The organism is Streptococcus pseudopneumoniae (genome assembly GCF_001072925.1).
GTDB lineage: Bacteria > Bacillota > Bacilli > Lactobacillales > Streptococcaceae > Streptococcus > Streptococcus pseudopneumoniae_Q.
In genome coordinates, this window is record NZ_JVHE01000046.1 from 1 (window position 1) to 57671 (window position 57671).

General features: G+C 38.4%; 46 protein-coding genes and 1 pseudogene (1 of these 47 running past the window's edge). 35 read left to right on the forward strand and 12 right to left on the reverse strand.

The features are described 5' to 3' along the window. Positions 1 to 276: 276 nt before the first annotated feature. Positions 277 to 819, reverse strand: a complete 543-nt coding sequence (locus ADH81_RS02000; RefSeq protein WP_001158258.1) for a TetR/AcrR family transcriptional regulator — start codon at positions 817 to 819, stop codon at positions 277 to 279. A 128-nt stretch (positions 820 to 947) separates the two neighbouring features. Here ADH81_RS02000 and ADH81_RS02005 point away from each other — a divergent pair, with 128 nt between their 5' ends. After that, complete coding sequence (locus tag ADH81_RS02005; RefSeq protein WP_049526130.1) at positions 948 to 3611, forward strand: YhgE/Pip domain-containing protein; 2664 nt, start codon at positions 948 to 950, stop codon at positions 3609 to 3611. Between the two features lie 31 nt (positions 3612 to 3642). Here the strand turns inward: ADH81_RS02005 and ADH81_RS02010 are convergent, their stop codons facing one another. Both ADH81_RS02010 and ADH81_RS02015 read right to left on the reverse strand, forming a co-directional pair. Then, complete coding sequence (locus ADH81_RS02010; RefSeq protein WP_049526132.1) at positions 3643 to 6192, reverse strand: YfhO family protein; 2550 nt, start codon at positions 6190 to 6192, stop codon at positions 3643 to 3645. 61 nt (positions 6193 to 6253) lie between these two features. Beyond that, on the reverse strand, positions 6254 to 7876 hold the full coding sequence (locus tag ADH81_RS02015; RefSeq protein ID WP_045762408.1) for an ATP-binding cassette domain-containing protein: 1623 nt from the start codon (positions 7874 to 7876) through the stop codon (positions 6254 to 6256). A 206-nt stretch (positions 7877 to 8082) separates the two neighbouring features. Between ADH81_RS02015 and trpS the strand changes: the two genes are divergently transcribed. Together trpS and guaB are read left to right on the forward strand one after the other, a co-directional pair. Then, positions 8083 to 9108, forward strand: coding sequence for a tryptophan--tRNA ligase (gene trpS / locus ADH81_RS02020; RefSeq protein ID WP_001039667.1), 1026 nt, complete (start codon positions 8083 to 8085; stop codon positions 9106 to 9108). 161 nt (positions 9109 to 9269) lie between these two features. Next, positions 9270 to 10748, forward strand: a complete 1479-nt coding sequence (guaB, locus tag ADH81_RS02025) for an IMP dehydrogenase (RefSeq protein WP_045762410.1) — start codon at positions 9270 to 9272, stop codon at positions 10746 to 10748. Positions 10749 to 10802: 54 nt separating this feature from the next. On the opposite strand, the gene recF is transcribed toward guaB, so the two are convergent. Both recF and yaaA read right to left on the reverse strand, forming a co-directional pair. Beyond that, positions 10803 to 11894, reverse strand: coding sequence for a DNA replication/repair protein RecF (gene recF, locus ADH81_RS02030; protein ID WP_049526135.1), 1092 nt, complete (start codon positions 11892 to 11894; stop codon positions 10803 to 10805). A gap of 2 nt (positions 11895 to 11896) precedes the next feature. Beyond that, a complete protein-coding gene (gene yaaA / locus ADH81_RS02035; RefSeq protein ID WP_049526137.1) occupies positions 11897 to 12265 on the reverse strand; it encodes a S4 domain-containing protein YaaA in 369 nt (122 codons plus the stop codon). A 161-nt stretch (positions 12266 to 12426) separates the two neighbouring features. Here yaaA and yfmF point away from each other — a divergent pair, with 161 nt between their 5' ends. The 13 genes from yfmF (at position 12427) to tsf (ending at position 25205) form a co-directional block, all read left to right on the forward strand. Continuing rightward, positions 12427 to 13677, forward strand: coding sequence for an EF-P 5-aminopentanol modification-associated protein YfmF (yfmF, locus tag ADH81_RS02040; RefSeq protein WP_049526139.1), 1251 nt, complete (start codon positions 12427 to 12429; stop codon positions 13675 to 13677). Next, positions 13674 to 14957: an EF-P 5-aminopentanol modification-associated protein YfmH gene (gene yfmH, locus ADH81_RS02045; RefSeq protein ID WP_049526141.1), complete on the forward strand. Its 1284-nt coding sequence runs from the start codon at positions 13674 to 13676 to the stop codon at positions 14955 to 14957. The genes yfmF and yfmH overlap by 4 nt, the downstream gene beginning before the upstream one ends. 37 nt (positions 14958 to 14994) lie before the next feature. Next, positions 14995 to 15819 carry a cytoskeleton protein RodZ gene (gene rodZ, locus ADH81_RS02050; RefSeq protein WP_080936287.1) on the forward strand — a complete coding sequence of 275 codons (825 nt, stop codon included), beginning with the start codon at positions 14995 to 14997 and terminating at the stop codon, positions 15817 to 15819. Between the two features lie 12 nt (positions 15820 to 15831). Then, positions 15832 to 16371: a CDP-diacylglycerol--glycerol-3-phosphate 3-phosphatidyltransferase gene (gene pgsA / locus ADH81_RS02055; protein ID WP_049526143.1), complete on the forward strand. Its 540-nt coding sequence runs from the start codon at positions 15832 to 15834 to the stop codon at positions 16369 to 16371. A gap of 2 nt (positions 16372 to 16373) precedes the next feature. After that, a complete protein-coding gene (locus tag ADH81_RS02060) occupies positions 16374 to 17201 on the forward strand; it encodes an energy-coupling factor ABC transporter ATP-binding protein (RefSeq protein ID WP_049526144.1) in 828 nt (275 codons plus the stop codon). Then, positions 17186 to 18025 (forward strand): energy-coupling factor transporter ATPase, encoded by an 840-nt coding sequence (locus ADH81_RS02065; RefSeq protein WP_000511391.1) that lies wholly within the window; start codon positions 17186 to 17188, stop codon positions 18023 to 18025. The genes ADH81_RS02060 and ADH81_RS02065 overlap by 16 nt, the downstream gene beginning before the upstream one ends. Further along, on the forward strand, positions 18018 to 18812 hold the full coding sequence (locus ADH81_RS02070) for an energy-coupling factor transporter transmembrane component T family protein (protein ID WP_049526146.1): 795 nt from the start codon (positions 18018 to 18020) through the stop codon (positions 18810 to 18812). Before ADH81_RS02065 ends, ADH81_RS02070 begins: the two co-directional genes overlap by 8 nt. 21 nt (positions 18813 to 18833) lie before the next feature. Further along, complete coding sequence (gene mreC / locus ADH81_RS02075; RefSeq protein WP_049526148.1) at positions 18834 to 19655, forward strand: rod shape-determining protein MreC; 822 nt, start codon at positions 18834 to 18836, stop codon at positions 19653 to 19655. Further along, positions 19652 to 20146, forward strand: coding sequence for a rod shape-determining protein MreD (gene mreD, locus ADH81_RS02080; RefSeq protein WP_049526150.1), 495 nt, complete (start codon positions 19652 to 19654; stop codon positions 20144 to 20146). The genes mreC and mreD overlap by 4 nt, the downstream gene beginning before the upstream one ends. Positions 20147 to 20237: 91 nt before the next feature. Then, positions 20238 to 21455, forward strand: coding sequence for a peptidoglycan hydrolase PcsB (gene pcsB, locus ADH81_RS02085; protein WP_045762422.1), 1218 nt, complete (start codon positions 20238 to 20240; stop codon positions 21453 to 21455). A 198-nt stretch (positions 21456 to 21653) separates the two neighbouring features. Beyond that, the gene (locus ADH81_RS02090; RefSeq protein ID WP_049526152.1) at positions 21654 to 22868 is read left to right on the forward strand and encodes an aminoacyltransferase; all 1215 of its coding nucleotides are present in this window, start codon (positions 21654 to 21656) and stop codon (positions 22866 to 22868) included. 435 nt (positions 22869 to 23303) lie between these two features. After that, complete coding sequence (rpsB, locus tag ADH81_RS02095; protein ID WP_049526154.1) at positions 23304 to 24086, forward strand: 30S ribosomal protein S2; 783 nt, start codon at positions 23304 to 23306, stop codon at positions 24084 to 24086. Between the two features lie 78 nt (positions 24087 to 24164). Then, positions 24165 to 25205: a translation elongation factor Ts gene (gene tsf, locus ADH81_RS02100; RefSeq protein ID WP_000808094.1), complete on the forward strand. Its 1041-nt coding sequence runs from the start codon at positions 24165 to 24167 to the stop codon at positions 25203 to 25205. A 122-nt stretch (positions 25206 to 25327) separates the two neighbouring features. On the opposite strand, the gene cysK is transcribed toward tsf, so the two are convergent. From cysK to ADH81_RS02115, 3 genes are all read right to left on the reverse strand, one after another. Continuing rightward, entirely contained in the window at positions 25328 to 26254 is a 927-nt protein-coding gene (cysK, locus tag ADH81_RS02105) for a cysteine synthase A (protein WP_049526157.1), read from the reverse strand. A 96-nt stretch (positions 26255 to 26350) separates the two neighbouring features. Further along, positions 26351 to 26794 carry a PH domain-containing protein gene (locus ADH81_RS02110; protein WP_049526159.1) on the reverse strand — a complete coding sequence of 148 codons (444 nt, stop codon included), beginning with the start codon at positions 26792 to 26794 and terminating at the stop codon, positions 26351 to 26353. Between the two features lie 16 nt (positions 26795 to 26810). Then, positions 26811 to 27446: a YigZ family protein gene (locus tag ADH81_RS02115; RefSeq protein ID WP_049526161.1), complete on the reverse strand. Its 636-nt coding sequence runs from the start codon at positions 27444 to 27446 to the stop codon at positions 26811 to 26813. 55 nt (positions 27447 to 27501) lie between these two features. Here ADH81_RS02115 and ADH81_RS02120 point away from each other — a divergent pair, with 55 nt between their 5' ends. The 9 genes from ADH81_RS02120 (at position 27502) to polA (ending at position 38249) form a co-directional block, all read left to right on the forward strand. Continuing rightward, positions 27502 to 28800, forward strand: coding sequence for a DEAD/DEAH box helicase (locus ADH81_RS02120; protein ID WP_049526163.1), 1299 nt, complete (start codon positions 27502 to 27504; stop codon positions 28798 to 28800). Then, positions 28797 to 29459, forward strand: a complete 663-nt coding sequence (locus ADH81_RS02125) for a ComF family protein (RefSeq protein ID WP_049526165.1) — start codon at positions 28797 to 28799, stop codon at positions 29457 to 29459. Before ADH81_RS02120 ends, ADH81_RS02125 begins: the two co-directional genes overlap by 4 nt. Positions 29460 to 29538: 79 nt before the next feature. Next, positions 29539 to 30081, forward strand: coding sequence for a ribosome hibernation-promoting factor, HPF/YfiA family (hpf, locus tag ADH81_RS02130; RefSeq protein WP_049526166.1), 543 nt, complete (start codon positions 29539 to 29541; stop codon positions 30079 to 30081). A 148-nt stretch (positions 30082 to 30229) separates the two neighbouring features. After that, positions 30230 to 32203 (forward strand): DHH family phosphoesterase, encoded by a 1974-nt coding sequence (locus ADH81_RS02135; RefSeq protein WP_049526167.1) that lies wholly within the window; start codon positions 30230 to 30232, stop codon positions 32201 to 32203. Continuing rightward, the gene (rplI, locus tag ADH81_RS02140) at positions 32200 to 32652 is read left to right on the forward strand and encodes a 50S ribosomal protein L9 (protein ID WP_049526170.1); all 453 of its coding nucleotides are present in this window, start codon (positions 32200 to 32202) and stop codon (positions 32650 to 32652) included. The genes ADH81_RS02135 and rplI overlap by 4 nt, the downstream gene beginning before the upstream one ends. A gap of 42 nt (positions 32653 to 32694) precedes the next feature. Then, positions 32695 to 34053: a replicative DNA helicase gene (gene dnaB / locus ADH81_RS02145; RefSeq protein ID WP_000852500.1), complete on the forward strand. Its 1359-nt coding sequence runs from the start codon at positions 32695 to 32697 to the stop codon at positions 34051 to 34053. Further along, a complete protein-coding gene (locus ADH81_RS02150) occupies positions 34050 to 34316 on the forward strand; it encodes a Veg family protein (protein ID WP_000128621.1) in 267 nt (88 codons plus the stop codon). Before dnaB ends, ADH81_RS02150 begins: the two co-directional genes overlap by 4 nt. A gap of 101 nt (positions 34317 to 34417) precedes the next feature. After that, complete coding sequence (locus tag ADH81_RS02155; protein ID WP_049526172.1) at positions 34418 to 35551, forward strand: N-acetylmuramoyl-L-alanine amidase family protein; 1134 nt, start codon at positions 34418 to 34420, stop codon at positions 35549 to 35551. Positions 35552 to 35615: 64 nt separating this feature from the next. Beyond that, entirely contained in the window at positions 35616 to 38249 is a 2634-nt protein-coding gene (gene polA, locus ADH81_RS02160; protein ID WP_049526174.1) for a DNA polymerase I, read from the forward strand. A gap of 117 nt (positions 38250 to 38366) precedes the next feature. Here polA and ADH81_RS02165 read toward each other — a convergent pair whose 3' ends face one another. Both ADH81_RS02165 and ADH81_RS02170 read right to left on the reverse strand, forming a co-directional pair. Then, positions 38367 to 39815 carry an APC family permease gene (locus tag ADH81_RS02165; protein WP_049526175.1) on the reverse strand — a complete coding sequence of 483 codons (1449 nt, stop codon included), beginning with the start codon at positions 39813 to 39815 and terminating at the stop codon, positions 38367 to 38369. A gap of 415 nt (positions 39816 to 40230) precedes the next feature. Further along, positions 40231 to 42315 (reverse strand): GH92 family glycosyl hydrolase, encoded by a 2085-nt coding sequence (locus ADH81_RS02170; RefSeq protein ID WP_049526177.1) that lies wholly within the window; start codon positions 42313 to 42315, stop codon positions 40231 to 40233. A gap of 171 nt (positions 42316 to 42486) precedes the next feature. On the opposite strand from ADH81_RS02170, the gene ADH81_RS02175 reads away from it, so the two are divergent. The 10 genes and pseudogenes from ADH81_RS02175 (at position 42487) to ADH81_RS02220 (ending at position 55912) form a co-directional block, all read left to right on the forward strand. Continuing rightward, positions 42487 to 43767: a glycoside hydrolase family 125 protein gene (locus tag ADH81_RS02175; RefSeq protein ID WP_049526179.1), complete on the forward strand. Its 1281-nt coding sequence runs from the start codon at positions 42487 to 42489 to the stop codon at positions 43765 to 43767. A gap of 76 nt (positions 43768 to 43843) precedes the next feature. Continuing rightward, positions 43844 to 46489 (forward strand): alpha-mannosidase, encoded by a 2646-nt coding sequence (locus tag ADH81_RS02180; RefSeq protein ID WP_049526180.1) that lies wholly within the window; start codon positions 43844 to 43846, stop codon positions 46487 to 46489. An 84-nt stretch (positions 46490 to 46573) separates the two neighbouring features. Continuing rightward, on the forward strand, positions 46574 to 47443 hold the full coding sequence (locus tag ADH81_RS02185) for an ROK family protein (protein WP_049526181.1): 870 nt from the start codon (positions 46574 to 46576) through the stop codon (positions 47441 to 47443). Then, complete coding sequence (locus ADH81_RS02190; RefSeq protein WP_049526183.1) at positions 47437 to 49317, forward strand: beta-N-acetylhexosaminidase; 1881 nt, start codon at positions 47437 to 47439, stop codon at positions 49315 to 49317. The genes ADH81_RS02185 and ADH81_RS02190 overlap by 7 nt, the downstream gene beginning before the upstream one ends. Before the next feature lie 206 nt (positions 49318 to 49523). Continuing rightward, positions 49524 to 50453 carry an ABC transporter permease gene (locus ADH81_RS02195; protein WP_049526184.1) on the forward strand — a complete coding sequence of 310 codons (930 nt, stop codon included), beginning with the start codon at positions 49524 to 49526 and terminating at the stop codon, positions 50451 to 50453. 13 nt (positions 50454 to 50466) lie between these two features. Then, positions 50467 to 51387, forward strand: coding sequence for a carbohydrate ABC transporter permease (locus ADH81_RS02200; RefSeq protein ID WP_006149055.1), 921 nt, complete (start codon positions 50467 to 50469; stop codon positions 51385 to 51387). A 109-nt stretch (positions 51388 to 51496) separates the two neighbouring features. After that, on the forward strand, positions 51497 to 52984 hold the full coding sequence (locus ADH81_RS02205; RefSeq protein WP_049526186.1) for an ABC transporter substrate-binding protein: 1488 nt from the start codon (positions 51497 to 51499) through the stop codon (positions 52982 to 52984). A 157-nt stretch (positions 52985 to 53141) separates the two neighbouring features. Beyond that, a pseudogene (locus ADH81_RS02210) lies at positions 53142 to 53811 on the forward strand (CPBP family intramembrane glutamic endopeptidase). A gap of 132 nt (positions 53812 to 53943) precedes the next feature. Then, positions 53944 to 54930, forward strand: a complete 987-nt coding sequence (locus ADH81_RS02215) for a rhodanese-related sulfurtransferase (RefSeq protein ID WP_049526188.1) — start codon at positions 53944 to 53946, stop codon at positions 54928 to 54930. A 124-nt stretch (positions 54931 to 55054) separates the two neighbouring features. Then, positions 55055 to 55912, forward strand: a complete 858-nt coding sequence (locus tag ADH81_RS02220) for a DUF4299 family protein (RefSeq protein ID WP_049526190.1) — start codon at positions 55055 to 55057, stop codon at positions 55910 to 55912. A 155-nt stretch (positions 55913 to 56067) separates the two neighbouring features. Here ADH81_RS02220 and ADH81_RS02225 read toward each other — a convergent pair whose 3' ends face one another. Together ADH81_RS02225 and ADH81_RS02230 are read right to left on the reverse strand one after the other, a co-directional pair. Continuing rightward, positions 56068 to 57024 (reverse strand): DUF6574 domain-containing protein, encoded by a 957-nt coding sequence (locus ADH81_RS02225; RefSeq protein ID WP_049526192.1) that lies wholly within the window; start codon positions 57022 to 57024, stop codon positions 56068 to 56070. Positions 57025 to 57112: 88 nt separating this feature from the next. Beyond that, on the reverse strand, positions 57113 to 57671 hold the 3' portion of the coding sequence (locus ADH81_RS02230) for a DUF4097 family beta strand repeat-containing protein (RefSeq protein ID WP_049526193.1). Its footprint extends 350 nt past the window's final position; 559 of the gene's 909 nt are visible here — the last part of the coding sequence; its start codon lies beyond the right edge, outside the window; it ends in the stop codon at positions 57113 to 57115.

A 57671-nucleotide genomic window follows, 5' to 3' on the forward strand; every position in this document is an offset into this window, starting at 1 on the left:
CAGTTGGTAGTAGCGCATGACTGTTAATCATGATGTCGTAGGTTCGAGTCCTACTGGCGGAGTCAGATGAAAGGAACACTAATTTGATGTTCCTTTTTTTGATTCTTTGTCCGATGTAATGAGGGGAGGTATACCTAACATACGGATAGATAATGATTTGTGTCCGAAAATAAAACTAAGGAAATTGTATTGTCTTAGCCTAATAAGAATAACAAAATAGGCTCCATAATATTCATAGGGGGGGTAATTTCCTATAAATATTATAGAGCTTTTTTATTAATTTGTATCCCCTAACATTTTCATTAAAAAGTCCGTAATTTCTTGTGGACTTTCTTTTTTTCCATGGGCAATCCAGGTTTGACAGACTCCAAAGAGAGCATTTGTCAGGTAGACGCTACTGTATTCTAATTCTATTTCATTTAGTTTGAGTTGCATAAAACGTTTTTGAAGGTCTGTGCTCAGTAGGATGTGAAGTTTATTTCTCAAGAAATTTTGAATTTCCTTGGTTCCATTTTCAGATAAAAGAGTTGCTAGAAGTGGTTCTGATTCTAAGTATTCAAATACTTCTAGAATAGCATCTCGTTTGTGATTAGCATGTTTTTGAAAGATATATTCGAAGGTATGAAATAGTTTACTTTGGTAATGTTCAATCATATCGTATTTATCTTTGTAATGAGTATAGAAACTGGAGCGGCTAATTCCAGCTTTTTGTGCTAATTTAACAGTTGTAATCTGATCGAATGGTTGTTCCATCAATAATTCTACCATGGCATTTTCGATAATACGCTTGGTTTTTAATCGTTTATTACTTTCTTGCATGTTCCCTCCAGATGAACATTTTTAGACAATGTGTTCAAAAATAGTTTTTTTATCTTGTCTTTTTAATTTTTTTATGTATAATCTATTATATCAAAAATTTAGACAAGTAGTTTAAAAAAGGAGACAATATGTTTAAAGAATGGAAAGCAATCTTTAAAAAACCGACATTTATTATTGTCATGATAGGAATTTCCTTAATTCCAGCTCTTTACAATATCATTTTCTTATCATCAATGTGGGATCCATATGGTAAACTTTCGGAGTTACCTGTAGCAATTGTTAATAAGGATCAAGCTGCTACTTATAATGATGAAAAACTCACTATTGGTGAAGACATGGTGTCTAATTTAAAAGATAGTAATAGCCTTGATTTTCATTTTGTAGATGAAGGTGAGGGAGAAAGAGGCCTGCGGGATGGAGATTATTACATGGTCGTAACGTTGCCAAGTAATCTTTCTGAGAAAGCTTCTTCTATCCTTACAAATCATCCTGAACAGATGACGATTGACTATCAGACATCAAGTGGTCATAGTTTTATTGCAAGCAAGATGAGTGATTCTGCCATGACACAAATGAAACAGACAGTGGCTACTAATGTTACTCAATCTTATACTAAAGCTTTATTTAAAAAGATGGGTGATTTAAAAATTGGTTTATCTCAATCTGCAAATGCAAGTTTACAGTTGGCTGATGGTTCGAATCAGCTTTCGGATGGGAGTCAAACCTTAACGACCAATCTTCAAACCTTAGCTCAATCAAGTCTCACATTTTCTAATGGTGCTGATCAATTATCTACAGGTTTAGGAACCTATACAGCTGGTGTAAATCAGTTAAATCTTGGTCTTGGTAATTTTAATACTGGTTTAAATCAATATACCAGCGCTATTTCACAAATCGACAATGGATTAAACCAACTGAATTCACAGACACCGGCACTGGTATCAGGATTGACTCAACTTGATTCAGGCACACAAGCCTATACAGGTGGTGTTTCTCAATTAAATTCAGGATTAAATCAATTTTCACTTGGTATTGATACTTATACAAATGGAGTTCAAAGTCTATCATCAGGTGCAAATCAGATTTCTACTAAATCAGAGATTCTACGTACAGGATTAACACAACTTAATCAAGGTATTCAAGAACTTTCTACTCAATTAGATGGGACAACCCAACAAAAAGATCAGATTAAACAATTAGCAACTAGTTTAGAGCAATTTAATCAAGCTATTCAAAATATTCAAACAGCAGATAGTGGAGAGATAACACAAGTAACAAACCAGCTTTCTAGTAGTCTATCAACGATTATAAATTCAGCACAAAGCATCATTACTTCAAATCAAGCTGAAAAAGAAACTACTTTGTCAGCTATTCAATCTACTAGTGCTTATCAAAGCTTAACTCCTGACCAACAGGCAGAGATAACTTCTGTGGTTTCTAATCCATCATCTTCTACTAGTGAGTCAGCACGAACAATTTTAACTACAGTTCAAACGTTACAATCTTCTTTAGAAAATGTAACCACTCAAACAGATAGTCTAACTCAATTAAAGAATCACTCAAGTCAATTATTACCAACTGCTTCTTCAACATTGACAAGTTTGTTAAGTGGATTAACACAGGTTCAAACAGCAATTGATGGTCAATTATTGCCAGCTAGTCAAACTCTTACATCTGGTATTGACAACTACACAAAATCAGTAGACCAAGTAGCTTTAGGAGCAAGTCAGTTGAGTTCGAAAAATTCGAACTTGACAGGAAGTTTCAATAAGTTGCTACAAGGTTCTAATCAGTTGACAGAAAAATCTTCTACATTGACAGGTGCTACTGCTAAGTTAGCAGAGAATGCACCAGAATTAGCAACAGGAATTGATAAACTTGCATCAGGTGTCAACCAAGTAAATAATAAAACATCAGATTTAACCGCTGGATTTAATCAATTACAAGCGGGCTCTCAACAATTAGCTGATAAATCAGACCAGCTAGTTTCTGGTGCAAATAAACTATCTAATGGTTCTGAAAAAATAGCTAGTGGAGCAGATCAACTTGCTCAAGGATCAGAAATTCTACAATCAGGACTTGGAAAATTAAGTGATGGTTCAAGTCAATTAAATCAAGGTTTGACAGAGGCTGAGGGACAATTGAAACAGGCTTCAACTGAACCAACAAATGCAGATTTACTAGCTGATCCTCTAAGTCTTTCAAAAACTGATACGGATCAAGTAGCAGTTAATGGAATTGCCATGGCTCCATATATGATATCAGTTGCTCTTTTTGTTGCTGCTATTTCAACTAATATGATTTTTGCTAAATTGCCTTCTGGGCGCCATCCAGAAAGTCGCTGGGCTTGGTTTAAGTCTCGCTTTGAAATTAACGGTATCATTGCTGGTTTGGCAGGAGTATTAGTTTATGGTGGAGTACATTTAATCGGACTGACTGCAGTTCACGAATTCAAGACCTTTGCTTTGATTATTTTAACCAGTCTTGCTTTCATGGCGATGGTAACAGCATTGACAACATGGAATTCTCGCCTAGGCGCCTTCTTCTCCTTAATTTTATTACTCCTTCAATTAGCATCAAGTGCAGGAACTTATCCTTTAGCTTTGACGAATCAATTCTTTAAAACTATTAACCCATGGTTACCTATGAGTTATTCAGTTTCAGGTCTACGACAAACCATTTCTATGACAGGTAATATTCATAGTCAGATTATTTTCCTTATCTTTACAATAATGATTTTTGTTGCTTTAGGAATGCTTTCCTACCAATCTAAAAAAGTTGAAGAAGATTAAAAACTATCGACCAATTCGGTCGATAGTTTTTTTATCTAGAATATTTTTTTCTTTGAATATCATAAAAAATAAAGACAATAATGGCTATAAGAGAACAACTTGCACCAGCAACAAATCCTTTTGGTATAAAGGAAAGGGTAATAGTTCCTTCACCTTCAGGAACATCAATTTTCATAAATCCAGTTTGTGCCTGTTGAATTTGTAATTTTTTACCATTTTGATAAGCAGACCAACCTTGGTCGTAAGGAATTGTGAAAAAGATCGATGTTTCATTCTTTACCTTATATTTTACAATGACTTTATTTTTATAAGAGCTCACTTCTACTGGATTTTCTTTTATTTTACTAATTGCCCCTGTATACTTTTTAGTATCTAAACGATAGAAAGTTGGAGATTCAAATGATACTTGAGCATTTCCTGGAAACTTAACCTGGATATCAAAAGTTTGTTTATGTTCTGTATATCCAAGATTAAAAAATGTAAAAGCATTATCTGTGGTAAAGGATTTTTTTTCACCATTGACAATGATGTCAACTTGCTTTTTCTTATCATTTGAAAAATTTAGCTTAGTCATGGAAAGGTAAACCTGACTATTATCAGGTACTTCAATACTATAGCTGATAGTTGCATCTTCAGTATCAGTTCCGTTTAGATTGACCACGCTGTCACCAGAGTCTGTATGATGATCTATCGGATAAAAGTACTCTTCATTTAAGCCAGCAATTTCATTTAAAAATTGAGTTTGGTTATCAAGAGTATGGTCATTAAAAGTGACATCTTTATAAAGAGACTGTGTAGCAAAAGCAATTGGGAGAGCGAATTGATTTTTATAAAGGGTTAGATTATCTTTTTGATAGCTTGGATGAAAACCATATTTATCTGGATAGGCTTCAGAAATATTGTAGCTGATTCCAAATAAACTATCTGCAATGATAGTATTATTTGCATAACGAAGATTAAGGTTGGTACCTGAAGATTTAAAACCCAACTTATCTAACGTTGTACTTGCAGAACGATTACGAACAGATGAAAATTGTGAGATGCCATTGTAGTTAAATTTCATGCTATCGTTTCCAGTTTGAGTTTGTAACTTTTCAGTTCGTGTAAATGTATCTGGTTGCTGTTTGGTATACTCCAAAATAGCTTCCATACTTGGAATATCTTTATCATAGGTACTACGAGAAGCAAATCCCCATTCTTTAGTAATTCCATTTAGTTGAGATGAAGTATTAAAACTAATTTCACTTATTGTAAATATCAAAATAAGAATTGAAAAGATTTTTGGAGAAATCAGTTTTTTAATAAGTGCCAATAATAACAGTAAGTATACCACTAAGAATTCAAGCGTTAAGAGTATATTTAATTTAGTTAAAAACGAATAATGATTTTTAAAATAAATGGTTGCCAGATAGCCAGATAAAAGTAAAGTTATTGAGAATAAAACGTTCCACAATTTTATATCTTTAACTTTATTAAAAACTTCTGCTGATATATAAATTAAAAGAGTAGAGAAAATCCACGCATAGCGATGAAGAAACATATTTGGCGCGTGCATTCCTTGCCAAAATAAATCTAAGGCTTCTAGATAAAAACTAGCAATGATGATAATGAGTAGAGTTGCATAGCATAGTTTCACGTGAAACTTAATTGATTTTAATGTAAAGAATACAATTGTTAAGATAAAAGGAAGGAGGCCAACAAAAATCATTGGGATAGAACCATATTTAGTTGTATCGAAAGCACCAATAAATTGTTTAGCGAATAGATCTAGATACCAACTGGCATCTGTTTTTATTTTTGTAATAGCGGTTAGTTTTTCACCATGAGTTTTTAAATCAAACAAGGTTGGGAGTGTCATGATGAAACTTGTTAAACCAGCGAGTAAGGATGTTAGGAAAAAATCAAGGAAAGAATATTTGCGACTTTTAAAATCCCAGGAAAGTTGGCAAAAATACCAAACTACTAAAAACAGGGCAGTCATATAACCAAAATAGTAGTTTTGGATAAATAATATTGACAAACTTGTAAAGTATAGAATACGTTTTTTTTCCGTTATGAGTAGATGTAAACCAGTTAAAATTAAGGGAATTAAAATAAAAACATCTAACCAGGTTTTAATCTCAAGTTGACTAACTGTAAAGCTCATTAAAGCATATGAGGTAGATAGAGCTAATCGAAGTGGGGCTGGTATATTTTTAAATAGTTTACTCAAGCTAAAAAAGGTTGACAGACCTATCAAGCCAAATTTCAACAAGGTTGAAAGATAAACTGCATCTGGCATGCTTGACACATCAAAAAAATAAACAAGAGGAGATAGAAAACTACCAAGGTAATAACTGGACAAGGCATAAAAATTGAGACCTAGACCGCTGGTAAAAGTATAAAATAGACTATCACTCCCATGTAAAATATTACGAAGATTAAGATCAAAAATAACATATTGATGAAATCCATCCCCTAATAAAGGTGAAGTATCACTATTCCAGTAGATACCTTGAGAAAGATAGACTCCGAACATAATCACTAGGGGAATGATGAAAGAAATAAGATAGGTCCAATAGTTTCTGAAAAATGTTTTCATGTCACCTCATAGAATGTTAGAAAACTCAGTTGGTTAATCCAACTGAGTTTTAAAGTATTATTTAGTCTTTCCAAAGTTCTTTGACTTTTGCTTGTACTTCAGCATTTTCTAAAAATTCATCATAGGTTTCATCGATACGGTCGATTACACCGTTTTTAGATAGGACAATAATGTGGTTAGCCAATGTTTGAATGAATTCATGGTCATGGCTGGCAAAGATGATAGATTCTTTGAAGTTTTTCAATCCATCGTTCAAACTTGAAATAGATTCCAAATCTAAGTGATTAGTAGGATCGTCAAGTACTAGAACATTTGATTTCAAAAGCATGAGTTTCGATAGCATTACACGCACTTTTTCTCCCCCTGACAAGACATTTACAGGTTTGTTAACCTCATCTCCAGAGAAGAGCATACGACCAAGGAAACCACGCAAGAAGGTATTGTCATCTTCTTCTTTACTTGCAAATTGGCGCAACCAGTCAAGAATAGATTCACCCCCAGCAAAATCAGCTGAATTGTCTTTTGGTAAGTAAGAACGACTAGTTGTAACTCCCCACTTGACAGTTCCTTCATAGTCGATATCACCCATAATAGCACGGATGAGAGCAGTTGTTTGGATATCGTTTTGTCCGATAAGAGCTGTCTTGTCACCTGGACGCAAGATAAAGCTGATGTTGTCAAGAATAGTTTCGCCATCAATCTTGACAGATAGATTTTCTACTGTCAAGAGATCGTTACCGATTTCTCGTTCAGCTTTAAAGTTGATAAATGGATATTTACGACTAGATGGCACAATTTCTTCAAGCTCAATCTTATCAAGCATTTTCTTACGTGATGTTGCTTGTCTTGATTTAGAAGCATTAGCAGAGAATCGAGCAACAAATTCTTGGAGTTGCTTAATTTTTTCTTCTGCTTTTGCATTACGGTCTGCTAGCAATTTAGCAGCAAGCTCAGAAGATTCTTTCCAGAAATCGTAGTTTCCGACATAGAGTTTGATTTTTCCAAAGTCAAGGTCGGCCATGTGAGTACATACTTTGTTTAAGAAGTGACGGTCATGGGATACGACAATAACAGTGTTATCAAAGTCAATCAAGAAATCTTCTAACCAAGTAATAGATTGGATATCCAAACCGTTGGTCGGCTCATCCAAAAGAAGGACATCTGGTTTACCAAATAGAGCTTTAGCAAGGAGTACCTTCACTTTGTCTCCATTTGCGAGTTCACTCATATTTTGGTAATGAAGATCTTCAGGGATATTCAAGTTTTGCAAGAGTTGTGAAGCTTCACTCTCAGCTTCCCAACCACCTAGTTCAGCAAATTCACCTTCAAGCTCAGCTGCACGAACTCCATCTTCATCAGTAAAGTCTGCTTTCATATAGATAGCATCTTTTTCTTTCATGATGTTGTATAGTTTTTCATTACCCATGATAACAACATCAATAACACGTTCATCCTCATAGTCAAAGTGATTTTGACGAAGCACAGAAAGACGTTCATCAGGTCCAAGAGAAACATGACCAGTTGTAGGTTCGATATCACCAGCTAAGATTTTTAAAAATGTTGATTTACCTGCACCGTTAGCACCAATTAAACCATATGTGTTTCCTTCTGTAAATTTGATGTTGACCTCATCAAAAAGTTTGCGATCACTAAAACGTAGTGAAACATCAGATACTGTTAGCAATTTTTTTCTCCTATTATATGTAATACTATAATTCTACTAGAAAATCAGCAAATATTCAAATTTTTCTCTGTCAATTATTTGTAAAGGATATTTACAGATAGTTTACAGTTGAGGAGTTGAAATCGTAATTATTTGATAAAAAAAATTACCTGTCTTTTTATCAAAAAAATGCTATAATTGAAAGGACTATATCAAAGGAGAATAAGATGAATAAACCCATTATTTTAACAGGAGATCGTCCAACGGGGAAATTACATATTGGGCACTACGTTGGTAGCTTAAAAAATCGTGTCTTATTACAGCAAGAAGATAAATATGACATGTTTGTTTTTTTGGCTGACCAGCAAGCTTTAACTGACCATGCAAAAGATCCACAAACTATTGTAGAGTCTATTGGGAATGTTGCTTTGGACTATCTTGCAGTGGGATTGGATCCTAACAAATCAACGATTTTCATTCAAAGTCAAATTCCAGAATTGGCAGAGTTGTCTATGTATTACATGAATCTAGTGTCTTTGGCTCGTCTGGAGCGTAATCCTACTGTAAAGACAGAAATTGCTCAGAAAGGATTTGGAGAAAGTATTCCAACTGGATTTTTAGTTTATCCAATTGCTCAAGCAGCAGATATCACAGCTTTTAAGGCTAACTATGTTCCTGTAGGTACAGACCAAAAACCGATGATTGAACAAACGCGTGAGATTGTGCGTTCATTCAACCATGCCTATAATTGTGATGTTTTAGTAGAACCGGAAGGAATTTATCCTGAAAATGAAGGAGCAGGTCGCTTACCTGGTCTGGATGGAAATGCCAAAATGTCCAAATCGCTTAATAATGGTATCTACTTGTCAGATGATGCAGATACTTTGCGTAAGAAAGTAATGAGTATGTATACAGATCCAGATCACATTCGTGTTGAGGATCCAGGTAAGATTGAAGGAAATATGGTTTTCCATTACTTAGACGTATTCGGACGTCCTGAAGATGCTCAAGAAATTGCTGACATGAAAGAGCATTATCAACGTGGGGGTCTAGGTGATGTTAAGACAAAACGGTATCTACTTGAAATCCTAGAACGTGAACTTGGTCCAATCCGTGAACGTCGCCTAGAATATGCTAAAGATATGGGTGAAGTGTATAATATGTTACAAAAAGGTAGTGAAAAAGCTCGAGAAGTTGCTGGCCAAACGCTATCAGAAGTAAAATCAGCAATGGGTCTAAATTACTTTCATTAATAGATAAAATATGAACTCTAAAACTATCTCTTCTTTAAAATTAAAGGGATAGTTTTTTACATTATCTATTATCAATATAATTGACAAATTTTCATAGAATGGTATGATAGATACAATACAAAAAGCGTCAAGCTCAAAAAGAAAGAAAAGAGGAAACTTCAATGTCTAATTGGGACACTAAATTTTTGAAAAAAGGTTTTACCTTTGATGATGTATTGCTTATTCCAGCAGAGAGCCATGTGTTGCCTAATGATGCGGATTTAACAACGAAATTGGCTGATAATCTGACTTTAAATATCCCAATTATTACAGCTGCGATGGATACTGTAACAGAAAGCCAAATGGCCATTGCAATCGCGCGTGCAGGTGGTCTAGGTGTTATCCATAAAAACATGTCTATTGAACAGCAGGCAGATGAAGTTCGTAAGGTAAAACGTTCTGAAAATGGTGTTATCATTGATCCATTCTTCTTGACTCCAGAGCATACAATTGCAGAGGCAGATGAACTCATGGGACGTTACCGTATCAGTGGTGTTCCAGTGGTTGAAACTCTTGAAAATCGTAAATTGGTTGGTATTTTAACAAACCGAGACCTTCGTTTTATTTCAGATTACAATCAACCAATCTCAAATCATATGACCAGTGAGAATCTTGTTACTGCTCCTGTTGGAACAGATCTTGAAACAGCTGAGAGCATTCTTCAAGAACACCGTATTGAAAAACTTCCTTTGGTTGATGAAGAAGGTCGTCTTTCTGGCTTGATCACGATTAAAGATATTGAAAAAGTGATTGAGTTTCCAAATGCAGCTAAAGATGAGTTTGGCCGTCTTCTAGTTGCTGGTGCGGTAGGTGTCACTTCTGATACATTTGAACGTGCTGAAGCCCTCTTTGAAGCAGGAGCAGATGCAATTGTCATCGACACAGCACACGGACACTCTGCAGGGGTTCTTCGTAAAATCGCTGAAATCCGTGCCCATTTCCCAGACCGTACACTGATTGCTGGAAATATCGCTACTGCTGAAGGTGCACGTGCTCTTTATGATGCAGGAGTTGACGTTGTTAAAGTTGGTATTGGGCCAGGTTCAATCTGTACAACTCGTGTTATCGCAGGTGTAGGAGTTCCACAAGTTACAGCTATCTATGATGCAGCAGCCGTTGCACGTGAATATGGCAAAACAATCATTGCTGATGGTGGAATCAAGTATTCTGGAGATATTGTTAAAGCCCTTGCTGCTGGTGGAAATGCAGTAATGCTTGGATCAATGTTTGCAGGAACAGATGAAGCTCCAGGAGAAACTGAAATCTTCCAAGGACGTAAGTTCAAGACATATCGTGGTATGGGTTCAATCGCTGCAATGAAGAAAGGTTCAAGCGACCGCTACTTCCAAGGTTCTGTCAATGAAGCAAATAAACTCGTTCCAGAAGGAATTGAAGGACGTGTTGCATATAAAGGAGCAGCAGCTGATATCGTATTCCAAATGATTGGTGGTATCCGATCTGGTATGGGTTACTGTGGTGCAGCTAACCTTAAAGAATTGCATGACAATGCTCAATTTATCGAAATGTCAGGTGCCGGTCTAAAAGAAAGCCATCCACACGATGTGCAAATCACAAATGAAGCACCAAACTATTCAATGTAATAAAAAATCTCCTGTTTTACAGGAGATTTTTTATTGTTTACGCCAATGTAAATATCAGTTTACAGATAATTGACCATTCTTTACAGTAAATATACTGAGATTATCAGGTAAGTTTTGAAGATGCTCTAAACTAGTTGTTGTAATAAAGGTTTGAATATTTTGAGATATAGTTTCTAATAATTTAAGTTGACGAGTATTGTCAAGTTCACTCATAACATCGTCAAGTAAAAGTATAGGCGATTCTTTTGTAATGCTCTCCATTAATTCGATTTCAGCTAGTTTAATAGAAAGAACAAGGCTACGATGTTGTCCTTGACTTCCAAAGCTTGCGTCCATTCCATTGATTAAGAAAACCATATCATCCCGATGAGGACCAACTCCAGTATTCTTCTTAAATAAATCTCTTGATCTACTTTTTTGAAGTGCTGCATAGAAAGATTCAGCTAGTTTTCCCTTGTCAGTGAAGTTTACAGATGGTTGATAACGAATTGACAACTCTTCTAATTGGTCCGAAATATCAAAGTGTTTTTCACGACCAAAAGATTCCATTTTTTTGATAAATTCTTCTCTGTGGACCATCACCCGACAACCATAGTCTACTAGCTGGTCATCTAGAACAGATAAAAATGTTTCGTCAATCTGATTCGCTGACTTTAAGTAGGTATTTCTTTGTTTTAGCACATGATTGTAGCTTGACAAATCTGACAAGTATATGGGTTTGATTTGTCCTAGTTCCATATCTATAAACTTACGTCGGATAGCAGGTGCTCCTTTGACAAGTTGTAAATCTTCGGGTGCAAATAGGACAACATTCATGTGTCCAATGTAGTCAGATAGTCGAGCTTGTTTTAAGTGATTAACTTTAGTAATTCGACCTTTTGGGGTTAAGTCAATCTCAAGTGGTACAGTAGCCGTTCGTTTTTGAAGAATTCCAGAAACTTGAAGCTGTTCTTCTTCAAATTGAATTAAATTTTTGTCTGTCTTTGTCCGATGACTTCTAGTTAAAGCTAAAAAGTAAATACTTTCCAGAAGATTGGTTTTTCCTTGAGCATTTCGACCCACAAATACGTTCAATTTAGGATTAAATTCAATTTCGGTATCCTGATAGTTTCTAAATTGCTTGATGGATAAGTTTTTTAGCCACATACTTATCTACCTGGGAAACGTGGTGCAGTTTTTGTTTTAGCTTTCGGGGTCTTTTTTGTTGGCTTTTTTTTGACCGTCTTATTCATTTCTTTGACAAGTTTAGCCACACGTTCTTTCTCAAGTTTTTCTTGGAGATATTCTTCCTGTTCTTCTAAGCTCGGTTGCGTCAGAATGATTTGGATTTTCATGTCAGGAATGTCGATAGAGTCTCCGATTCTTACTTTTTTCCCACGACGATTTTCTAATTCCCCATTAAAGTAGACATGGTGCTCAGATAAAAAGGATTTAATAGCTCCGCCACTGTGTATAATACCAAGTTCTTTCAAGAGAGCTTGGAGAGTGATAAATTCTTCAAATAATTTGTATTCCATAGTTCACCTCAATCTTTGGTATTATACCATATTTTACCTTGAAATGGCAGAGGTAAATTCGTTAGAAATGAAAGCGATTTTAATTCTAAAAGGGGTAAAGAGAACAAGAAAATTTTCTCTTTTCATGGTATAATAGAACTCTATGTAGAAGGAGGTAAGAGATGGAGTTAGTACCTGGAATTACAGTGCATTTTATCCAATCAAAAAAATTTAAAACTAATAAAATTACTGTGCGTCTCACAGCTCCATTGTCTTTGGATTCAATTTCAAGTCGCATGTTAAGTGCCAGTATGCTTGAAACTGCCAACCAAAGTTATCCAACTGCTCAACTGTTTAGAAAACGTTTAGCAACCTTGTATGGAACTGATTTGTCAGCGCACGCCTATCGAAGAGGACAAAGTCATCTTGTGGATTTGAATATTACCTATGTGCGTGATGAATTTTTAAGTAAGAAAAACGTATTAACTTCTCAAATTTTAGAATTACTGCATCAGGTTCTGTTTACACCATTGTCGGATGAGGATGGATTTGAGAAAAATGCTTTTGACATCGAGAAAAAACAGATCTTATCAAGGCTAGAATCAGAATTGGAAGACCCATTCTTCTTTGCACATAAAGAGTTAGATCAATTGTTTTTCCAAGAAGAATCAATGCAGCTAGTTCCAAAAGATTTGATTTCTAGAATTTCAGAAGAGACTTCAAAAACATGTTTTTCAAGCTATCAAAAAATGCTAAAAGAAGACCAAATAGATATTTTCTTCTTAGGCGATTTTAATGAAATTGAAGTTTTAGAGTTTTTACATAAATTTCCTTTAACAGGTCGTAAATCAGCTGTAAACATTCAATATCAGCAATCCTATTCTAATATTCTTAGAGAAGGTATTGTTAGAAAGAGATTAGGACAGTCTGTTTTAGAGATGGGCTATCATAGTTCAGTGGCATATGGTGATGAAGAACAGATGGCAGTGCTTCTTGTCAATGGTCTTTTAGGAGCCTTTCCTCATTCGAAACTATTTACCCAAGTGCGAGAAAAAGAAGGACTGGCCTATACGGTATCAAGTCATTTGGATCTCTTTAGTGGATTTTTACGATTGTTTGCTGGAATTGATCGGCAAAATCGAAATAAAGTAAGAAAATTGATGAATCATCAGTTACTTGACATAAAAAATGGCAAGTTTACAGATAAGGAAATTGATCAGACCAAACAAATGATTCGTCGCTCTTTACTACTAGCTCAGGATAATCAAGATTCTATCGTCGATAAATATTATTTGTCAACTTTTTTTGGAAAGTCGAATCTTGACACAAAAACTTTAATCGATAAGCTTGAACGAGTTGATAGAGAAGCAATTTGTGAAGCAGCAAACAGTTTTAAGTTGCAGGCTATTTATTTTATGGAAGGAGCAGAATGACCAGACCTACTTTTCAAAAGAAATATTATCCTGCTGTAAAAGAAACTTTGTATCAAACTAGCTTAGAAAATGGTTTGACAGTTACTTTACTACCTAAAAAGGACTTTAACGAGGTTTATGGCGTTGTAAGTGTCCAAGTTGGTTCTGTTGACACAAGGTTTACAGTGGATGATAAGGACTTACAACAATATCCACAAGGAATCGCTCATTTCTTAGAACATAAGCTTTTTGAAAGAGAAGATTCTGGAGATGTTATGGCAGCTTTTACAGAGTTGGGTGCTGAAAGTAATGCCTTTACGAGCTTTACGAACACTAGCTATCTTTTCTCGACTTCTGAAAATGTTCTAGAGTGTTTAGATTTGCTAGAAGAACTTGTCACTACTTTCAATATGACTGAAGAATCTGTTGAGCGCGAAAAGGATATCATTCAGCAGGAAAGAGAGATGTATCAGGATGATCCGGATTCTTGTCTATTTTTCAAGACTTTGGCAAATCTCTATCCAGAAAGTCCTTTAGCTTCAGATATTGTTGGTAGTGAAAACTCTATTGATGCTATTTGTTTGGAGGATTTAAAAGAGAACTTTAAAGAGTTTTACAGACCTGTCAATAGTAATATCTTTTTAGTGGGGAATTTTGATTTTGAACTGCTTGAAGATTATTTTGCTAAGAAATCTCATCCTCAAGAAAAAAAACATGAGTTTAAGAGAGAAAAAATACCTTTACATCCTGTAAAGACTACTGAAAGTTTACGGATGGACGTGGCTTCTCCAAAATTAGCGATCGGTATTAGAGAAAATGAAGATATCGGCAATCGAGATCAGTATCGTTATCATCTTTTATTGAAATTGTTGTTTACAATGATGTTTGGTTGGACTTCACAAAGATTTCAAAAATTATATGAGACAGGTAAACTGGATGCTTCCCTGTCTCTAGAAATAGAAGTTGATCCTCGTTTCCATTTTGTGATATTAACAATGGATACAAAGGAACCTGTGGCACTTTCTCATCAATTTCGTAAAGCTATTCGCAATTTTGTTAAAGATGAGGATGTAACTGAGGATCACTTGGATATTGTAAAAACTGAGATGTATGGAGAATTTCTTCATAGTATGGATTCCCTAGAATACATTGCCACTCAGTATCATCCAACCGATACAGGTTCTGCCCTGTTTGACCTTCCTAAACTTTTGCAGGAAATTACTTTAGAAGATGTTCTAGAGGCTGGACATGATTTGATAGATAATAGCGATATGGTTGATTGTACAATTTTCCCGATATAATCGCTAGAAAATACACTAGAAAGAAGGAATGTTAAGTATGAGAAAAAAAACAATTGGTGAGGTCTTACGTCTTGCAAGAATTAACCAAGGACTGAGCTTAGAGGAATTGCACAGAAAGACAGATATTCAGCTGGATTTGTTGGAGGCAATGGAGTCAGATGATTTTGACAAACTACCGAGTACTTTTTATGCTCGTTCATTTTTGAGAAAGTATGCTTGGGCTGTTGAATTAGATGAAAATATCGTTCTAGATGCCTATGATTCGGGAAGTATGATTACTTATGAAGAAGTTGATGTAGATGAGATTGAACTTTCAGGACGTAGACGGTCTAATCGAAAGAAAAATTCATTTCTCCCGCTATTTTACTTTGTTCTTTTTTCTTTATCAATTTTAATTTTTGTAACCTACTATGTGTGGAATTATATTCAAACCCAACCAACTGCGTCTTCTGCGGCAACTTATAGTGTTGTGAGTTCAACAAGTAGCTCTAGTAGTGTAGCATCAAGTAGTAGTCAAGCTACTAGTTCATCAAGTTCGAGTGAGGCAACTACTTTGACTGTTTCAGGTCAGGGAGATACTTTGTCAGTGGAATATAAGACATCTAAAGATTCTGCGGATCTTCACTTATCTGTAACAGATACAACAAGCTGGATTAGTGTTTCGGATACTGATTTAGCAGGAGGAGTGACTCTTGAACCTAATAATAAAACAGCCAAAACAACCATCTCTAAAGGATCTCCAGTAACCATAACATTGGGTGTTGTTAAAGGAGTATCGGTGAAAATTGATAATAAGGAAATTGACACTTCAAAATTAACTGGTCAAACTGGTTGGATTACTCTAACATTAAGTTCAAACTAAAGGAAGGATAACATGAAAAAAGAGAATATTCCTAATATGCTTACGCTTGGTAGAATTTTATTTATTCCGATTTTTATTCTCCTTCTATCAGTTGGGCCATCTCCTGTGTTACATAAAATAGCAGCAGTTATTTTTGCTATTGCCAGTATCACTGACTATCTAGATGGTTATTTAGCTAGAAAATGGCAAGTGGTTAGTAATTTCGGAAAGTTTGCGGATCCAATGGCTGATAAGTTATTGGTCATGTCAGCCTTTATTATGTTGGTTGGTCTGAAGATGGCACCAGCTTGGGTGGTAGCAGTTATTATCTGCCGTGAACTTGCTGTCACCGGTTTACGCTTGCTTTTAGTTGAAATAGGAGGTACTGTTCTAGCTGCTGCTATGCCTGGAAAAATCAAGACATTTAGTCAGATGTTTGCGATTATATTCTTGCTACTTCACTGGAATGTGCTTGGTCAGATAACTCTTTATATTGCCTTGTTCTTCACAGTTTATTCTGGTTATGATTATTTCAAGGGAAGCGCATATTTGTTTAAAGGAACCTTTCGTTAGATATGGAATCGATTATTGAGATAAAAGACCTGTCTTTTCGATATCAGGCAGATCAAGAATATTATGATGTTCATAACATTTCGTTTCACGTGAAACGTGGAGAATGGTTGTCAATCGTTGGTCATAATGGTAGTGGAAAATCAACGACAGTTCGCTTGATTGATGGTTTGCTCGAGGCTGAATCTGGAGAAATTTGGATAGACGGTGATTGCCTAACTCCAGAAAATGTCTGGGAAAAAAGACGTAAGATTGGTATGGTCTTTCAAAATCCTGATAACCAATTCGTAGGAGCAACTGTTGAAGACGACGTTGCTTTTGGACTGGAAAATCAAGGAATCCCACTTGAAGAGATGAAGAAACGTGTTTCTGAGGCTTTATCATTGGTTGGGATGGCTGAATTTGCTAAAAAGGAACCAGCTCGCTTGTCAGGAGGTCAGAAACAGAGAGTAGCTATTGCAGGGGTTGTTGCTCTGCGACCAGATATTTTAATCTTGGATGAGGCTACAAGTATGTTGGACCCTGAGGGACGATTAGAGTTGATTAAGATAGTCCAGAAGATTCGCAAAGACCATCAGATGACAGTCATCTCCATTACGCATGATTTAGATGAGGTTGCTATGAGTGACCGTGTTTTGGTAATGAAAAAAGGAGAAGTCGAGTCAACAAGTACTCCTAGAGAATTATTTTCTAGATTGGATTTAGATCAAATTGGCTTAGATCAACCCTTTGTCAACCAATTAAAACAATCACTGCGTGATAATGGCTTAAAATTACCAGAGCACTACCTGACCGAGGAGGAGCTTGAGGAGGCTTTATGGGAATTATTCTAGACAATGTTAGTTATACGTATCAGGAAGGAACACCCTTTGCTTCATCCGCGTTGTCAGATGTCAGTTTGTCAATAGAGGATGGCTCTTATACTGCGATTATTGGGCATACAGGAAGCGGAAAGTCTACAATCCTTCAACTTTTGAATGGTTTGTTGGTTCCTACAGAGGGAAGTGTTCGTGTTTTTGATACATTGATTACATCAACATCCGTCAATAAGCAAATTCGTCAAATTCGTAAACAAGTTGGGTTGGTATTTCAGTTTGCAGAGAATCAAATTTTTGAGGAAACTGTCCTAAAAGATGTGGCTTTTGGACCTCAAAATTTTGGAGTTTCTGTAGAAGAGGCAGAAGCTATCGCGCGTGAAAAACTAGCTTTAGTAGGAATCGATGAATCACTCTTTGAACGAAGTCCATTTGAACTCTCAGGTGGACAAATGAGACGGGTTGCTATTGCTGGAATTTTGGCGATGGAGCCTAGTATTTTGGTCTTAGACGAGCCAACAGCTGGTTTGGACCCAATTGGTCGGAAAGAGTTGATGGCCTTGTTTAAAAAGCTTCATCAAGATGGCATAACAATTGTTCTAGTAACCCACCTTATGGATGATGTGGCCGAATTTGCTGACCAAGTTTATGTGATGGAAAAAGGGAAACTAGTTAAGGGTGGGAAGCCAAGTCTTGTCTTTCAAAATGTCGAATTTATGGAAAAAATCCAATTGGGTGTTCCAAAAATCACACGATTTGCTCAAAGGCTAGTTGACAGAGGAATTTCTTTCGAACAATTGCCGATAACGATAGAGGAGTTTAAGGAGTTTATCAATGGATAATATGATTTTAGGTCGATACATACCAGGAAATTCGATTATTCATCGTCTAGATCCTCGTAGTAAGTTAGTGGCGATGATTTTATTGATCATCATCGCTTTTTGGGCCAATAATCCAATTACAAATCTCATACTCTTCATTGCAACAGGCATATTTGTCGTTTTATCAGAAGTTCCCTTATCTTTTTTTATAAAAGGTTTGCGATCTATGTTTTTTCTGATTGCTTTTACAACCCTTTTTCAACTGTTCTTTATTTCTGGTGGTCAAGTCTTGTTCGAGATGGGATTTATAAAAATTACAAGCTATGGTATTGAGCAGGCAGGAATTATTTTTTGTCGTTTTGTGTTGATTATCTTTTTCTCAACCTTGCTTACTTTGACAACCATGCCATTGAGCTTGGCAACAGCGGTTGAATCCTTACTTGGACCTTTAAAAAGATTTAAGGTTCCAGTTCATGAGATTGGACTCATGTTGTCTATGAGTTTGCGATTTGTACCAACCTTGATGGATGATACGATTCGCATTATGAATGCTCAAAAGGCGCGTGGTGTTGATTTTGGAGAAGGTAATGTAATTCAAAAGGTTAAGGCTATGATTCCTATTTTGATTCCTTTGTTCGCTACAAGTTTGAAACGAGCGGATTCTCTTGCTACAGCCATGGAAGCTAGAGGCTATCAAGGTGGTAATGGACGTAGCCAGTATCGACAGTTAAATTGGATGAACAGAGACAGTATAGCGCTATTATTTGTTTGTGTATTGGGTGCAATTCTATTTTTGCTAAAATCTTAGAATGTAATATAAGGTAGAGGTATGAACCGTTTTAAAAAATCAAAATATATCATTGTTCTATTTGTCGTTGTATTAGTAGTATCCGTTTTTTTAGTAACAACACAATCAAGTGCAGTTGTAACAAAAGCTGGAGATGGCATTTCATTAGTCGATAGAATAGTGCAAAAGCCTTTTCAATGGCTTTCTTCCGTAAAATCTGATTTAGGTCGTTTGACCAGAACCTATAACGAGAATGAAACTCTCAAAAAAGAACTCTATCAGATGAAGAAGGAAACGAATGAAGCAGACAGTCTGAAGGAAGAAAATGAGCAACTGCGTCAGTTATTAGATATGAAGTCAAAATTGAATGCAACCAAGTTGATTGCTTCTGATGTCATCATGAGAACTCCTGCAACTTGGAAACAAGAGTTGACAATTGATTCAGGTTCTCAACAAGGTGTGACCAGTAATATGCTTGTGATTGCTGGTGGGGGACTGATTGGAAGCGTGGGAAAGGTTGAAGATAACTCTACTGTGGTCAACTTATTGACCAACGCGGAAAATACGGAGAAAATCTCCGTTAAAATCCAACACGGTTCTACTAGTATATATGGCATTATCATTGGGTACGACAAAGAAAAAGACTTGCTTAAAATAAGCCAGTTAAATAGTAGTAGTGATATCAGCCAAGGAGACAAGGTAGTTACAGGAGGTCTGGGCAACTTTAAAACTACAGATATTCCAGTAGGGGAGGTTGTATCAGTTACCCATAGTAGTGATTATCTAACCAGAGAAGTTATGGTCAAACTCCATGCTGATCCAATGAACCTAAAAGTCGTAGAGTTAGTGGGGAATCCATCATGAGACTGTTGAAGCAGATAGGGATGTTTTTACTCTTGCCTATAGTTGTCTTAATAGACAGTCATTTAGGGCAATTTGTAAATAGTTTTTTTCCACATTTTCAAATTGTGAGCCACTTTATCTTCATCTTCTTGTTGTTTGAAACAATAGAAGTATCTGAGTATCTGTTTTTAGCTTATTGTCTAGTTCTAGGGCTTATATACGATATTTATTTCTTCCATTTGATTGGAATCGCTAGTCTTCTATTTGTGATTATTGGAGCAATAGTGTATAAAAGCAACTCAGTTATTTTGTCAAATAGATGGACTCGACTATTAGCTATTTTAATGATGACTTTCTCTTTTGAATTTGGTAGTTTTCTTCTAGCGAAAATGATTGGCTTAACTGCTGAAAGTATAACAGTCTTTATCGTTTATGGTCTAGTTCCGTCAATGATATTAAACTGTCTCTGGATGTTAGTTTTCCAGTTTATTTTTGAAAAAATATATCTATAAGAAAGAAACAAAACTGTAATAAAGGCGTAATATTTATTAGGCCTTTTTTTGATATACTAGTATTGTCTTAAAAGAAGGAGTATTTACACTTATGAAGAAAAAAATCCTAGCATCACTTTTGTTAAGTACAGTATTGGTCTCACAAGGAGCTGTTCTTTCAAGTGTTAAAGCAAATACAACAGATGAAAAGATTGCTGCTCAAGATAGTAAAATTAGTAACTTGACAGCTCAACAGAAAGAAGCTCAAAAACAAGTAGACGAAATTCAAACTAAAGTTTCAGCTATTCAATCAGAACAAGAAAAATTACAATCTGAAAACGAAAAACTTCAAGAAGAATCAAAAAAACTTGAAGGTGAAATTGCAGAGCTTTCAAAAAACATCGTAGCACGTAACGAATCGCTTGAAAACCAAGCTCGTAGCGCACAAACAAACGGAACTGCTACAAGTTACATCAATACGATTATTAACTCTGACTCAATCACAGAAGCTATTTCTCGTGTAGCAGCTATGAGTGAAATCGTATCAGCAAACAATAAAATGTTGCAGCAACAAAAAGAAGATAAGAAAGCTATCTCTGAAAAACAAGTTGCAAACAACGAAGCAATCAATACAGTCATTGCTAACCAACAAACGCTTGCTGACGATGCTCAAGCTTTGACAACAAAACAAGCAGAATTGAAAGTAGCTGAGTTAAATCTTGCAGCTGAAAAAGCTACAGCAGAAAACGAAAAAGCTAGCTTGCTAGAGAAAAAAGCAGCAGCAGAGGCAGAAGCTAAAGCAGCAGCGGAGGCAGAAGCAGCATATAAAGCTAAACAAGCAAGTCAACAACAATCACTTGCAGCTTCAGCCAACACAACTTTTGCTGCACAAGTACAAGCAACTTCAAGTTCTTCATCATCTTCATCATCAGATGATGAATCAAGCTACACACCTGCAGCAACTACTGTAAGTCAACGACCAACTTATAGTTCAAATGCTTCAAGTTACCCTACAGGTCAATGTACATGGGGTGCTAAGACTTTGGCTCCATGGGCTGGTGATTATTGGGGTAATGGTGGTCAGTGGGCTACTAGTGCAGCAGCAGCAGGTTTCCGTACAGGTTCTACACCACAAGTTGGTGCGATTGCTTGTTGGGATGATGGTGGATATGGACACGTAGCGGTTGTTACAGCTGTTGAATCAACAACGCGTATTCAAGTTTCAGAATGTAACTATGATGGTAGCGGAACTCAACCAATCGGAAATTATCGTGGATGGTTTAATCCTACAGCATCACGTGGTACAGTAAGATACATTTATCCAAACTAACATATTAATTATTATTAAATTTAGGGTGAGGTTTTATGAATCTCACCCTTTGTATAGTATTAATAAAAAATTTTCATCAGAATGTTTTTGTCATTATGGAATGAAAGATGGGATGAAAATTATCAGATATGTAGCTAGAATAAATATGTTTATCTAACGAAATAATAACAAGATTTTAAGAGAGTTGGTACTGGAATTATGTTTACTTATAAAATGAATGTTGATGTTCAAGAGTGGGATTTATTTTTAGAAAATCATCCTCAAGGGAATTTATTGCAGAGTAGTGATTGGGCCAAGATAAAGGATACTTGGGGGAATGAGAGAGTTGGATTTTATAAAGAGAATCAACTAGTTGGAGTAGCGAACATCTTAATTCAGCCTCTTCCATTAGGATTTTCCATGTTCTATATTCCAAGAGGCCCAGTTATTAATTATGAAGATAAAGAACTTCTGAAATTTGTGCTTTTAACATTGAAAAAACTTGCTAAAAAAAGCCATGCAATAATGGTTAAATTTGATCCAAGTTTGTTTATCAGTCGAAGTCTTATCGACCAAGAAACTATTCAAAATTCTAAAACTTTTGAAATTGTTGAGGAATTGCAAAAAAACAAAGTTCATTGGACAGGTTTGACAAAGGATATGGCAGAAAACATACAACCTCGTTTTCAAGCTAATATTCATAAAGAAAACTTCTCGCTAGATCAACTATCCAAGTCTACTAGACAGGCAATCCGAACTGCAAGAAATAAAGGATTGGAAGTGAAATTCGGTGGACTCGACTTATTAGATGAATTTTCATTTTTAATGAAGAAAACAGAGTCTCGTAAGAATATCAGTTTACGAGGCAAAGATTATTATCAGAAGTTACTGACTATTTATCCTGATCACTCTTTTATCACACTGAGCTACTTAGATTTACCTAATAGACTGAAAGAAGTTGAGCAGCAACTCGAAAAGAATCTTAAAATAGCGCAGAAATTTACTGATAAAACAAAAGAAGGCAAAATAAAAGAGAATCAGCAAGAGAGAAAACGATTAGAGGAAGAAATTTCTTTTCTTAAGAGCCATATTGATAGAGGGGACAGTGTCGTTCCATTGTCTGGAACTTTAACCATCGAATTTGGGAAAACTTCTGAAAACTTATATGCTGGAATGAATGAGGAATTTAGACATTATCAACCTGCTATTCCAACATGGTTTGAGACTGCTCAGCATTCATTTGAACGTGGAGCAGAGACTCATAATATGGGTGGAATTGAAAATCATTTAGAGGGTGGGTTATTTAATTTTAAATCTAAGTTTAATCCCACTATCGAGGAATTTGCTGGTGAGTTTAATTATCCAACTAGCTCATTGTATTTCTTGTTTAATATAGCCTATAAAATCCGTAAAAAACTGCGAAGTAGCAAGTAGAAAGTCAAAGATTTATTGGCAAGTTTAATCTTTATGAAGCTTTATTTACTAACATAGAGTATGAAGATATGACACTTGCTATCAAAAAATATAAAGTAGATTCTTTCATATCAAAATATTTAAGTTATCAACTCGAAATATTTTGTATTTATCTGAATCTCAACATAAGCGGTTATTGCACATTTAGCAGTAACAATTTATGTTGGGATGTTTTTTTATTTAAAGTTAATAAATTTTTTTAAAATTTCTGTTGGGAAGTTAGGTTATGAAGGAAAAACTAGCAAAATTACTTGAAAAAAAGGCTCAACTATGATACAATGTAACTTGTCGTGTAAACGATAATACTCATTCTTGATGAATTGTGAAGCTGTTGCCTTCGGGTCGTTTTGCAAGCTGAAATCAAGAAGAGGAAAAAAACAAAAAGGAGAAATACTCATGGCAGTAATTTCAATGAAACAACTTCTTGAGGCTGGTGTACACTTTGGTCACCAAACTCGTCGCTGGAACCCTAAGATGGCTAAGTACATCTTCACTGAACGTAACGGAATCCACGTTATCGACTTGCAACAAACTGTAAAATACGCTGACCAAGCATACGACTTCATGCGTGATGCTGCAGCTAATGATGCAGTTGTATTGTTTGTTGGTACTAAGAAACAAGCAGCTGACGCAGTTGCTGAAGAAGCAGTACGTTCAGGTCAATACTTCATCAACCACCGTTGGTTGGGTGGAACTCTTACAAACTGGGGAACAATCCAAAAACGTATCGCTCGTTTGAAAGAAATCAAACGTATGGAAGAAGATGGAACTTTTGAAGTTCTTCCTAAGAAAGAAGTTGCACTTCTTAACAAACAACGTGCACGTCTTGAAAAATTCTTGGGTGGTATCGAAGATATGCCTCGTATTCCAGATGTAATGTATGTAGTTGACCCACATAAAGAGCAAATCGCTGTTAAAGAAGCTAAAAAATTGGGAATCCCAGTTGTAGCGATGGTTGACACAAACACAGATCCAGACGATATCGATGTAATCATCCCAGCTAACGATGACGCTATCCGCGCAGTTAAGTTGATTACAGCTAAATTGGCAGACGCTATCATCGAAGGTCGCCAAGGTGAAGATGCTGTTGCAGCAGTTGAAGCAGAATTTGCAGCTTCAGAAGCTCAAGCAGACTCAATCGAAGAAATCGTTGAAGTTGTAGAAGGCGACAACGATTAATTCATATAAATAGTAATTACCTAGGAGGGCGGGGCTTAGCCCGGCTCTCCTATTTTTAAAAAATATAGGAGAATCAAAATGGCAGAAATTACAGCTAAACTTGTTAAAGAGTTGCGTGAAAAATCTGGTGCTGGTGTTATGGACGCTAAAAAAGCATTGGTTGAAGTTGAAGGCGATATCGAAAAAGCGATCGAATTGCTTCGCGAAAAAGGTATGGCAAAAGCAGCTAAGAAAGCTGACCGTGTTGCTGCAGAAGGTTTGACTGGTGTTTATGTTGACGGTAACGTTGCAGCAGTTGTTGAAGTAAATGCTGAAACTGACTTCGTTGCGAAAAACGCTCAATTTGTTGAGTTGGTAAACGCAACAGCTAAAGCGATCGCAGAAGGAAAACCAGCTAACAACGAAGAAGCTCTTGCTTTGACAATGCCTTCAGGTGAAACTCTTGAAGCGGCTTATGTGTCTGCAACAGCAACTATCGGAGAAAAAATCTCATTCCGTCGCTTTGCTTTGATTGAAAAAACAGATGCACAACACTTCGGAGCATACCAACACAACGGTGGACGTATCGGTGTTATCTCTGTAATCGAAGGTGGAGACGAAGCACTTGCTAAACAAATTTCAATGCACATCGCTGCTATGAAACCAACAGTTCTTTCATACAAAGAATTGGATGAGCAATTTGTTAAAGATGAGTTGGCACAATTGAACCACGTTATCGACCAAGATAATGAAAGCCGTGCTATGGTTGGTAAACCAGCTCTTCCACACTTGAAATATGGATCAAAAGCTCAATTGACTGATGAAGTGATTGCTCAAGCTGAAGCTGATATTAAAGCTGAGTTGGCTGCAGAAGGCAAACCAGAAAAAATCTGGGATAAAATCATCCCAGGTAAAATGGATCGTTTCTTGCTTGACAACACTAAAGTTGACCAAGCATACACACTTCTTGCACAAGTTTACATCATGGATGACAGCAAGACAGTTGAAGCTTACCTTGAATCAGTTAACGCTTCAGTAGTTGAGTTTGCTCGCTTTGAAGTTGGTGAAGGTATCGAAAAAGCTGCAAACGACTTTGAAGCAGAAGTTGCAGCTACAATGGCAGCAGCCTTGAATAACTAATAAAAAAGTAAGGAAGCAATTCTGCTTCCTTTTCTTTTGTTAGAGGGGACTCATAGGAATCCTTTTTTTATTTTAAACGGTAAACAAAAAGCCCTATACAAGGGCTTAGTGTATTTAGGAGACTATACTTCGAATTCATAGAGTGCTGTAGATAGGTAACGTTCTCCGTTATCTGGTGCAAGCGCAAGGACTTTTTTACCAGCTCCAAGTTTTTTAGCGACTTCAATTGCTGCATAGATAGCTGCTGCAGAAGAAATACCGACTAAGAATCCTTCTTTTCCACCGATTTCACGGCCAAGTGCAAGAGCATTATCTGATGTTACACGAACAACACCGTCGTAAGCTTTTGTATCAAGTGTATCTGGAATGAATCCAGCAGAGATACCTTGAATTTTGTGAGGACCTGGCTTTTCACCAGACAAGATAGCTGACTCGTCTGCCTCAACAGCAAAAACTTGAATGTTTGAGTTAGCAGTTTTAAGAGCATGAGAAACACCAGAAATAGTTCCTCCAGTACCAACACCAGCAACAAAGGCGTCTAAACCATCAGCTCCGAAATCAGCTAGAATTTCAGCTCCTGTTGTTCTTTCGTGAACCTCTGGGTTAGCTTGGTTATTAAACTGTAATGGTAGGAAACCATCACGCTCAGCAGCCATTTCCTGCGCTTTTGCAATTGCACCTTTCATTCCTTCGCTACCAGGAGTGAGGACTAGTTCAGCTCCATAAGCTTGGATAATTTTACGACGTTCCACGCTCATTGTTTCAGGCATAACGATAACAACTTTATAGCCTTTAGCAGCACCAACCCATGAAAGTCCGATACCAGTATTTCCACTTGTTGCTTCCACAATGGTAGAACCTGGTTTCAATTTACCTTCTTGTTCTGCTTTTTCAATCATGCTTAGGGCGATACGGTCCTTAACTGACGATCCTGGGTTAAAAGCTTCAAGTTTTACATAAACATCTGCTGCACCTTCTGGTACAATGTTATTCAATTTAACAATCGGTGTTCTACCGATGAGTTCTGTGATATTGTTATAAATTGCCATATTAGCACCTCTTTATATAAGATGCTACTAGTATAACGCTAACTTTAACTTTTGTAAAATATAGAAATCCTATCGGAGTGATAGGATTTTTTTATATCAGTGATTCAAACCATTAATATTCAAACGATTATGATAAGCTAAGTCAAATAGATAGGTGTAAAGAGGTACAATATCAGTTTTCTTTGGAAATTCAAATTTGTGAGAATTAAAATGCTCATTGTGAGATTTTAAAAAGGCATTTTCTAAATAAGTAATCGTAATCTCACTATCATCAATCCCAAGTCCAGCAGTTTCCATTTCAACATTGACAATGTTCATGAGGAAAATTGATTTGATAGACATCTTCCGTCCGGTTGCCCCTTGTTTATCTGTAAAGATGATTCGGATATTTGTAAAGATAATTGAGTCACGAATGAGTTTATATCCGCTTTGAATTTCTTCATTTTCTAATAAATATTGTTCAAACTCCTTGGTAAGAGCTTCTTTACTTTGCTCACTGAAGTTTCCAGCGAGTCCCTGAATTAATCTTCCAAAAGCCATATGATATTTCCTTTCTTTACGATAGGTTTACAGGTACTTCAACTTCACGTAAACCTTTGTCAGTTAGAGTAACTTTTCCATTGAAAAATTCAATGAGATCAGCCTTGATACCGTCTTTCTTTTCTTTATCAATGAAAATCATAGTGTCAACTTGATCTGTAAAGTTTGTCTCTAATTCTATGAGATTATGCTCTTTAAGAAAATTCCCATATTCTTGATACTGGGCATAGGTCATATGAATCTGTATCCCTGCTTGCTCTTTGATTTCAATAATGCCAATTTCCTTAACTGCTAGGGCAACACTACCAGCATAAGCGCGAATCAAACCACCAGCTCCTAGTTTGATACCACCAAAATAACGAGTAACTACCACACAGACATTAGTAAGGTTGTGATTCTCCAGAACTCCTAGCATAGGAACGCCAGCAGTTCCACTAGGTTCTCCATCATCACTAGTTCGCTTGATTTCACTACGCTCACCGACAATAAAAGCAGAGCAGTTGTGGGTAGCTTTATAGTGTTCTTTTTTAATAGTTGTGATAAAATCACGAGCCTCTTCCTCACTATAGACACGTTTGGCATGACAGATAAAGCGTGATTTTTTGATTTCTTCTTGGACTTGTCCGTCCTCTTTTATAGTTCTGTATTCCATATTTTTATTGTACTAAAAAATAGCGTAAAGTTCTACATTTTACGAATAAAGAAATATGAAAGTAAATCCAAATTATCTCGGTCGCCTTTTTACTGAGCAAGAATTAAGTCATGAGGAGAGACAACAAGCAAAACAAATTCCATCCATGAAAAAAGAAAAGGGTCAACAATATTGTCAGCGTTGTGGTAGTCAGATAGAAGAAGAATGGCATTTGCCTATTGGTGCTTTTTATTGCCGAGAATGCTTGATTATGAAGCGAATAAGAAGTGATCAAAATCTCTATTATTTTCCGCAAGAATGGTTTCCACAGCAAGATGTACTAAAATGGTCAGGTCAACTGACTCCATTTCAAGAGCGGGTATCACAAGGACTCCTTCAGGCGGTAGATAAGAGGGAGGCTACCTTGGTACATGCAGTGACAGGAGCTGGTAAGACTGAGATGATCTACCAAGTTGTTGCTAAGGTGATTGATCAAGGTGGAGCTGTTTGTTTGGCCAGTCCACGAATTGATGTTTGCCTAGAGCTCCATAAACGATTACAAAATGATTTTGCATGTGAAATTGCGCTACTACATGGGGAGTCGGATCCCTATTTTCGTACACCTTTAGTTGTAGCAACCACTCACCAACTATTAAAATTTTATCAAGCTTTTGATTTATTGATTGTGGATGAAGTGGACGCCTTTCCTTATGTTGATAACCCAGTACTTTACCATGCTGTCAATAATTGTGTAAAGGAGACCGGATTGAGAATATTTTTAACAGCAACGTCAACTGATGAGTTAGATAGAAAAGTTAAACAAGGGGAGTTAAAGCGTCTCAGTTTACCTCGTCGTTTTCATGGAAATCCTCTCATTGTTCCCAAGCCAATCTGGTTATCGCATTTTAATAGATATTTAGAAAAAAATGGCTTACCTCCAAAATTAAAACTTTACATTGAGAAACAGAGAAAGACGGCCTATCCCTTACTAATCTTTGCCTCTGAGATTAAAAAGGGAGAAAAGCTAAAAGAAATTTTGCAGGAGAAGTTTCCGAATGAGAAAATAGGCTTTGTATCCTCAATTACGGAAGACCGATTAGAGCAGGTACAGGCCTTTCGAGATGGAGAGTTGACGATATTAATAAGCACAACTATATTAGAGCGTGGAGTTACCTTCCCTCGTGTAGATGTTTTTGTGGTGGAAGCCAATCATCAACTCTTTACCAAGTCAAGTTTAGTACAAATTGGTGGGCGAGTTGGAAGAAGCATGGATCGTCCTACCGGAGAACTGATATTTTTCCATGACGGACTCAATCTGTCCATTAAGAAAGCCATAAAGGAGATTAAGCAAATGAATCAGGAGGCAGGAGTATGAAGTGTTTATTGTGTGGTAAAAGCTTGCAAACAGAGATAACTTTTACTAACCTGCTCTGTTTTAAAAAGGAGGAGGAACTAGTTTGTGAATCCTGTATTTCGTCTTTCGAGAGCATTGGTGGTAATCATTGTCCTACTTGTTTTAAAAAAGGAATGTCAATCATCTGTCAAGATTGTCAATTTTGGTGTAAAAAAGGTGTAAAGGTTGATCATGTGGCTCTTTATTCCTATAATCAGGCCATGAAAGAATATTTTAGTCACTATAAATTTGATGGTGATTATCTTCTTAGAAAGGTATTTTCTGAGATATTGCAAAAAGTGTTAAAGAAGTATAAGGACTATCATATTGTGATTGTTCCTCTGAGTGACCATCGTTTAAAAAGCAGAGGCTTTAATCAAGTTGAAGGTTTGATAAAGGATACTGGATTAGCATATCTGGATATTTTGGTTAAAAAAGAAGTGGAGGCTAGTTCTTCAAAAAATCGAGCTGATCGCTTACTTGCAGAATTTCCCTTTTTGTTGAAAGATGGAGTGAAGCTTCCAGAAAATATCTTACTCTTTGATGATATTTATACAACTGGAACTACCTTGAATCGTCTTAAAAGTATGCTATTAGAGGCTGGTTGTCAGAATATTAAAACTTTTTCCCTCGCAAGATGAGGAAAAAGTTTGCAAAAATTTTATGAAAGCGTTATAATATAATTAGAAAAACAAATATGTTTAGAAAGAAGGTACTTATATGATAAAATATAGTATCCGTGGTGAAAACCTAGAAGTAACAGAAGCAATTCGTGATTATGTAGTTTCTAAACTCGAAAAGATCGAAAAATACTTCCAAGCAGACCAAGAATTGGATGCGCGTGTTAACTTGAAAGTTTACCGCGAAAAGACTGCTAAAGTAGAAGTAACCATTCCGCTTGGATCTATTACTCTTCGTGCAGAAGATATTTCTCAAGATATGTACGGTTCTATTGATTTGGTGACAGATAAGATTGAGCGTCAGATTCGTAAAAACAAAACTAAAATTGAACGTAAGAACAGAAATAAAGTATCAACAAGTCAACTCTTTACAGATGCTTTAGTTGAGGACTTAGATGTAGCACAACCAAAAGTTGTTCGTTCAAAACAAATTGATTTGAAACCAATGGATTTGGAAGAAGCTCTCTTACAGATGGATTTATTGGGGCATGACTTCTTTATCTATGTAGATGTTGAAGATGAAACAACAAATGTTATTTATCGTCGTGAAGATGGAGACATTGGTCTTCTAGAAGTTAAATAATCAAAAAAATTAGTTTGTAAAAGTGGTTTACACTAGTGTAAACCACTTTTTAGTTTGGACATTTTACTCTTGATTGACTCTAGGGATACCTCTTTAAAAGTCGCATTTTGGCCATATTTATGGTATAATAATGCGCAAGAGGTTTGTAATGAAAAAAAATGAAATAAATCCCTTTTTTATGTATCTGATTGCTATGGTAACCTTTACGATTATGACCATTTTGATTGTGTTAGTAAAGGATAATCTTATCACTATAGCAAGTCTATTTTTATTTATCGTATTCTATGTTCTGCTATTTAATTTCCAGAAAAAATATTACAAAAAAACAGATATCGAGCAAATCCAGTATGTCAATCATCAGGCTACGGATAGTTTGAGTGCCCTCCTAGAGCAAATGCCTGTCGGGGTTGTTAAATTAAATATGGACAGCAGTGAGATTGAATGGTTCAATCCCTATGCTGAGTTAATTTTGACAACCGAGGATGGAGAAATTGATTTTCCTCAATTTCAAAAGATTTTGAAGAGTTCGATTTCTACTCCAGGGGCTTATGCCATTGTTGGGGAGAAACGTTATGCAGTGCATTTAGATAGAAATTCAGGTGTCTTATACTTTTTTGATGTTTCTGGTGAGTATGAAGCTACTGCTGAGCTTGTGACAAGTAGACCGGTAATCGGAATTATCTCAGTTGATAACTATGATGACTTGGAAAATGAAACGTCTGAATCAGACATTAGTCATATTAATAGCTTTATTGCAAATTTTGTTTCAGAATTTGCTGGGAAACATGCCATGTTTTCTCGTAGAGTGAGTATGGATCGGTTTTATCTATTTACTGACTACACTGTACTTGATCACTTGATGCAGGATAAGTTTTCTGTAATTGATACCTTTCGTGAGGAAGCTAAGCAACGGAATTTACCACTAACGATGAGTATAGGAGTTTCCTATGGTGATGGTAATCATGACCAGATTGGGAAGGTTGCTCTCCTCAATCTCAACTTAGCCGAAGTTCGTGGTGGTGACCAAGTAGTTGTAAAAGAGAATGATGAAACCAAAAATCCAATCTACTTTGGAGGCGGTTCAGCAGCATCTGTTAAACGAACTCGGACACGAACTCGTGCTATGATGACAGCTATCTCAGATAAACTTAAAAGTGTCGATCGAGTTTTTGTTGTTGGTCACAAGAATCTTGACATGGATGCTCTTGGTTCAGCAGTTGGAATGCAGTTGTTTTCGAGTAATGTACTAGAAGATAGTTATGTGGTTTATGATCCTACACAGCTGTCTCCAGATATCGCTCGAGCTGTCAATTATTTGGAAGATGAGGGTGTTTCAAAACTTCTTCCTTTAAATCAAGCGATGACAATGGTTACCAAACGCTCCTTACTGGTGATGGTTGACCATTCTAAGACAGCTTTAACCTTATCCAAAGAGTTTTATGACTTGTTTACCCAGACGATTGTCATTGACCATCATCGTCGTGACCAAGATTTTCCAGATAATTCGGTCATTACCTATATCGAGAGTGGAGCTAGTAGTGCTAGTGAACTAGTAACAGAATTGATTCAATTTCAAAACTCTAAGAAGAAACGTTTGAGTCGTATTCAGGCTAGTGTTCTTATGGGGGGAATGATGTTGGATACTAAAAATTTCACCTCTCGGGTAACTAGTCGAACTTTTGATGTTGCAAGTTATCTAAGAACGAGAGGGAGTGATAGCATTGTCATTCAGGAAATTTCGGCCACTGATTTTGAAGAATATCGATTGGTAAATGAACTCATTTTGCAGGGGCAAATGGTACAGCCATCAATCCTGGTTGCTCAAGCTTTGGAGGATAAAGAGTACGATACGGTTGTTATTAGTAAGGCTGCTGATGCTATGCTTGCCATGTCTGGTATAGAGGCCAGCTTTGTACTTGCTAAAAATAGTCAAGGAGCAATCTCCATTTCTGCGCGTAGCAGAAGTAAGATCAATGTCCAACGAATTATGGAAGAGTTAGGTGGCGGTGGTCACTTTAACTTAGCTGCGGCACGTTTGACAGATATGAGCCTGCAAGAAGCAGGAGATAAACTGAAAATAGTTATTTTTAATGAAACAAAAGAAAAGGAGTCAGAAGAATGAAAGTAATCTTTTTAACAGATGTTAAAGGTAAAGGGAAAAAAGGTGAAATTAAAGAAGTACCAACTGGATATGCACAAAACTTTTTAATTAAGAAAAACCTTGCTAAGGAAGCTACAGCTCAAGCCATTGGTGAGTTGCGTGGTAAGCAAAAATCAGAAGAAAAAGCACATGCAGAGATGCTTGCAGAAGCGAAGGAAATTAAAGCAAAACTGGAAGCAGAAGAAACAATCGTTGAGTTTGTCGAAAAAGTTGGTCCAGACGGACGAACTTTTGGGTCAATTACTAACAAGAAGATTGCAGAAGAATTGCAAAAACAATTTGGTATTAAAATTGATAAACGCCACATTCAAGTTCAATCACCAATTCGAGCAGTTGGTTTGATTGATGTTCCGGTTAAGATTTATCAAGATGTAACAAGTGTAATCAATCTTCGTGTCAAGGAAGCTTAATTTACGATTGGTTGACAATATTGTAAAAGGAAGGAAAGTCTGATGGCAGAAGTTGAAGAACTGCGTGTTCAGCCTCAAGATATCCTGGCAGAACAATCTGTTTTAGGAGCCATTTTTATTGATGAGACTAAACTCGTTTTTGTCCGAGAATATATCGATTCACAGGACTTCTTTAAGTATGCTCACCGTTTGATTTTTCAGGCTATGGTTGATTTATCTGATCGTGGAGATGCTATTGATGCAACCACAGTTCGGACGATACTAGATAGCCAGGGTGATTTACAAACTATTGGAGGCTTGTCTTATCTGGTTGAGATTGTCAATTCGGTGCCAACCTCTGCCAATGCGGAATACTATGCTAAAATTGTAGCAGAAAAGGCTATGCTTAGACGTCTAATTGCTAAGTTGACAGAGTCTGTAAACCTAGCCTATGAAGCTTCTCAACCTGCTGACGAAATTATTGCTCGTGCAGAAAAAGGCTTGATTGACGTTAGTGAGAATGCCAATCGAAATGGCTTTAAAAATATTCGCGATGTATTGAATATCAACTTTGGGAATTTAGAAGCTCGTTCGCAACAGACTTCAGATATCACGGGTATTGCGACAGGTTATCGAGATTTAGATCACATGACGACAGGTCTGCATGAGGAAGAATTGATTATTTTGGCAGCTCGTCCTGCGGTTGGTAAGACAGCCTTTGCTTTGAATATTGCGCAAAATATCGGAACCAAACTAGACAAGACAGTTGCTATTTTCTCTCTGGAAATGGGTGCTGAAAGTTTGGTCGATCGTATGCTGGCTGCGGAAGGGTTGGTAGAGTCGCATTCTATCCGTACAGGTCAATTGACTGAGGAGGAATGGCGTAAGTATACGATTGCTCAGGGTAATCTGGCTAATGCAAGTATCTACATTGATGATACACCAGGGATTCGGATCACAGAAATTCGCTCTCGTTCTCGTAAACTGGCTCAAGAAACAGGTAATCTAGGCTTGATTTTGATTGACTATCTTCAGCTGATCACAGGGACTGGTCGAGAAAATCGTCAACAAGAAGTATCTGAGATTTCCCGTCAGTTGAAAATCCTAGCAAAAGAACTCAAAGTTCCAGTTATAGCTCTCAGTCAGCTTTCTCGTGGTGTAGAGCAACGCCAAGATAAGAGACCAGTTTTGTCTGATATTCGTGAATCTGGATCTATTGAGCAGGATGCTGATATCGTAGCCTTTCTCTATCGTGATGACTATTATGAGCGCGGTGGTGAAGAGGAGGAAGGCATTCCAAATAATAAAGTAGAAGTGATTATCGAGAAAAACCGTAGCGGTGCTCGCGGAACGGTAGAATTGATTTTTCAAAAAGAATATAATAAATTTTCAAGTATTTCGAAGATGGAGGAACCAAGATGACAGACGCATTTACAGATGTGGCTAAAATGAAAAAAATCAAAGAAGAAATTAAGGCGCATGAGGGACAAGTGGTGGAAATGACCTTAGAAAATGGTCGTAAACGCCAAAAGAATCGTTTGGGAAAACTAATTGAGGTTTATCCATCGCTCTTCATCGTTGAGTTTGGAAATGTTGAAGGAGACAAACAGGCTAATGTCTATGTTGAATCTTTCACCTATTCAGATATTTTAACAGAAAAGAACCTGATTCATTATTTGGATTAAGGATAATCATGAAAGTGAGAAGATTTCTCACTTTTTTTATTTTCTTTCGAATGATATAGATGAGGTCAACCTCGAAAATCTAATTATTTGAAGGAGAATGAATGACATTTACTAAAGCAGGACATAAAAAGGGAACTTTTCTCAGAAAGACAGCTGTAGGATCAGCTTCACTATTACTAGCAGGAGCTTTTTTGTTTGGTGGAGGAACTGTTCATGCCAACCAGACAAACAATGGATCACAGGCACGTGGAGATGATTATCCCTATTATTATAAAAATGGAAGTCAAAAAATTGATAAGTGGCGCATGTACTCAGGACAGTGTACCTCTTTTGCTGCTTTTCGTTTAAGTAGTGTCAATGGTTTTGAGCTACCAGCTGCTTATGGGAATGCCAATCAATGGGGTTATCGAGCCCAAAAAGAAGGCTATCGTGTGGACCAGCAACCAGCAATTGGTGCGATTGCTTGGAGTACAAGAGGGCAATATGGTCACGTAGCTTGGGTATCTAACGTGATTGGAGACATGATTGAAATTGAGGAGTACAATTACGATTATACAGAAACGTATCATCGTAGAATTGTAAAGGCGAGTTCTATGACTGGTTTTATTCACTTTAAAGATGTTGGGAATGCTAGTGTAGGGCATCATCAGTCTCTACTAGCTTCTAGTGGAACACATTACTTTACGGAAAAAGCAGCTATTATGGATCAGCCGACACTGACAGCTACTATTATTGAATACTATGAACCTGGAATGAGTGTTCATTATGATCAAACTCTTGAAAAGGATGGCTATAGATGGATTAGTTATATGTCACGAAGTGGAAACAGACGTTATATCCCCTTAACTAAAACAAGTAGTTCTAAAAATGGTTGGGAAAAAGAGGGAACAGCTTGGTACTACTATGAAAATGGTCAGAAAGCAGTTGGTTGGAAGAAGATTAATGGGAACTGGTATCATTTGCAAGCTGATGGTAGAATGACGACAGGCTGGTTAAAAGAAGGTTCGAATTGGTATTATCTGAAGTCATCTGGTGAAATGCAGACAGGTTGGCTGAAAGATAAGGGCGTTTGGTATTATCTGGAAAGTTCTGGAGCTATGAAAACCAGTCAGTGGTTCCAGGTTTCAGGAAAACATTATTATGTAAATGCATCTGGAGAATTGGCAGTAAATACGACTATCGATGGATTTCAAGTTGATGCTGATGGAGTTCGAGTAGAAAAACCAGCCTCATAAGTGTTATTCAGCATTTGGGCTCTTCCTAATGGTATTTTTCCCTGCTTTCCTTTATAATGGGTGTATGGACAAGAAAAAATTATTACTAATTGATGGCTCTTCAGTTGCTTTCCGAGCATTTTTTGCACTTTACCAGCAACTGGATCGTTTTAAAAATGACAATGGACTACATACCAATGCAATCTACGGTTTTCATTTGATGCTAAATCACCTATTGGAACGAGTCCAACCGAGTCATATCTTGGTTGCTTTTGATGCGGGTAAAACGACTTTCCGTACAGAGATGTATGCTGATTATAAGGGTGGTCGTGCTAAGACTCCGGATGAGTTTCGCGAGCAATTCCCTTTTATCCGTGAGTTGCTAGATCATCTTGGGATTCGTCATTATGAGTTAGCCCAGTATGAGGCGGATGATATCATTGGTACCTTGGGTCGTTTGGCTGAAAAGGATTCATTTGATGTAACTATCGTCAGTGGAGACAAGGACTTGATCCAGTTGACAGATGAACATACAGTGGTTGAGATTTCTAAGAAAGGTGTAGCTGAGTTTGAGGCATTTACACCAGAATATCTCATGGAAAAGATGGGCATCACACCAACTCAGTTCATCGATCTTAAGGCTCTCATGGGAGATAAGTCGGATAATATCCCTGGTGTAACTAAGATTGGTGAAAAGACTGGTATCAAGCTCTTGTTAGAACATGGCTCGCTTGAAGGTATTTATGAAAATATTGATGAGATGAAGGCATCGAAGATGAAGGAAAATCTCATCAATGATAAGGAGCAAGCCTTTCTGTCTAAAACACTGGCGACGATTGATACGAAAGCACCGATTGAAATCGGCCTAGATGATTTGGTTTATAGTGGTCCAGATGTGGAAAATCTCGGGAAATTCTACGATGAGATGGGCTTTAAACAGCTCAAGCAAGCCTTGAATGCTTCTCAGACTAACCAAGCTGAGACTTTGAATTTCACTATGGTGGATAAAGTCAGTCAAGATATGCTAAGTGCGGACTCCATCTTCCACTTTGAACTCTTTGGAGAAAACTATCATACAGATGATTTGGTTGGTTTTGCTTGGTCTTGTGGAGACAAGCTCTATGCTACAGATAAGTTGGAACTCTTGCAGGAGCCAATTCTCAAGGAATTTCTAGAAAAAACACCTCTGAAAGTATATGACTTTAAGAAAGCTAAAGTCCTCTTAAATCGCTTTGGCTTGAATTTGCAGGCTCCTGCTTTTGATAGTCGTTTGGCTAAGTATCTTCTCTCAACAGTCGAGAATAATGAAATTTCAACTATTGCTAGTCTCTATGGTCAAACTTACCTAGTCGATGATGAATCCTTCTATGGTAAGGGTGTCAAGAAATCTATCCCTGAGCGAGAGAAACTCTTGGAACACTTGGCTCGTAAGGTTGCTGTATTGGTTGAGACAGAGCCTATTTTACTTGAAAAATTAAGCGAAAACGGACAACTTGACCTTCTTTATGATATGGAGCAACCTCTAGCCTTTGTCCTTGCTAAGATGGAAATTGCTGGGATCAAGGTAAAAAAAGAAACATTGCTCGAGATGCAGGCCGAAAATGAGCTTGTCATTGAAAAGCTGACGCAAGAGATTTATGACCTAGCAGGTGAGGAATTTAATATCAATTCACCTAAACAGTTGGGTGTCCTTCTTTTTGAAAAACTAGGTCTCCCTCTCGAATATACCAAGAAGACCAAGACAGGTTACTCGACAGCCGTGGATGTATTGGAACGTCTAGCCCCTATTGCCCCAATCGTTAAGAAAATTCTCGATTACCGTCAGATTGCTAAGATTCAATCGACTTATGTAATCGGTCTACAGGATTGGATTTTAGCGGATGGCAAGATTCATACGCGCTATGTGCAAGATTTGACTCAGACAGGTCGTCTGTCTAGTGTGGATCCAAACTTGCAAAATATCCCTGTTCGTTTGGAACAAGGGCGCCTTATCCGTAAGGCTTTCGTGCCAGAGTGGGAGGACAGTGTCCTTCTCAGCTCGGACTACTCACAGATTGAGTTGCGCGTTTTGGCGCATATCTCTAAGGATGAGCACTTAATTAAGGCCTTCCAAGAAGGGGCAGATATCCATACCTCTACAGCCATGCGTGTCTTTGGAATTGAACGTCCTGAGGATGTAACTCCAAACGACCGTCGCAACGCCAAGGCTGTCAACTTTGGAGTGGTCTACGGAATTTCAGACTTTGGTTTATCGAATAATCTGGGCATCAGTCGTAAAGAGGCTAAGGCTTACATTGATACCTACTTTGAACGCTTCCCAGGTATTAAAAACTACATGGATGAAGTGGTGCGTGAGGCGCGTGATAAGGGCTATGTAGAAACTCTCTTCAAACGTCGTCGTGAGTTGCCAGATATCAATTCGCGTAACTTCAACATTCGTGGTTTTGCGGAACGTACAGCCATCAACTCACCTATCCAAGGATCGGCTGCAGATATTCTCAAAATCGCTATGATTCAGCTGGATAAAGCCTTGGTTGCAGGTGGTTATCAGACTAAGATGCTTCTACAAGTACACGATGAAATCGTTCTTGAAGTTCCTAAGTCAGAATTAGCTGCTATCAAAAAACTCGTTAAACAAACCATGGAAGAAGCTATTCAACTCAGTGTGCCCCTCATTGCTGATGAAAATGAAGGCGTAACTTGGTATGAGGCCAAGTAAAAAATAGACTATTGAACAAAAAGAAATCCCCTTGAACAGTAACGTTCAAGGGGATTTTTGCTGATAAAATTCTTGCAAGCAGAGATAAAAGCGATTTTATCTAGCTAGTAGTAGAATTTATTTGATTTGTTTCTTTTGTTCTTTTTTGGCAAGTACTGGTAGAATCACACCTAATCCAATCAGAATAATTGGGGTCAAGATGTTTGTAAGAAGCGAAAATTGCCAAGCAGTCGGATTCTCAGCATAGCTAATTTTTGGAACCATACCAAGGATACAAGCAAAGGCAGTAAAGAGGAAGCACCAAGTACCGATAATAAAGCCAAGTTTAGGATTGTTCACAAACTTGTATTCGGCATTTTTGTATGTCTTCCAAGCGCGATTAAGCATCATATAGGCAAGGAATACCCAGAGGTAACGCATTGGCATTACGATCGAATTGAGGTTTGTCATCCATTTTACAAGTCCGTCAATTTCCTGAATACCAAAAATTGGGAGGATAATGATGAGACTGACAAGGACGCCTGTAAGGAGGTAGCCGTTAATGAGGACACCTTTTTCAGTACGTTTGCGAAGCCAGCTTGGGATGTAGTCTTCATCAGCGTTATTGAGAAGGATTTGCAATGGTGCGTCAATAGAGAAGGCAAGCGCAGCGATTTGTCCGACCATGTTTGTAAGAGCGTAGATCACGACAAAGAGGTTTCCAACTCCCCAAGAATTTCCTAACATTTGGAAGGCTTGATAAGCGCCATTACGCATGAGGTCTTCAGGGATATTATTGCCATCAAATAGCATTCCCATGGCAACTGATCCGAGAATAGCAGACAGTCCTACCATGATAGCCATGACAATCATACCCTTTGGAAATTCTTTTGCAGGGTTGCGAGTTTGATTAACATAAGGGGAAATTTTTTCACAACCACCAACTGCAAAGACCAGTAGTGAAATCGTTGTAAAATAAGAAAAATCAAAATTTGGAATGTAGGTGCTCAGTTGATCCATGTGCGGTGTCGCAAATTGGATGTCTGGTTTAATGAAAGGCAGACCGACAGCCAAAAGCACAAAGAGTAAAGACATAATCAACATAGCACTTCCTGCCAAGCTACCAATGACTTTTAGAGTTGCCAATCCCTTTGTAGAAAGGTAGAGGAAAAGTCCAAAGATTAGCAAGCAGAGAATAACAATCCAGTGGATGTCGATTTGTTTAAGAAATTGTCCGTTACCTTGCAAGGCCCAACCAAGCGGAATAAGGATCCCTTGAGGTTTTTGTGCGAGATACGGGATATGTACAACCCAGTAGGTCCAAGCAGCAAAGTAGGCTAAACGTTTGGTTGATGTTTTTTCAACCCAGTCACTAACACCGCTTCCGCTTTCCTTAAAGGTAGAACCTAGTTGTCCAACGATGAGGGAATAAGGGATGAAGTAGAGTGCGAGGATCAAAATCCAAGATACGACGACTGAAATTCCCTGTTGAGAATAGTTGTTGACGACGTTTCCTAGCCCCCAAACCATGTTGAAGGCAATCAGAGAAACCATCAGCCAATTAAGTTGGTGTTGATCTTTTTTCATAATATCTCCTTTTCTATTAATTTCAGTATATCATGTTTTTTTGAAAGCGCCTAACAAAACCCGAAATTTCCTATAAAAAATGTAGGGGGAATTTATCAGCTGGAGTTTGTAATTGAGTAAAAGTTATACACAATCTGTGGATAACTTTGTGAAATAAACAATTGTTTTCCAAATGTTAGTTTAGAAAAAAGAGATAGAATGTGTGAGTTGAGTACTAAGCTAGTCGGTTATAAAGACTGATAGAACAGGATATTGAGGGTGTTTTTACTTTAGGATATCAAAAAAATGGTTGAGAGAAATCGTTTGGAAGTATATGAAATTGATTTGAAAGTTATACACAATCTGTGGATAACTTTGTGGAAGATTTACTACTAATCAGAAAATCCCCCTGTACATGACAAAGGGATTTGAACTATTAGTGATTTGGTAACCAGCTGAGGGTAAAGTCGAGAGATTGGGCGTTTAGCAAATCCTGGTGACCAATACTCTGAACTTCTTTTCCGTCAAGATGACAGTCTTGTACAAAGTGGAAGTGTTCATGATTTTGCTGAGTACGAACATCCAACCACTGGTCTTTTTCTGCTAGATAGACACGAAGGTGATCAAAGAGCGGAATCCCAAGATCATAGCTTGCTTTTCCTGGGCAGGTTGGGTAAAGCCCAAGAGTGGACCAGACATACCAAGCCGATAAACTGCCGTTATCCTCATCTCCTGGATAAGCATCCCAGCCAGCTCGAAAGGCTTTTTGACGGAGAGTCTTGATTAAGAGACTGGTATATTGGGGATAATTACTGTAGCGGAACAGATAAGGGATATGGAAACTTGGTTGGTTTGAAATGGCTAGTTGACCAAAAGGTGCAGTTGCCATTTCGCTCATCTCGTGAATTTCATATCCATAACCCGTCGTTTCAAAGAGTGGGAGACTTTGACAAGATTTTAAGAGATAGTTGCTAAAGGCTTCTTTTCCACCCATTAGTTGACTAAGTCCAGAAATATCGTGTAAGACACCGAGACTGGCTTGGATGGCTGAACACTCAGCATAATCACGGCCCCAACTATAAGGAGAAAAGTCAGGGCGGAAGTTGCCATCTACATCACGCGCCCTCATGTATCCTGTCTCAGGGTCAAAGAGGTTTTGATAATTCTTAGCATATTGGGAATAGGTTTGGGCTAGCTCTTCATGACCCAATTTTGCTGCGCAAGTAGAGATACAAAAATCACTGTAAGCATAGTCTAGTGTGTGACTGACACTTTCGTGATGGTCTGTGGATAGATATCCTAGCTTTTGGTATTGTGCCAGGCCGTGTCGTCCGTTGATAGCTTTTGGATCTGCCTTGGTTGCAGTTTCAAGCATAGCTTTGAGAAATTCTTCTTCAAGATCAGGTGCCATGCCTTTACAAGCACTATCGGCAATAAGACCATCAATCAAGGTGCCAGGCATCATGCCTCGTTCGTCAGGAGCCAGCCACTTAGGGAGATACCCAGTGTCGCGGTAGCTATTGAGGAAGCCTTCGAGAAACTGACGATAGTACTCTGGAATAATCAAGGCAAAGAGTGGGAATGAAGTACGGAAAGTATCCCAAAAACCATTGTTGGTGAAGAGTAGGCCAGGCTTGATAGTACTTGAAGCGAGGTCCATATGGATGCTTTCGCCCTGCTCAGTTACCTCGTAGAAGGTTTGAGGAAATAGAAAGAGTCTATAAAGACAATGATCAAAAAATGTTCTGTCTACTGGCCCAGTTTCCACAACATCAAAGCGACCTAGGAGGTCTTCCCAACTCACTTTAGCGTTTGTTTTTGTTTCTTCAAAATCCTGTTCAGGGAGATTAAAGAGGGCTTGTTCTTTGGAAATAAAGGAAGTCGCCAGTTGAACTTGAGCATCTGATTCGTCTAAGTTAATTCGCCAGTCTTGCCCCTCTTGCGTAATAGAAAGGATTTCTACAGAAAATGCGAGAGCAGTATACATGACGAGGGGACTTTTATTGGTTTCGGTTTCACCTGCTTGTCTCAGGGCCATAGTTCGCTTATCGACTTGTTCTACTGTCAGTTCATCTGTGGCATGAAGATAGAGGGAGAGGGCTTTTCCTTGTATCTGTCTTAGTTGAATAGAAGCTCCATAGCAAGTAGGACTTAGTTGCGTTTCAATCTGATAACGCTCAGAAAAAATCTTTAGAAAATGAGGATTAAAAATAGCACGTTCAAGATTATAAGAAGATTGACGATGAAAGAGAGTATCGCCGCTGATTTCTCCTGTAATTGGTGTCAGCAAGAGCCAGGAGTAATCGCCAATCCAAGGGCTAGGTTGGTGGGTTAGTCGAATCCCCTGAAAGATAGGAAGATGAGGGTCAAAAAACCAAGAACCTTCCTGGTCACTAGTTTGGGGGACAAAGTAATTCATGCCAAATGGTACTCCGGTGTATGGTAGTGTATTGCCTCGCGAAAAAGCGTGTTTACTGGCTGTTCCAAAACGCGTATCAATGGATTCAAGAATAGGTTTCATAGTAATTCCTTCAGTAGTTTTCTACATTATATCAGAAAAAGGAGACTTTTAGAAAATGACTTTCAAATATAACAATTTTGTAGAATAATGACTAACATTTGTGTATATATTTTCTGGACTAAAAGCTATATACTGAAAATGAAAATCTGTTTGAAAGAGGCAAAATAGTTTATGGTTTATTCAAAAGAAATTGTCAGAGAGTGGCTAGATGAGGTAGCAGAGCGTGCCAAGGAGCATCCTGAGTGGGTTGATGTCTTTGAACGTTGCTATACAGACACCTTGGACAATACAGTTGAGATTTTAGAAGATGGTTCGACCTTTGTACTGACGGGAGATATCCCAGCTATGTGGCTTCGTGACTCAACTGCTCAGCTGAGACCTTACCTCCATGTGGCTAAAAGAGACCCTCGTTTGCGTCAAACCATTGCAGGTTTGGTCAAACGTCAGATGACTTTGATTCTCAAAGATCCCTATGCCAACTCCTTCAACATTGAAGAGAACTGGAAGGGGCACCACGAGACAGACCATACAGACCTCAATGGCTGGATTTGGGAGCGCAAGTATGAAGTGGATTCGCTTTGCTACCCCTTGCAGTTGGCTTATCTTCTCTGGAAAGAAACAGGAGAAACTAGTCAATTTGATGAAACCTTTGTTACAGCGACTAAGGAAATCCTTCATCTCTGGACGGTGGAACAAGATCATAAGAACTCGCCTTATCGCTTCGTCCGTGATACCGATCGTAAGGAAGATACCTTGGTAAATGACGGCTTTGGGCCAGACTTTGCCGTGACTGGGATGACTTGGTCAGCCTTTCGTCCAAGTGATGACTGCTGTCAGTATAGCTACTTGATTCCTTCAAATATGTTTGCAGTAATTGTTTTGGATTATGTTCAGGAAATCTTTGCAGAATTGAATCTAGCTGATAGTGAAAGTATTATTGCTGATGCCAAACGCCTCCAAACTGAGATTCAAGAAGGTATCGAAAATTACGCCTACACTACAAATAGTAAGGGCGAGAAGATTTATGCCTTTGAGGTAGACGGTCTAGGAAATGCTAGTATCATGGATGATCCAAACGTGCCAAGTTTGTTGGCTGCTCCATATCTTGGTTACTGCGATGTCAATGACGAAGTGTATCAAGCCACTCGTCGCACCATTCTCAGTCCTGAAAATCCATATTTCTACCAAGGAGAGTACGCAAGTGGACTCGGAAGTTCACATACCTTCTACCGCTATATCTGGCCGATTGCCCTTTCTATCCAAGGATTGACAGCTACAGATAAAGCTGAGAAAAAATACTTGCTAGACCAACTAGTTGCCTGTGATGGTGGAACAGGTGTGATGCACGAAAGCTTCCACGTGGACGATCCGACACTCTACTCACGCGAATGGTTCTCGTGGGCCAACATGATGTTCTGCGAATTAGTCTTGGATTACTTGGATATCCGCTAATGAGCTTTTGCTCGACAGATTCTTGTACAGAATCACAAATATATTTTTAAATTTAAGTTAGAATGAGGTTTTACTCATGGAAAATGTTGTTGTACATATCATCTCTCACAGTCACTGGGATCGTGAGTGGTATTTACCGTTTGAAAGTCACCGGATGCAATTGGTGGAACTTTTTGACAATCTGTTTGATCTTTTTGAAAATGACCCTGAATTCAAAAGTTTCCACTTGGATGGCCAAACCATCGTCCTTGATGACTACTTAGAAATTCGCCCTGAAAACCGTGACAAGGTGCAGCGTTATATCGACGAAGGCAAGCTCAAGATTGGTCCTTTTTACATCTTGCAGGATGACTACCTGATTTCAAGTGAAGCCAATGTCCGCAATACCTTGATTGGTCAAGCTGAATGTGCCAAATGGGGCAAATCTACGCAGATTGGTTACTTCCCAGATACCTTTGGAAATATGGGGCAAGCACCTCAAATCCTTCAAAAATCAGGCATTCACGTAGCAGCCTTTGGTCGTGGTGTTAAACCAATCGGATTTGACAACCAAGTCCTCGAAGATGAGCAATTCACCTCTCAATTTTCTGAAATGTACTGGCAAGGGGCAGACGGTAGCCGTGTGCTCGGTATTCTCTTTGCTAACTGGTACAGTAACGGGAATGAAATTCCAGTGGATAAAGACGAAGCTTTAGCTTTCTGGAAACAAAAATTGGCAGATGTACGCGACTATGCTTCTACTAACCAATGGTTGATGATGAACGGATGTGATCACCAACCAGTTCAACGAAACTTGAGTGAAGCTATTCGTGTGGCGAACGAACTTTTCCCTGACGTGACCTTTGTTCACAGCTCTTTTGATGAATATATTCAAGCAGTGGAAAGCGCACTTCCTGAACACCTATCAACAGTTACAGGTGAGTTGACTAGCCAAGAAACGGATGGTTGGTACACTCTTGCCAATACCTCTTCTTCACGTGTTTATCTCAAACAAGCTTTCCAAGAAAACAGCAATTTGTTGGAGCAAGTAGTAGAACCTTTGACCATCATCACTGGTGGACATAACCACAAGGATCAATTAACCTATGCTTGGAAAGTACTTTTGCAAAATGCACCACATGATAGTATCTGTGGATGTAGTATTGACGAAGTTCACCGTGAAATGGAAACTCGCTTTGCCAAGGTTAATCAAGTCGGGAATTTTGTTAAGAGTAACCTTCTCAATGAGTGGAAACATAAAATAGCAACTCAGGAAGCGCAAAGTGATCACCTCTTTACCGTTGTCAACACAGCTTTACATGACAAGGTTGATACAGTAAGTGTTGTAGTGGATGTTGTGACTTGTGATTTCAAAGAATTGCATCCAACAGAAGGCTACAAGAAGATGGCAGCTGTGACCTTGCCAGATTACCATGTTGAAGATTTGGATGGTCATGTCCTTGAAGCCAAGATTGAAGACTTGGGAGCAAGTTTTGGTTATACTTTGCCTAAGGATAAATTCCGCCAACCCTATATTGCACGTCAAGTGCGCGTGACAATCCCAGTCCACCTTGCTCCGCTTTCTTGGGCAAGCTTCCAATTGGTTGAAGGTCAAGTAAATCACCGTGATGGTATTTACCAAAATGGAGTCATTGATACACCATTTGTGACTGTTAGTGTAGACCAAGGAATTACAGTCTACGACAAGACTACTAACGAAGCCTACGAGGATTTCATCCAATTCGAGGACCGTGGTGATATCGGTAACGAGTACATTTACTTCCAACCAAAAGGAACAGAGCCAATCTTTGCTCAACTGAAAGGTTATGAAGTTCTGGAAAACAATGCTCGCTATGCTAAGGTCTTGCTCAAACACGACTTGACTATTCCAGTTAGCGCAGATGAAAAATTGGATGCTGAGCAAAGAGGCATCATCGAGTTCATGAAACGAGATGCAGGTCGTTCAGAAGAGTTGATAACCATTCCTCTTGAAACAGAAATGACTGTCTTTGTGGACAATCCACAGATTCGCTTCAAGACTCGCTTTACCAACACTGCTAAAGACCACCGCATCCGCCTCTTGGTCAAAACTCATAACACACGCCCAAGTAACGATTCTGAAAGCATCTATGAAGTTGTAACAAGACCAAATAAACCAGCAGCTTCTTGGGAAAATCCTGAAAATCCACAACACCAACAAGCCTTTGTCAGCTTGTATGATGATGTTAAAGGGGTGACAGTAGCCAATAAAGGATTGCACGAATACGAAATCCTTGAGGACGATACCATGGCTGTAACCCTTCTCCGTGCTTCAGGTGAGCTAGGTGACTGGGGCTACTTCCCAACACCAGAAGCCCAGTGCTTGCGCGATATCGAAGTTGAGTTTGCAGTAGAATGCCATCAAGCAGGGGAACGCTTCTCAGCCTTCCGTCGTGCCAAAGCCTTCCAGGTTCCATTTACAGCTCTTCAAGTTGCAAAACAAGAAGGTAGCGTTGCTGCAACAGGTAGTCTCTTCAATCATGCAGCATTGAGCTTGCCACAAGTTTGTCCAACAGCATTTAAGGTAGCTGAAAATGAAGAAGGTTACGTCCTTCGTTACTACAATATGAGTCAAGAAAATATCCGCGTGTCTGAAAAACAACAAACTATTCTTGATTTGCTAGAACGCCCATATCCAGTTCATTCAGGACTATTGGCACCACAGGAAATTCGTACAGAATTGATCAAAAAAGAAGAAATTTAATTTCAAAAAGAAACCATAAACAGAAAGGAGGAGCGAAAAAGTAAGAACCAACTGCTGATTCGCTCCTTTTTACAGGTGAAAGCCATGACCATTGCAACAATAGACATCGGAGGGACTGGAATTAAGTTTGCCAGTCTAACTCCTGATGGAAAGATTTTAGATAAGACCAGCACACCAACTCCAGAGACTCTGGAAGAGTTGCTAGCTTGGTTGGACCAACGCTTGTCAGAACAAGACTATCGTGGGATTGCTATGAGTGTGCCAGGTGCAGTTAATCAAGAAACCGGGGTGATTGAGGGGATTAGCGCCATTCCTTACATCCATGGTTTTTCATGGTATGAGGCGCTTGCTCATTATAAGCTACCTGTCCATCTAGAAAATGATGCCAACTGTGTTGGGCTCAGTGAACTGCTAGCTCATCCTGAGATTGAAAATGCAGCTTGTGTCGTGATTGGTACAGGAATCGGTGGCGCTATGATTATCAATGGCAAGCTACACCGTGGTCGCCATGGTTTGGGCGGTGAATTTGGCTACATGACCACCATCGAACCTGCAGAAAAACTCAACAATTGGTCGCAACTAGCATCAACAGGAAACATGGTTCGTTATGTGATTGAAAAATCAGGTCAGTCTGACTGGGATGGGCGTAAGATTTACCAAGAGGCTGCGGCAGGAAATGCCCTCTGCCAAGAAGCTATTGAGCGTATGAATCGCAACCTAGCTCAAGGCCTGCTCAATATCCAGTACCTAATCGACCCAGATGTCATTAGCCTAGGTGGCTCTATCAGTCAGAACCCTGATTTTATTAAGGGTGTGCAAAAAGCAGTAGACTCCTTTGTGGAAAGATATGAAGAATATACAATTGCTCCAGTCATTCAAGCTTGCACCTATCACGCAGATGCCAATCTCTACGGTGCCCTTGTCAACTGGTTACAGGAGGAAAACCAATGGTAAGATTTACAGGACTTAGTCCCAAACAAGCCCAATCTATCGAAGTATTAAAAAATCACATCTCCCTACCGGATGTAGAAGTGGCAGTCGCTCAGTCTGACCAAGCCTCCATCTCTATCAAGGGTGAGAATGGACAGTATCAATTGACCTACCGTAAACCTCATCAACTCTACCGCGCTTTGTCTGTGCTCGCAACAGCTTTAACAGAAGGGGATAAGGTAGAGATTGAAGAACAAGCTGCTTATGAGGATTTGGCTTACATGGCAGACTGTTCGCGAAATGCAGTTCTTAATGTCGCATCTGCCAAGCAGATGATTGAAGTCTTGGCTCTCATGGGCTACTCAACCTTTGAGCTCTACATGGAAGACACCTATCAAATCGAGGGACAACCTTACTTTGGCTATTTCCGTGGAGCTTACGCTGCTGAAGAGTTACAGGAAATTGAAGCCTACGCCCAGCAGTTTGATATGACCTTTGTCCCATGTATCCAGACCTTGGCTCACTTATCAGCCTTTGTCAAATGGGGTGTCAAGGAAGTGCAGCAACTCCGCGATGTAGAAGACATTCTCCTCATCGGTGAAGAAAAAGTCTACGACCTGATTGACGGTATGTTTGCAACTCTATCTAAACTGCAAACTCGCAAGGTCAACATCGGAATGGATGAAGCTCACTTGGTTGGTTTGGGACGTTACCTTATCTTGAACGGTGTGGTCGATCGGAGTCTCCTCATGTGCCAACACTTGGAGCGCGTGCTGGATATTGCAGACAAGTATGGTTTCCACTGCCAGATGTGGAGCGATATGTTCTTCAAGCTTATGTCAGCAGACGGACAGTATGACCGTGATGTGGAAATTCCAGAAGAGACTCGTGTTTACCTAGACCGTCTCAAAGACCGTGTGACCTTGGTTTACTGGGATTATTATCAGGATAGCGAAGAAAAATACAATCGTAACTTCAGTAACCATCACAAGATTAGCCAGGATATCGCCTTTGCAGGCGGTGCTTGGAAGTGGATTGGTTTTACGCCCCACAACCAATTTAGTCGCTTAGTAGCTATTGAAGCCAATAAAGCCTGCCGTGCCAATCAGATCAAAGAAGTCATCGTGACAGGTTGGGGGGACAATGGTGGGGAAACTGCCCAATTCTCTATTCTGCCAAGCTTACAAATCTGGGCAGAACTTAGCTATCGTGATGATTTAGAGCGTCTATCTGCTCATTTCAAGACCAATACTGGTCTATCAGTTGAGGACTTTATGCAGCTTGACCTGGCCAACCTCTTGCCTGACCTGCCAGACAATCTCAGTGGAATTAACCCCAACCGCTATGTCTTTTATCAGGATGTTCTTTGTCCGATTCTTGACAAGCACATGACACCTGAACAGGACAAACCACACTTTGCCCAGGCAGCTGAGACTCTTTCTGACATTACAGAAAAAGCTGGAGTCTATGCTTATCTTTTCGAAACTCAGGCCCAGTTGAATGCTATTTTAAGTGGCAAGGTTGATGTGGGACGACGCATTCGTCAAGCCTATCAAGCAGGCGATAAAGAGAGCTTGCAACAAATTGCCAGAGAGGAATTACCAAAACTCAGAAGCCAGATTGAAACCTTCCACCAACTCTTTAGCCGACAATGGTTGAAAGAAAACAAGGTCTTTGGCTTGGATACCGTAGACATCCGTATGGGTGGACTCTTGCAGCGGATCAAGCGAGCAGAAAGTCGTATTGAAAACTACCTAGCAGGCGAAATCTCTCGTATTGACGAACTAGACGTAGAGATCTTGCCATTTAATGATTTCTACGGAGACAAGGACTTCGCAGCAACAACAGCCAACCAATGGCATACCATTGCGACAGCTTCGACCATTTATACGACCTAGAAAAACTCTATTCAGGAAGAAAGTTTCTCGTGAAACACACTTCTTATTATAAAAAAAGTTCTCCACATAAAATAATTTGTGGAGTTTTTTCTATAATTAGTAGTTTAAACTATCCTTAAAATAAGAGTATACTATTTTTGTAAACGTTATCAAGTCTAAAAATTGTGAGATTATCAAGTTTTAGAAAAATAAAAAGGGAGGAAATTATGAACAAGTTTTCAAAAACTTTGAGAGATAATTGGATATTTCTCTTAATGGTTTTACCAGGGACACTTTGGTTGATCTTATTCTTCTACATCCCAGTATTTGGAAATGTGGTTGCCTTCAAAGACTACCATATGACTGGTGAAGGATTCGTCCATAGTATTATAAATAGTAAATGGGTTGGACTAGATAACTTCAGATTCTTATTTAGTTCAAAAGATGCCTTTGTCATCACTCGAAATACTGTCCTTTACAACCTTGGATTTATCTTTATTGGTTTGATCGTATCGGTTGGAATTGCCATTATCCTTAGTGAACTTCGCTCTAAGCAAATGGTTAAAATCTATCAAACTTCTATGTTATTCCCGTACTTCCTATCTTGGGTTATCATCAGTTTCTTTACAGATGCTTTCCTAAATATCGATAAAGGGCTTATCAATCACACCTTAGAAGCTCTCGGAATGAAAGGGATTAACTTCTACGCTGATGTAAGTATTTGGCCTTACCTCCTCCTCTTCCTAGGTATTTGGAAAGGCTTTGGATACAGTAGTGTTATGTACTACGCTACAATCATGGGTATTGACCCAACTTACTACGAAGCAGCGACAGTGGACGGTGCTAGCAAATGGCAACGTATCCGCAACGTAACCATCCCTCAGTTGACACCACTTGTGACAGTATTGACTATCCTTGCAGTCGGAAACATCTTCCGTGCAGACTTCGGTCTCTTCTATCAAATCCCTCACAACGCTGGTCAGCTCTATAGCGTAACAAACGTATTGGACGTCTATGTCTTTAATGGTTTGACACAGACAGCAGACATCGGTATGGCTTCAGCAGCCGGTCTCTATCAGTCAGTTGTCGGTTTGATTTTGGTTATCCTATCAAACTTACTTGCAAGACGTGTTGATCCTAACTCAGCACTATTCTAGAAAGGAGGAGCATATGGCAAAAAAAATTCAAAAAGAAAAAATTGATAATGTTGGCATACACTCCTTCAGCAAGAAAGCAGATATCTTCTTTAGTATCATTTCTGGTTTGCTGGCTTTCTCTTGTATCTTGCCTTTCATCTTTGTCATCATTATCTCAGTTACAGATGAGAAGAGTATTGTTCAATATGGATATAGCTTCTTCCCATCACAGTTTGGATTAGATGGTTTTGAGTTTTTGGCTCAGTTTAAAGATAAGATTTTACAAGCGCTCTTTATCTCAGTATTTGTGACAGTTGTCGGTACATTGACAAACGTCTTTATCACGACAACTTACGCCTATGCCATCTCACGTTCAACATTTAAGTATCGTAAATTCTTTACAATCTTTGCTCTTCTTAGTATGTTGTTCAACGCTGGTTTGGTACCAGGCTATATCGTAGTGACTCAATTGCTTCACCTTGGTGATACTATTTGGGCCTTGATTGTTCCAATGCTTCTATCACCATTCAACATCATGTTGATGCGTTCCTTCTTCAAGAAAACCATCCCAGAAGCAATCCTCGAATCAGCTCGTATCGATGGAGCTAGTGAAGCTCGTATCTTCTTCCAAATCTGTTTGCCACTGTCACTACCAGGTATCGCAACGATCACACTATTGACAGCGCTTGGATTCTGGAATGACTGGTTTAACGCCCTTCTTTACATCAAGAGTGATAACTTGTATCCATTGCAATATTTGCTCATGCAAATTCAAAACAACATGGATTACATTGCTAAGTCAGTTGGTATGTCAGGACAGCTTGCGGTTGCCCTACCAAAAGAAACAGGCCGTATGGCCATGGTCGTTGTTGCGACTGTTCCGATTGCGATCCTCTACCCATTCTTCCAACGCTACTTTGTAAAAGGTTTGACTATCGGTGGTGTTAAAGAGTAAGGAAGTCTAAGAAACAATGTTTCTTCTCTAACTCTGATTTTTCTGACAAAGGAAAATCAACAATTTAATTTTGTTAATAACTTTAAAAATAAAAAAAGGAGTTTTTATAATGAAAAACTGGAAAAAATATGCTTTTGCATCTGCTAGCCTTGTCGCTTTAGCTGCTAGCCTTGCTGCTTGTGGAAACCTTAAAGGAAATAACCAAAAAGCTGCTGAATCATCATCATCAGGTGATACAACTGTTATCAAAATGTACCAAATCGGTGACAAACCAGATAACTTGGATGAATTGCTAGAAAATGCAAACAAAATCATCGGAGAAAAAGTTGGCGCTAAATTGGATATCCAATACCTTGGTTGGGGTGACTACAGCAAGAAAATGTCAGTTATCACTTCATCAGGTGAAAACTATGATATCGCCTTTGCAGATAACTATGTCGTAAACGCTCAAAAAGGTGCTTATGCTGACTTGACAGAATTGTACAAGAAAGAAGGAGCTGACCTTTACAAAGCGCTTGACCCAGCTTACATCAAAGGTAACACTGTAAACGGTAAAATCTATGCAGTTCCAGTTGCAGCCAACGTTGCATCTTCACAAAACTTTGCCTTCAACGGCCCACTTCTTGAAAAATATGGAATCGATATCTCAGGTGTAACTTCATACGAAACACTTGAACCAGTATTGAAACAAATCAAAGAAAAAGCTCCAGATGTAATGCCATTCGCTGTTGGTAAAAACTTTATCCCATCAGAAAACTTTGACTACCCAGTTGCAAATGGTCTTCCATTCGTCATCGACCTTGAAGGTGACACTACTAAGATCGTAAACCGTTACGAAGTTCCTCGTTTCGTTGACCACTTGAAGACTCTTCACAAATTCTATGAAGCAGGATACATTCCAAAAGACGTAGCAACAAGCGAAACTTCATATGACCTTACTCAAGATACTTGGCTTGTTCGCGAAGAAACAGTAGGACCAGCTGACTACGGTAGCAGCTTGCTTTCTCGTGTTGCTAACAGAGACATCCAAATCAAACCATTTACTAACTTCATCAAGAAAAACCAAACAACTCAAGTTGCTAACTTTGTAATCTCAAACAACTCTAAGAACAAAGAAAAAGCAATGGAAGTGTTGAACCTCTTGAACACTAACCCAGAACTCTTGAACGGACTTGTTTATGGACCAGAAGGCAAGAACTGGGAAAAAGTTGCAGGTAAAGAAAACCGTGTTAAAGTCCTTGATGGATACAAAGGAAACACTCACATGTCAGGATGGAACACTGGTAACAACTGGATCCTTTACATCAACGAAAACGTTACAGATGAGCAAATCGCACAATCTAAGAAAGACTTGGAAACTGCAAAAGAATCTCCAGCGCTTGGATTCATCTTTAACACTGACAACGTGAAATCTGAAATCTCAGCTATCACTAACACTATGCAACAATTCGATACAGCTATCAACACTGGTACTGTAGACCCAGAAAAAGCTATTCCAGAATTGATGGAAAAACTTAAATCTGAAGGTGCTTACCAAAAAGTATTGGATGAAATGCAAAAACAATACGACGAATTCTTGAAAAGCAAAAAATCATAAGAATAATTGATTTCGTGTATTCATTCCTAAAAATTGCAATCACTGCCTTGTCTAGAGTCTTCTAGATAAGGTGGTGATTCTTTTTTTAACGTTTGCATATAATTATATGTATTTTGTTCAGAGTTTTGCTCTTACATATAACATTGGTCACAGATCTATGAAAAAATATCATCCATTATTTAAAATAAGTGCAATCTTATCCTACTTATTTTTCGTATATGGGCTTTCTCAGTTGACGCTTATGATCCAAAATTACTGGCAATTTTTTCTGGATCCGAAACCTTGTCAGTCTTGTCTTTATTGGCATCATGATAGGGATTTTAATCAAGACAGGCCATGGTTATCTTTTTGTCATTCCTAAGAAAAAATGGTTGTGGTATACAGTTTTGACGATTCTCGTAACTGTACTTTCCATATCTTTTAATTTCCAAACAGCTAGACATGTACAGTCTACCTCTGATGGCTGGGCTTTACTAATCGGCTATAGTGAGACAAATTTTGCTGAGTTAGGTCTCTACTTGACCTTATTTTTCCTAGGTCCTCTGATGGAAGAGTTGATATATAGGGGCTTGTTCCAACATGCCTTCTTTAAAGATTCGAAATTTGGGCTTGACCTGATTCTTCCTTCGGTTTTGTTTGCTCTTCCTCACTTTTCAAGCTTTCCCAATTTCCTAGATATTCTTGTTTTTTCGTCATTTGGAGTGTTTTGTGCGGGTTTAACTCGCTATACCAAGAGTATCTATCCTGGCTATGCAGTTCATGTTATCAATAATATCGTAGCTACCTTACCATTTTTGTTAACCTTTCTTCATCGAATACTCAGTTGAAACAAGATCTGAAAATGGGTCTTGTTTTCATTTTTCGGTCAAATAAATTGCATTCGCTTTCTTGGGAGAGTATACTGGTATAGTTGAATGAAAAATTCTGATAATTTAATCTTAGAAAAGAGAATCAATCTTATGTCAAAAGATATTCGAGTTTTACTTTACTATAAATATGTTCCAATCGAAAACGCTGAACAATTTGCTGCAGACCACTTGGCTTTCTGTAAGTCAATCGGCCTCAAAGGTCGTATCCTAGTCGCTGACGAAGGGATTAACGGAACCGTTTCTGGTGACTACGAAACAACCCAAAAATACATGGACTATGTTCACAGCCTTCCAGGTATGGAAGACCTCTGGTTCAAGATTGACGAAGAAAGTGAGCAAGCCTTCAAGAAGATGTTTGTTCGCTACAAGAAAGAGATTGTCCACCTTGGCTTAGAGGATGATAACTTTGACAACGACATCGACCCACTTGAAACAACAGGTGCTTACTTGTCTCCAAAGGAATTTAAAGAAGCTCTTCTAGACGAAGATACAGTTGTCCTTGATACTCGTAATGACTACGAGTACGATCTTGGCCATTTCCGTGGTGCTATTCGTCCAGACATCCGCAACTTCCGCGAGTTGCCACAATGGGTCCGTGATAACAAGGAAAAATTTATGGACAAGCGTGTCGTTGTTTACTGTACTGGTGGAGTCCGCTGTGAGAAATTCTCAGGTTGGATGGTCCGTGAAGGCTACAAAGATGTCGGTCAATTGCACGGTGGAATTGCGACTTATGGTAAAGATCCAGAGATTCAAGGAGAACTTTGGGATGGGAAAATGTACGTATTTGATGAACGTATTGCAGTCGATGTCAACCATGTCAATCCAACCATTGTAGGGAAAGATTGGTTTGATGGAACACCGTGTGAACGTTATGTCAACTGTGGAAATCCATTCTGTAACCGTCGTATCTTGGCATCAGAAGACAACGAAGATAAATATCTCCGTGGTTGTTCGCACGAGTGCCGTGTCCACCCACGCAATCGCTATGTTTTAGAGCATGAATTGACACAAGATCAAGTCATCGAGCGTTTAGCAGCGATTGGTGAGAACTTGGATCATTCTGAAGTTGTATAAAAGTAGGACAGTCCTTAGGGGCTGTTTTTTTCTATGCTTTTGACCAAAAAATCTTAAATTTGTTTCTGCATCTTTCAGGAAAATGGTGTATACTATATGTAAACGATTTCAAAGGAGACCATTTATGGTGAAAACATTTTTTATTCCAAATAAACAAAGTATTTTAGGACAACAGGAGATTCTTACAGCTAAGTCAGTCTTGGCCCTAGTAGATGGCTTAGAGTCACATAGTTATGACGCAGTCTATCTCCGTCAACCACTTAATCGCCTCGAGTATATCGAGTGTGGAATCGTAGGTAAGTCTCAATTTCTCTTTAAAGTTCGTTATGTAGATACTCAAAAAGGCTATCAAGTAATCATTCCTGACTTGATTACAAGAGTGGATTGGGAAATTGTAGAAGCTCTCTTACAAGCCTTGTCTAGCAAGGTTGGTGAAGCAGTTGAAGGCTTGGCAGACTTTGATTTGGCAGACTATTTCCGAGAAACTGTTAAAAACTATCTAGCGGATAAGGATGCTCATTTGGCCTTCTGCCAAGGAATTCTTTCAACTATTTACTTTGATAAGAAGGATTTAGAAAGTTTCCTAGAAGAAGATGGACTGGCACGTTTTGAAGCATTAGTCAAAAAGGTTCAAGAGTCAGATGCCTACCCTGCAAGTGCAAAATTCTACCCAGATAGTGAAGGTAAGATTCACGGCATCTATCACCTGGCTCAGGGGGTTAAGACCATTTTGCCCAAAGGGCCTGTTGTTCCCGTGCCTTATGTTGAGCAGTTGGCTGGTAAGGACCTTGTCTGGGAGATTGATCTGGTGAAAATCTCTGGAGATGGTTCTAAGCCTGAAGACTATGAAGCAGTAGCTAGACTGGATTATCAAGCCTTTTTAGAAGCTCTTCCAAAGGAACTTTGTCAGGATTTGGACGCCAACCAAATAGTGGTAGGAGCAGTTTCAGGAGAGGATTTTGAAGTCTTAGCAAATAGATAAATAAGGAATCTGTGACAAAAGTTTCTATAGAGTTAAAAAGCGGACAAGATTAGTTTTCTGATTATCAGAATTCTGTCTTGTTCGCTTTTTTGTTTCTAAAATTTTATAGTAATGATCCTCTAAAGTTAATATCTTTCTATCTCGCTACCTTTATCTTACATAAAAGCTAGGATTCGTAGATATTCAAATACTAGAGTCATTTCTGCTAGGAAGAAGAGAAATAGGATACCACCGTTAACTAGAAATGCTAAGAGAAGGCGATAGAAGGGATCAGTTTGGCTATCTTTACTTGGTCTTGAGATGGTATAGAGGTTGGCAAGAAGTACCAGACCAATGCTAATGAGGCAGAGAAGAGCCGCAAAGCGTAGACTATTAAAGAAGGCAAAGAAACTGGCAATACCTGTGAGCAGGAGAGGAAGGGCGAAGAGTCTGCTGTACTCTTGCAAGGATTTTTCCAGCGTCCAGTCATTGTCCTGATTGACAAAACGTTTAACTACAAATCCACCCATAAGGATAGAAAAGAAGAATAAACTTGTCGCTACCAAGATGGAGAAGATAGAAAAGAGATTCAGTGAAGGGAACTGCTCGCTGACATGAGAGTTGATAGCCGCCATATGGCCGTAGTAGTTATGCTTGATATGATAAATCGCACAGAAGAAACTAAGAGCAGAAAAGATAGTCAGCAGGGCAAAGGCATTATAACTATGTTTTTTATCTGTATCAATGCTTGTTGTCGGTTCTTTAAGGGCACCTTGTAGCCAAAACCAAAGATCAGCCAGTTCTTCTTTGAATACTGTGAATAGTGCTGTTTTGGCAGATACAGAATCTGGTAAAAACGGACTTTCCAAAGATTGACTTTTCTGAGAAGCTTCTTTAACAGGTTCTTCTGACTCGTCTATCTTTTCTGATTTTTCAGCGAGTTCTTCAGTCTCTACAGTTTCCTCACTAGTTTCCTTATCTTCTGGATTGGCTTGAGGATTTTCCTCAACTACTGGCGCCTCTTCTCTTGTCTCTGAATCTTCTTCAAGGAGAACTGAGTCGGATGGGCTATCTTTTTTATCATTGTTGGCTGTTTTTTCGAAATCAGCACTTTCAAACCATTCTTGAGTCATAATAGACCTCCCTTTTTTTGATTAATTTTTGAGTAGTAACTACTAGTTGTCTTTATTCATGATTTCTATAAGAAAGCAAGCGATCTTATTATGGGAAATAGATACTTTGATTAGATTTTGCGACGAGGAGATCTTGCGTATCTTTTTTTTCTGTTTTGTAAGGGTTCGCTAATGCTTCACCTTTACTACCTCCCGTAGGTATGTCACGTCTGTCTCGATGCCAACGATAGATATCACCATGTTCAGCAGAAAATTCAAGATTGATTCGATCAAGTTCCTTCTGAGATAACTCGAGTGAGATATCTTTTCTTGCCTCGAATTCCACTCGACCATGCACTTGGATATCGTCTGCCTTGATATGTTCATGATCTGCTTGGATGCGGCTATCTGTTAGACTAGTTTCAAATACATTGACAATTCCAACTGTGGTTATTTGGCTATTTTTAATCTCGCTATCAGTGATACGAAGGAGATATCCATTTGACAGAATCTTGGCATTGCTGATTTTTGCATTGGAAATCGAAAGGATACGATGGTTGACTTGAGCTGTAAGATTTTTTAAGTCCTTTCCTCTTGGTAATGAGAGAACAACTTCATCATTGCGACTAGAAATCCCGCTTGCGATATAGAGAATACCCTCGATACTA

Coding starts and splice junctions, on each gene's coding strand:
- ADH81_RS02115 (WP_049526161.1), bottom strand. CDS start 27,446: ATGGAATACAGAACTATAAAAGAGGACGGACAAGTCCAAGAAGAAATC.
- ADH81_RS02195 (WP_049526184.1), top strand. CDS start 49,524: ATGAACAAGTTTTCAAAAACTTTGAGAGATAATTGGATATTTCTCTTA.
- ADH81_RS02000 (WP_001158258.1), bottom strand. CDS start 819: ATGCAAGAAAGTAATAAACGATTAAAAACCAAGCGTATTATCGAAAAT.
- rodZ (WP_080936287.1), top strand. CDS start 14,995: ATGAGAAAAAAAACAATTGGTGAGGTCTTACGTCTTGCAAGAATTAAC.
- mreC (WP_049526148.1), top strand. CDS start 18,834: ATGAACCGTTTTAAAAAATCAAAATATATCATTGTTCTATTTGTCGTT.
- trpS (WP_001039667.1), top strand. CDS start 8,083: ATGAATAAACCCATTATTTTAACAGGAGATCGTCCAACGGGGAAATTA.
- yaaA (WP_049526137.1), bottom strand. CDS start 12,265: ATGGAATACAAATTATTTGAAGAATTTATCACTCTCCAAGCTCTCTTG.
- cysK (WP_049526157.1), bottom strand. CDS start 26,254: ATGGCAATTTATAACAATATCACAGAACTCATCGGTAGAACACCGATT.
- ADH81_RS02150 (WP_000128621.1), top strand. CDS start 34,050: ATGACAGACGCATTTACAGATGTGGCTAAAATGAAAAAAATCAAAGAA.
- yfmF (WP_049526139.1), top strand. CDS start 12,427: ATGGAGTTAGTACCTGGAATTACAGTGCATTTTATCCAATCAAAAAAA.
- ADH81_RS02190 (WP_049526183.1), top strand. CDS start 47,437: ATGGTAAGATTTACAGGACTTAGTCCCAAACAAGCCCAATCTATCGAA.
- pcsB (WP_045762422.1), top strand. CDS start 20,238: ATGAAGAAAAAAATCCTAGCATCACTTTTGTTAAGTACAGTATTGGTC.
- ADH81_RS02010 (WP_049526132.1), bottom strand. CDS start 6,192: ATGAAAACATTTTTCAGAAACTATTGGACCTATCTTATTTCTTTCATC.
- rpsB (WP_049526154.1), top strand. CDS start 23,304: ATGGCAGTAATTTCAATGAAACAACTTCTTGAGGCTGGTGTACACTTT.
- guaB (WP_045762410.1), top strand. CDS start 9,270: ATGTCTAATTGGGACACTAAATTTTTGAAAAAAGGTTTTACCTTTGAT.
- ADH81_RS02175 (WP_049526179.1), top strand. CDS start 42,487: ATGGTTTATTCAAAAGAAATTGTCAGAGAGTGGCTAGATGAGGTAGCA.
- hpf (WP_049526166.1), top strand. CDS start 29,539: ATGATAAAATATAGTATCCGTGGTGAAAACCTAGAAGTAACAGAAGCA.
- yfmH (WP_049526141.1), top strand. CDS start 13,674: ATGACCAGACCTACTTTTCAAAAGAAATATTATCCTGCTGTAAAAGAA.
- ADH81_RS02110 (WP_049526159.1), bottom strand. CDS start 26,794: ATGGCTTTTGGAAGATTAATTCAGGGACTCGCTGGAAACTTCAGTGAG.
- dnaB (WP_000852500.1), top strand. CDS start 32,695: ATGGCAGAAGTTGAAGAACTGCGTGTTCAGCCTCAAGATATCCTGGCA.
- ADH81_RS02060 (WP_049526144.1), top strand. CDS start 16,374: ATGGAATCGATTATTGAGATAAAAGACCTGTCTTTTCGATATCAGGCA.
- ADH81_RS02220 (WP_049526190.1), top strand. CDS start 55,055: ATGGTGAAAACATTTTTTATTCCAAATAAACAAAGTATTTTAGGACAA.
- ADH81_RS02200 (WP_006149055.1), top strand. CDS start 50,467: ATGGCAAAAAAAATTCAAAAAGAAAAAATTGATAATGTTGGCATACAC.
- ADH81_RS02125 (WP_049526165.1), top strand. CDS start 28,797: ATGAAGTGTTTATTGTGTGGTAAAAGCTTGCAAACAGAGATAACTTTT.
- ADH81_RS02205 (WP_049526186.1), top strand. CDS start 51,497: ATGAAAAACTGGAAAAAATATGCTTTTGCATCTGCTAGCCTTGTCGCT.
- ADH81_RS02070 (WP_049526146.1), top strand. CDS start 18,018: ATGGATAATATGATTTTAGGTCGATACATACCAGGAAATTCGATTATT.
- ADH81_RS02135 (WP_049526167.1), top strand. CDS start 30,230: ATGAAAAAAAATGAAATAAATCCCTTTTTTATGTATCTGATTGCTATG.
- ADH81_RS02215 (WP_049526188.1), top strand. CDS start 53,944: ATGTCAAAAGATATTCGAGTTTTACTTTACTATAAATATGTTCCAATC.
- tsf (WP_000808094.1), top strand. CDS start 24,165: ATGGCAGAAATTACAGCTAAACTTGTTAAAGAGTTGCGTGAAAAATCT.
- ADH81_RS02185 (WP_049526181.1), top strand. CDS start 46,574: ATGACCATTGCAACAATAGACATCGGAGGGACTGGAATTAAGTTTGCC.
- ADH81_RS02090 (WP_049526152.1), top strand. CDS start 21,654: ATGTTTACTTATAAAATGAATGTTGATGTTCAAGAGTGGGATTTATTT.
- ADH81_RS02120 (WP_049526163.1), top strand. CDS start 27,502: ATGAAAGTAAATCCAAATTATCTCGGTCGCCTTTTTACTGAGCAAGAA.
- ADH81_RS02065 (WP_000511391.1), top strand. CDS start 17,186: ATGGGAATTATTCTAGACAATGTTAGTTATACGTATCAGGAAGGAACA.
- ADH81_RS02180 (WP_049526180.1), top strand. CDS start 43,844: ATGGAAAATGTTGTTGTACATATCATCTCTCACAGTCACTGGGATCGT.
- pgsA (WP_049526143.1), top strand. CDS start 15,832: ATGAAAAAAGAGAATATTCCTAATATGCTTACGCTTGGTAGAATTTTA.
- ADH81_RS02155 (WP_049526172.1), top strand. CDS start 34,418: ATGACATTTACTAAAGCAGGACATAAAAAGGGAACTTTTCTCAGAAAG.
- ADH81_RS02225 (WP_049526192.1), bottom strand. CDS start 57,024: ATGACTCAAGAATGGTTTGAAAGTGCTGATTTCGAAAAAACAGCCAAC.
- mreD (WP_049526150.1), top strand. CDS start 19,652: ATGAGACTGTTGAAGCAGATAGGGATGTTTTTACTCTTGCCTATAGTT.
- polA (WP_049526174.1), top strand. CDS start 35,616: ATGGACAAGAAAAAATTATTACTAATTGATGGCTCTTCAGTTGCTTTC.
- ADH81_RS02170 (WP_049526177.1), bottom strand. CDS start 42,315: ATGAAACCTATTCTTGAATCCATTGATACGCGTTTTGGAACAGCCAGT.
- ADH81_RS02005 (WP_049526130.1), top strand. CDS start 948: ATGTTTAAAGAATGGAAAGCAATCTTTAAAAAACCGACATTTATTATT.
- recF (WP_049526135.1), bottom strand. CDS start 11,894: ATGTGGCTAAAAAACTTATCCATCAAGCAATTTAGAAACTATCAGGAT.
- rplI (WP_049526170.1), top strand. CDS start 32,200: ATGAAAGTAATCTTTTTAACAGATGTTAAAGGTAAAGGGAAAAAAGGT.
- ADH81_RS02165 (WP_049526175.1), bottom strand. CDS start 39,815: ATGAAAAAAGATCAACACCAACTTAATTGGCTGATGGTTTCTCTGATT.